The sequence below is a fragment of the Desulfosudis oleivorans Hxd3 genome, assembly GCF_000018405.1.
In the GTDB taxonomy this organism is placed as follows: domain Bacteria; phylum Desulfobacterota; class Desulfobacteria; order Desulfobacterales; family Desulfosudaceae; genus Desulfosudis; species Desulfosudis oleivorans.
This window is the reverse complement of sequence record NC_009943.1, coordinates 2009442-2067112: the sequence shown is the minus strand read 5'-3', so window position 1 is coordinate 2067112 and position 57671 is coordinate 2009442. Positions and strand designations below refer to the sequence as shown.

Below are 57671 nucleotides of genomic sequence, written 5' to 3'. Positions count from 1 at the left end.
ATGTCGTAATGATCCGTGTACACCATGCCGGCTGAAGGGATGGCCTGAAAAACCTTTACCGTCTCTTCAAGAGCGGTAGGGGCCAGCAGGTCGTCACTGTCCAGCAGGCCGATGAAAGTTCCCCGGGCCTTTTTGATCAGTTCGTTGGTGCCGGCGGCCATGCCGGTGTTGGAACCGGAAAATATTTTGATGCGGGCGTCTTTTTTTGCGTAGTCCTTGAGTATTTCCAGGGTGCTGTCGGTTGACCCGTCATCTCTCAGAGCAAACTCAAAGTCGGTCATGGTCTGAGCCAGAACGCTCTCAATAGCCGCACCGATATATTTTTCCGTGTTATAGGCAGTGGTAAGAACAGATACCAGTGGTTTTTCGGTGTTCATGTCATCCTGATGTACACGGCTTTTTTATCAATTGCAAATTTAAATAAAGCGGCAGGGCAGTTCTTTCCGGATGATATATATTTCCATTTATAAAAAGTTTACATAATATATCTTATCAGACGTTTTAAAAGGGGCAAAGCCCCAGCGGTTCAGGGTTTACAGGGTTCTCAGGGCGCCCTCTCTCTGTTCCATCATCCAGCGTGAATGGACAATTTATAATCGAAATCGGTATCGCTATCGGGATCGCAATCGCCCCCTCCAGCAACCGTTGCTTTCTCTAACCGTCACTTTCAATAAAAGTACGCGCATAGGCAGAAAGAAAAATAATCTTTGAGAACAAGGCCGTAGATCCAATTCGATTTCGATACCGATAGCGATAGCGATTTGGATAAACAACCGGGGATCTGTCATTAAAATTTTTTCTTTATAATAATTATTAACTGTTATTTTAAACATATAAATACTAAAACCTTCCATTTTAATTGAATGTTTATTTTTTTGACGACGCCCCTACTTTGGCGACCGGCTCTTCCACTACATATTGTGTCACTCAGAATATTTTTCCACCTGTTATTGTGTTTTTTCTTTACAAGCCGGGTTTTCCCTGTTAAAAAAAGATCACCATTGCAAGCCGGTTATCAATCCCACAAAACTGCATTTTGCCGCATGCGGCAGGAGGGGTTTTGCCATGCGTCTCAAAAGACTCGAAATCAACGGTTTTAAGTCGTTCCCGGAAAAGGCCACCATCAGCTTTCCACCGGGCATCTTCTCCATTGTCGGCCCCAACGGCTGCGGCAAAAGCAATATCATCGACGCCCTCAAATGGGTCATGGGTGAACAGAGCGCCATGCAGCTTCGGGGCAAATCCATGGATGACGTGATCTTTGCCGGTTCCAATGAAAAGGCCCCGGTCAATATGGCCGAGGTCTCGCTGGTGCTGGCCAATGACAATGGCTCGGCCCCGGAGGAGCTCCGCCACCTCACCGAAATCATGATCACCCGCCGGCTCTACCGGTCCGGTGAGCGAGAATATTTATTAAACAAGCAGCCCTGCCGGCTCAAGGATATCTACAATATTTTCCTTGGCAGCGGCATGGGTGCCCGCTCCTACTCCATCATTCAGCAGGGCAATATCGGGGCCATTACCGATGCCAGCCCGGAAGAGCGGCGCATGTTTATCGAAGAGGCCGCCGGCGTCACCCGATACAAAACACGAAAAGAAGAGGCCCTTCGCAAACTTCGGGCCACGGACAACGACCTGCTGCGCATCAAGGACATCATGGTCGAGGTGCAGCGCAATATGAACAGCCTGGACCGCCAGGCCAAAAAGGCGTTGCGCCACAAGGAGTACCAGGCCCGCAAAAAAGAACTGGATATGCTGGTCTCCCTGATCCACCACAACGCCCTGACCGATAAAATCACGGAGACCGACGCCCTGCTCGCCTCCCTCAAGGACCTGGACAACGAACACGCATCCCGCATCGGCAGCCTGGACGCCGCCATTGAAACCGTTAAACTGGAACGGGACGCCAAGTCCCGCGAGATATCGGGCCAGAAAGAGCGCAAATTCGAGCTTCAGCGCAAGATCGACAAGACGGAAAATGAACTGACTCACCTGCGCACCGAGCGGCAGCGGCTGGAGGAAGAGGCCGCCGGTTTTGAGGCGGAAAAGGTCAGCCTGAATGAAAAACAGGCCGTTGTTGAGACCGAGATCGCTGAGGCTGACGTCTCCTACCGGCGCATCACCGAAGAGAACCAGACGGTACGTGAGCAGCTGGCCCGGCAGCAGGAAGAGCTGCAGGAGATTAAAACCACCCGTGAAGAGACCGGCCGGCAGCTGGAAAGCGCCAAGGCCAGCCTGATGCGGTTTACCGCCGAGGAGGCCAGGTACCACAGTTCCTGTCAGAACGTGGCGGAAAACAAGGAGGCATTAAAAAAACGCCGGGCTGAAATCGGTAACGAGAAAACCACGGCCGCACGCAACGCCACCCGCCTTCGGAACCAGGCCGAGCAGATCAGAAACGAAATGGCCGGGTCAACCGACACCATCGAACAGATGGAGGAACGGATTCGGGTGGTCTCCGGAAAACTGGATGACCGGCAGAAGGCCCTTACCGAAACCATTCGGCGGGTCCACACCCTGGACATGGAACGGAACAGGATCAAATCCCGCCATTCGGCCATCAAGAAGATGGACGATAATTTTGAATGGTACAAGGACGGGGTCCAGGCACTGATGCGCAACGCGGCGGGCCGGGCTGCCGAGGACGGCATTCTGGGCATTGCGGCGGATATGGTCCGGCCCCAGCCGGGATATGAAACCGCCACCGAAGCGGTGCTGGGTGAAGCCCTTCAATATATATGTGTAGAGACCCACGACCAGGGGGCCCGGCTGGTCGAATCCCTGCGAACAGACCAGGCCGGCAGAAGCGGGTTTATTCCCCTTTCCGTTTTAAACCAGGAGATCGATATCAGCGCCATTACTGGTAACGGGCATGCCGACCGGCTGGTGGACCACCTGGCCGTGGAAACCGGGTATGAAAAAATGGTCCACGCCCTGATCGGTAATGTGCTGCTGGCTCCGGACCTGGAGACCGCAACAGCCCTGTGGCACAGCAGCAACGGGTCCGGCAGGCGGCCGGTGGTTACCCTGGACGGCGACCTGATCACCGACCGGGGCATTCTGGTGGGCGGCAGTAAGGACCAACTGTCCGGTATCCTGGCCAAGAAGCAGGAGATAAAAGACCTGGAATCCGCCATGGCGGACATGGACCGGCAAATAGACCAGGCAAAAAAAGAGCAGGCCGCTCTTGAGGCGGTGGTCCGGGAGATTGAAGAGGACCTGCAGAAAATCAAGAACGACCGGAACCAGGCCCGGGCCGGCCACCTGGAACTTGAAAAGTCGCTTTACCGCGTTTCAGAAGAGCTGAAGCATGCCGACCATCGCCTGGAAATTCTTGAGGTGGAGCAGCAGCAACTGGAAGGCGAAGAGAGCGAGATGGACGACGAGATCGTTGCTTACAGCCGTTCCCTTCAGGACGCAAGACAGGCGATTACCGATACCGAGGAGAGAATCGCCGGTCTTAACCACGAACTGGCCACTGTTTCCGAAACCTACGAATCTTTGAGCCAGGCATCCATGGAGCTGCGGCTTAAATACACCGCCTCCCACGCGGAGCTTGAAAACACGGCCAAGACCCTTGACCGGCTGAAACGTTTTCAGACAGAGGGCGCGGCCCGGCTGGAGCAGATCACCATTGACATACGGGTCAAACGGGAAAAAGCAACCGCCATCTGCAACGACATTGAAAAGCAGGAGGCCCTGCTCAGGGAACACTATGTCGTGTTAAAGGGGCTTGAGGAGGCGCTGGCGGAAAACGAGGCCGCCTATGAAAATATCGCCGCGAAAATCGTTGAAAGCGACCGGCGGTTTGCCGAGATTCGCAGCCAGCGGGACGAGAACGCCGAAAAGATCCGCTACCTGGAGATGGAACAGACCGACCGAAGGCTTCAGCGGGAGCACCTGGAGCGCCGCATTGAGGAGCGTTACGGCACCGCCTTTGAGGCGGCGGCCGGCCAGTATATTCCCCTGCTGGCAGAACTGGATAAGAGCGCCGAAGAGATGGAGGCCGAGCTGACCACCCTGCGCGAAAAGATCGCACGCCTTGGAGATGTAAACATGAGCGCCATCGAGGAGTTCGACCAGCAGAAGGAGCGGCTCGACTTTCTCACCCAGCAGCACGATGACCTGGTGACAGCCATTGAAGACCTGCACAAGGTGATCAACAAGATCAACCGGGTCTCCCAGGAACGGTTTCTGGAGACCTTCAACAGTATCAACCAGAAGATGGCCGAGGTCTTTCCCCGCCTGTTTGAAGGCGGCACCGGAGAACTGGTGCTGACCGATCCTTCAAAGCCACTGGAGACCGGCGTGGAGATGATGGTCCACCCGCCGGGCAAAAAGCTGACCCGTCTTTCGCTGCTTTCCGGCGGAGAAAAGGCCCTGTCCGCCATCGCGTTTATTTTCTCCATCTTTCTGCTCAAGCCCACCTCCTTCTGCCTGATGGATGAAATCGACGCGCCCCTTGACGAAGCCAATATCTACCGATTTAATGAACTGCTGAAGATCATCGGTGAAAAATCACAGATCATCATGATTACCCATAACAAGAAAACCATGGAGTTTGCCGACAGCCTCCTGGGGGTGACCATGGAAAAGAAGGGCATCTCAAAGATTGTGTCCGTGGACCTCACCAGGGAAACCACGCCACAGCAGGCGCCTGAATCGGCCCATTTGAACTGAGCAGGAACAAGAAAGCAGAAGCAGCAAAGGATTTTTCGGCATGGCGTTTTCTTTTTTTAAAAAACGAAAAAAAACAGAAGCAGAAATTCCCGAGGACGACCAGGAACCGGAGCAGGCGCCTGAACCGGAAGAACGGTCTCCTGAAGAGATACCCGAAGCCGTCCCGCCGCCCCCCGCCGCAGTTGAAGACACGGAACCGGAGGAACCCGCAGACGCGATAGCGGAAAATAAAACAGCCCCCTCCCCTGCCCCTGCCGCCGATTTTTCTGAGCCCAAGAGCGGCTTTTACGGCCGGCTTCGGCGTGGCCTTGAAAAAACCCGCCGGTTTCTCACCACGGATGTGGACAAGCTGTTTGTGCCCGGCAAAAAGCTGGATGATCAGACCCTGGAAGATCTGGAGGAGCTGCTGATCACCGCGGACATCGGTGTCAAGGCAACCACCGAACTGATTGCCGGGCTTTCAAAACAGGCCGCCGGAATCACGGACCCCGATCACCTCAAAGAAGCCATAAAAGAGATGATCCTGCCCTACCTGGAAGACGACCGGCCCACGGACGAAGCAACCCGGCCGCTTGCCACACCTCACGTGATCATGGTGATAGGTGTCAACGGCGTGGGAAAAACCACCACCATCGGCAAGCTGGCGGCCCGCCACCGCGCGAACGGCAAAAAGGTGATGCTGGTGGCGGCCGACACCTTCCGGGCCGCGGCCATTGAACAGCTTTCCATCTGGGCCGACCGGACCGGCGCGGATATTCTCAAGCACCGGGAAAACTCGGATCCCGCGGCAGTGGCCTATGACGGGGTGGAGGCGGCACGGGCCAGGGGCGTTGACGTGGTGATCGTTGATACCGCGGGCCGGCTTCACACCAAAGTCAACCTGATGGAGGAGTTGAAAAAGATCAAGCGGTCCATGTCCAAAACAATGCCCGATGCACCCCACGAGGTCCTGCTGGTGCTGGATGCCACCACCGGCCAGAACGCCATCTCCCAGACCGAGCTGTTCACAAAGGCCGCCGATGTTACCGGCATCGTGCTGACCAAGCTGGACGGCACGGCCAAGGGAGGCATCGCCATCAACCTGCGCCACTCCTTCGGCATTCCCATTCAGTATATCGGCGTGGGCGAACAGGTGGAGGACCTGCAGCCTTTCGACCCCCGTGCCTTTCTGGACGCCATGTTCTAGCCCCTGTTCTTCCTGTCCCTTTGATTTCAAGCAACCACGGCCTTCCTTCGCAAACCCTTGCCGGTTAAGGGTTTGCGAAGAGGCCCGCCGGATATTGCCGGTCTCTTAACCGGCGGGCATCCGCACCTCTTCATCGGTTTCCGCTCACTGTTTTTACTTGTTCCGATGAATCACTCATGGGAAACGCAACCATACAAAGGATTCGCAAAAAAAAAATTTTGAAAAAATGCGCGAATCTTTGAAAAATCTATTGACATTGGGGTTTGATCGGTGCAAACTTGCTATTCAAGAGGAACCGGTAACACCAAAACGTCAACCAAAACAGTGGGGGAAAGATTATGACAAAGTCAGAATTAATCGACAAAATGGCGAAGGAAGCCGGTATTTCAAAGGTTGCCGCCGGTGCGGCATTAAATTCCTTCATGGACGGCGTATCAAAAGCGCTGAAGAAAAAAGAAGGCAAAGTGACCCTGGTTGGTTTCGGAACATTCTCCAAGGTGCGCCGCAAGGCCCGCAAAGGCCGTAATCCTCAGACAGGTGAGCCCATCAAAATCAAGGCTGGCAACGTAGTCAAGTTCAAGGCCGGCAAAAAACTGAAAGACGCTATCTAGGTTTCTTTCCCGACGTTCCTCGCTTGATGGCGGGCTGTTCCACGCGGAGCAGCCCGCTATCTTTTTGTGCCCCGCGTCAGCCGGTGCTTTCTGAAGGATGACGTTTTTAATAAGTAACCAGGAAGGCGCCAAACTCCCCGGTATACGGCTGCTCCACGGCTTCCACCCGGACCACGTCAGCGGCCGGCGGGCCCTGTTCACACCACCGGACCACCGCCTCCACATCTTTCCGCCTGCCTTCAAAAACCGCTTCCACGCTGCCGTCGGCCCGGTTTTTCACCCATCCGGTCAGGTGCCGGGCAGTGGCCTGGTGCTGGGTCTCCTTTCTGAAAAACACCCCCTGCACCCGGCCTTGAATGATCGCGTGAACGCGCACTTTTTCTTCCATTGACAGCACCCTCCTTTACCGCTCACCCGGCTCAAGCAGACTGAGCAGACCAGCCTCATCCAGTATGGCCACGCCCAGGGCCTCGGCCTTGTCCCGCTTGGAACCGGGGGCCTCGCCGGCCACTACGTAATCGGTCCGGCTGCTCACCGAACCGGTCACCTTGCCCCCGGCCGCCTCAATGCGCTGCCGGGCCTGGTCCCGGGTCATTTTTTCCAGCGTGCCGGTCAGCACAAAGGTTTTTCCCGCCAGCGGCATCTCGTGGCCCGTGGCTGCCTCTTTTTCGGGAAATTGCAGGGCAACGCCGTGATTTATCAAACTGTCCACTGTCTGCCGGTTTTCAGGATTTGAAAAAAAGTTTTTGACGCTTTCGGCAATCACGCCACCGATACCGTCTATCGAGTTCAGTTGTCCTGCCAGCGCCGCCTCGGCCAACTGGTCGATGCCGGGAAAGGCCCGGGCCAGCAGCGTTGCCACGTGGGCGCCGACATGGCGCATGCCCAGGCCGTAAAGAAACGCGTCAAAGGTTATATGCCGGCTCTTTTCAATGGCGGCCACAAGGTTTTGCGCGGATTTGAAGCCCATGCGGTCCAGGGATTCCAGATCTTCGACCCGCAGCGTGAAAAGGTCGGCATAGGAAGCAATCATGCCCCGGTCTACCAATTGGTCCACCAGCTTGTCGCCGAGACCATCAATATCAAAGGCTCCCTTGGCGGCAAAATGCTTGATCCGTTCCTTGACCTGGGCCGGACAGGCGGCATTGACGCAACGGGTCACCGCCTCGGACGGTTCGCGCACCACCGGTGTCCCACAAACCGGGCAGGTAGCCGGCATTTGAAATGGTGTTTCATTCCCGGTCCGCCGGCCGGTGATCACCTGGACCACTTCCGGAATCACATCTCCGGCCCGCTGCACCAGCACGGCATCACCCACGCGAATGTCCTTGCGCGCGATTTCGTCTTCGTTATGCAGGGTGGCCCGGGAGACGGTGACGCCGCCGATGGTGACCGGTTCCAGCAGGGCCACCGGGGTCAGCGCGCCGGTCCTTCCCACCTGAACATCAATGGCAACCAGCCGTGTGGTCTCCTGGGACGCGGCAAACTTGTAGGCAATCACCCACCGGGGGCTGCGGGACGTAGCACCCAGGGTGCGCTGAAAGTCAAGGCGGTCTACCTTAACCACCATGCCGTCAATGTCGTACGGCAGCGAGGGCCGTATGCCTTCAAGAAAACGATAAAAATCGATAACACCTTTTATGTCAAGGTCCCACCGTACATGGGAGTTGGTCTTAAAACCGAAATCGGCCAGCCGGGTCACGATTTCGTGCTGCGTGGAAATCGCGTCAATTTCCGAAAACCGCCCGATGCCGTAAGCGATCAGCGTAAGGGGACGGGACGCGGTAACGCGGGAATCCAGCTGCCGCAACGATCCGGCCGCGGCATTGCGGGCATTGGCAAACAGGGGTTCGTCCCGCTCCAGGCGAAGGGCATTGAGTTTTTCAAACCCCTCTTTTGTCATCACCACCTCGCCCCTCACCTCCAGCAGGTTGGGCATGGGAACGGCATCGCCGGTCAGGTGCAGGGGCACGGAGCCGATGGTTCTGGCGTTGGGCGTGATCACCTCGCCGGTGACCCCGTCCCCCCGGGTGGCGGCCATCACCAGGCGGCCCTTTTCATACACCAGCTCCACGGCCGTGCCGTCCAGCTTGGGCTCAGCAAGGTAGGTTACGGGATCGCCGGTCTGAAGTGAACGCCGCACCCGCTCGTCAAATTTAAACAGCTCCTCATCGGCAAAGGCGTTGCTGATGCTCAGCATGGGAATGGTCCGGGTCACGGTGGCCAGATCCCCGGTGGGCGGCGCGCCAACGCGCGCGGTGGGGGACGCGGGATCGGCCAGGTCCGGGTGCAGGGCTTCCAGCTCGGCCAGCTCCCTGAACAGGCGGTCATATTCCGCGTCTGAAATTTCAGGCGCGTCCTTGATGTAATAAAGATGGTTGTGGCGGTGGAGCTCGTTTCGAAGAAAGGTGACGCGCTCTTTGGCCTCGGATTTATCTAAGGTGTTGTGCATAGTCGGGCCATTGCGTTACATAACTGTTTTCGTGTCTCAAGAAACCGGGGCTCAAAAAAACCCGGCTTCCATGTGCCGGAAAACAGCTCATCCGACACCGCCAGCAGGGCCGCGGCATTCACGTTCCGAAACCGGGCCACGGCAAACAGGGCCGATGTCTCCATTTCCACGGCCTGTGCTCCCATTTCTCTGAATCGCTTTACCCTGGCCGGGGTTTCCCGGAAAATGGCGCCGGTGGTCCATACAGGGGCACTTGAAAAGGGAATCCCTTCCTGTTCAAGGGCCGTTGTAACAACCGTTGTGGCTTCAGACGCGGGTGAGACAGTGGGGACGTCGCTGATACCGGCAGCGGAATCTTCTAGATAGGCGGCCGTGACCCCGTCATCGGCAAGGGCGGCAGAGGGCACCAGCACGTCGCCGGTGAAAAGGCTGTCGGCAATGGCGCCGGCCCAGCCCCAGAAAATAAGGGTTGCGGCGCCGGAAGCGATAAGGGTTTCGGCCAGCAACGCGGCATAGGCGGCCCCCAGCACCGGTCCGGTCAGGCAAAAAGGTCGCCGGCCAGGGCCGGCCGGGTCAGCGTAAAGCCGGCTCATGAAAAAGGAGGCCCCGTTTCTGTCCGCCAGGCCCAGGTGGTCGCACAGGGCGTGCAGGTCCCCCTGGTTGGCCACCAGAACAGCCAGGGGCTCTACCCGGTCGGTATGCATGGGAAACGGGGAAAGAATACCGTTGTCAGGGGGTGTCACCACCGCTCTCCTGTTGCCACTGCGGCAAGATGTGAAAAATCTCCCGTGGTGAAAAACTATTCCGGGCGCACCCGGGCCGCCAGTTCGTCCCTGATCTCATCAATAATGTCGTAGAGCCACGACATATCCTCCATTGACAGGCGGCCCGCTTTTGCCGGGGCCCGGTCCGTGCCGTCCTGTTTTTTCAGGATGCGCGGGCCGATCTGCACCTTGGGCTGGCCATTGGCATACTGGTTGATGGAGACAATCAGGCCGGTTTCTTCACACTTCCACTCTTTTAACAGTTTGTCTTTTTCCGGTTCAAAGGGCATGGTTCCCCTCCTTTTTTACGTGTTGATCAATTCATATTATCGGCCTGTATTATCGGCCGGTCGCCTGCTCCGTGGAGAGCGCGGAAAAATCGGCAAATCCCTTGAAAAGGGAGTTGACGCGAGACAGCAGGGCCAGCCGGTTGCGCCGCCGGCCCGAATCTTTTGCCATTACCAGCACTTCGTCAAAAAAGGTGTCCACGACGCTTCTCAGGTCCGCAATTTCGGTCAAGGCCCGGGAATAGTCCTGCCGGGCCAGAGCATCGTCCATTTTTATCTTTACCGCCTGGCAGGCGTCAAGCAGCGTGGATTCGGCAGGCGCTTCGAAAAGGTCACTGTTCACCTCTCCGGCGATCTCTTTGGGATCGGCTTTTTTGATAATGTTGGCCACCCGTTTAAATGCGGCAGCAATGGGTTCAAAATCAGGCAACGGCTTTACCGCGGCCAGTGCTCTGGACCGTTTCCAGGCATCCGGTACATGGTCCGCCGAGGCGTTGAGCACCGCCGTGGCAACGTCCCTGGGAACACCGTCGTCCACCAGCATCTGAGCCATACGGCCCCGAAGAAACAAGGACACGCCGTCGGCCGCCGCCTGAACCGGTTCGGTGGACACGGACGCAAAAGGCGCCATGGCCGCCTGAATGATTCGGGAAAGGGAGGCCCCGATGTTGTGGGACAGAAGAATCTGGATCAAGCCAATTCCCTGGCGGCGCAGGGCGTAAGGATCTGAGGCGCCGCTGGGCACCAGGCCCACGGCAAAACATCCGCAGATGGAGTCAATTTTGTCGGCAACGGCCAGTAAGGCCCCGGCCAGACTTTCGGGCAGGTCGGCGCCGGCGTACAGGGGTTGGTAATGCTCTTCAATGGCCCGGGCCACCGCTTCCGGTTCTCCTGAAGCCCGGGCAAAAACCCGTCCCATCACCCCCTGGAGCTTGGGAAACTCGATCACCGTGTGGGTGACCAGGTCTGCCTTGCACAGGGTGGCGGCCCGCACCACAGTCTGTCCGGTTGCGGTATTGCCGGGATCGGCCTGACCGGCCAGCATCAGGCCCAGCTGCTCAATGCGCTGCGTTTTTTCAAGCAGGGTTCCCAGCCGGGCCTGGAATACCACCCGGGCCAGGTCCGGCACCCGCTGGTCAAGCGGTGCCTGAAGGTCTTTCTGGTAAAAGAACATGGCGTCTTCCAGCCGGGCCCGCAGCACCCGCTGATGGCCGGTGGTCACCACGTCGATGTCCGATACCTTTGTATTGTTCACCGCCACAAAACAGGGCATCAGGTTTTTCTTTTTGTCGGTCACGGCAAAATATTTCTGATGGGACCGCATGGAAGTGATCAGTACCTCTTTTGGGAGAGCAAGAAATTTTTCGTCAAACCGCCCCGCTGATGCCACGGGGTATTCCACCAGATTGGTGACCACGTCCACCAGTTCTTCATCCGGCAGCAGTTCCCCGCCCAGCGCAATGGCGGCCTGTCCGATTTCACGGCGGACCGCGGCCTTTCGCTCAGCCGTGTCCACCAGCACAAAGTGGCGCCGCATCTGCTCCACATAGGCGTCCGGATGGGAAATCGATACCGGCGCTGGATGCATAAAAGAGTGCCCCATGCAGTTCCGGTTGCTGGAAATGCCGGCCCATGACAATCGTACCACCGATTTGCCCAGAAGAACGGTCAGGGAGTGCACCGGCCGGGCAAAGGTTTCGTTGCGGTCCGCCCATTTCATGGTCTTGGGAAACGGCAGGGACGTGATAACCTGGGGCAGAACGGTTTTTAAGATACGGCTGGTGAGCACGCCCTTTTCCACCTTTCTGGCCGCCAGGTACTCCCCTTTTTCCGTGCGGACAACTTTAACCGCCTTTAATGCCACACCGGCTTTTTCGGCAAACTTTTTAGCCGCCAGGGTAAACCGGCCGTTTTCGTCCATGCCCACGCTTCTGGGCGGCCCTGTCAGCTCCGTGGTAACGGTCTCCTGTTTTCCAGCCACATCCTCTATGATCACGGCCAGCCGCCGGGGCGTGCCGAATGTTCTGGCCGTGCCGCAGGCCACCCGTGCCTCGGTAAGCTTGCGGACCAGAGTGTTGGCAAGGGCTGCCAGGGCCGGCTCAATATAGCCGGCGGGAAGCTCTTCTGTTCCGATCTCAAACAGCAGTGTATCGTTTTTCATTCCGTTGTACCTCTATGCCCGGCATTCAGCAGCGGGAATCCCATCTCCTCCCGCTGTTGAAGATAGGTGGTGGCGCAGGCCCTGGCGATATCGCGAATGCGCTTGATGTAACCGGTGCGTTCGGTCACGCTGATGGCGCCCCTGGCATCCAGCAGATTGAACGTATGGGAACATTTCAGGCAGTACTCATAGGCCGGAAGCACCAGGCTTTCCGCGATCATACGGCCGGCCTCGTGTTCGTACTTTCCGAAACAGTCAAACAGCATCTCCACGTCGGCGTGTTCGAAGTTGTAGGCGGACTGTTCCACCTCCTGCCGGTGATGCAGGTGACCGTAGGTGATATGATCGCGCCACACCAGGTCGTAGACGTTGTTGATGCCCTGCATGTACATGGCGATCCGTTCCAGGCCGTAAGTAATCTCCACCGACACCGGTGAAAGATCAATGCTGCCGGCAGCCTGAAAATAGGTGAACTGGGTAATCTCCATGCCGTCCAGCCACACCTCCCAACCCAGGCCCGAGGCGCCCAGCGTCGGGGATTCCCAGTCATCTTCCACAAACCGGATGTCGTGGTCCGACGCGAAAATGCCCAGAGTGGCCAGGCTTTTAAGGTAGAGCTGTTGCACATTGCCGGGAGAAGGTTTGAGCATTACCTGAAACTGGTAGTAGTGCTGAAGCCGGTTGGGGTTTTCGCCGTACCGGCCGTCCGTGGGCCGGCGTGAGGGCTGAACATAGGCGACCTGCCAGGGTTCCGGACCAAGGGCCCGCAGCAATGTCTCCGGATGAAACGTTCCTGCCCCCACCTCCATGTCGTAGGGCTGGACCAGTACGCACCCCTTTTTTGCCCAGAACCGCTGAAGGTTTAAAATAATTTCTTGAAAATTCATTGTTCCGTTCATTCCGGCGGCCCGCAAACGAGCCGCTTTTTAAAAAACCGTTCCTGTTTCATGATGGCACAGGATATACCATACAAGCGGCCGGGAATACACCCCGACCCGCATATTTGAAAAAAATTTTTTCGGGCTGCCCCCCCGGCGATCTGCCGGCTACCATAAAACGCCCTGCCGGTCGATACGGGTATCCAGCAGGCGGGCGTCGCCGGTTGTTTTTAAAACCCTACCCCACTCTTCCCGAAGCGCTGATATGCTTTCCGGAACACCGACGGCCCAGACACATCCACCACCGCCGGCACCGGTAAAACGGGCGCCGCAGCCTGACTCGAGGGCGTGGACCACCAGCTGTTCGCCCACGTCATCCAGCACATCCGGGGTCATTCGCCGCCGGGCCACGACCTCGGTGTTCATCCAGTGAATCGCCTGTTCCAGGTCGTTCACAGCCAGCGCGTCGATAAAGTTGATGGCGCACTCGACGATATGATGCCAGAGAGACCGGTCTTCGGCCCTTAGAAAATGGTCCACCCACCGGGTATTGATGTTTTTTGATTCATGGGGCATACCGCAATAGGCCACCAGAAAACAGGCGTCAAAGGCTGCCAGCCGGTCGCCGGGAATCACCGGTTGCCGGCGAAAACAGGGGCTGCCGACGGCCGGGTTCTCCCAGTGCCAGGCATTGACACCACCGTAAGCAGCGGCCAGCTGGTCCTGAAGGCCGCAGGGAATCCGGGCCACCCCCTCTTCAATACCGTGGGCAGTCATCACCACCCGGTCCGGCGGAAACTGGTTTGCCATGCCGCAGGCCTTTGCCAGGACCGCTACAAGGGCCACGGCCGCGGCGGAAGACCCTCCCAGGGCGCTTCTGGGCGGAGAGGCGGAATCAATATCAATATGCACTCCGTGGGCGTCAAAATGGGCCGCAATGGCGGCCATCAAACCCAAAGGATGATCAAACGGAGCCTCGTGTCGCGCAAACTCGACACTCTCAAACCCTCTGGAAGATATTTTGACATGGTTTTTCCGGTAGGCGGAGAGCGTCACGGTGGTACGAAGATCAATGGCCATGTTGAAGGTGCAGGGGGAAAGACAGGCCAGTGGCAGGTACAGGGTCTTTATGTCCAGGGTGCCGCCCATGTCGACCCGGCAGGGCGCCGATGCCGTGCAGGGGCCGGCAGAAAGGGCTTTTTCAAATATAGAAGTGTGCATTTATTTTCCTTTTTTCCCTGTTTCAAAATACTTTCAGGTGGTGATACGCGGTTGCAACCATACAACGCAGGCACCGGTTTACCAGTGACGAATTCGTTGCAAGACCTTCAGGCTTTTTATCTCCATGGCCAGGTGATAGGTCACAAACGCCTCCAGGGCCGCCAGGCCCTGTTCCCGGGCCGCGGCCGTGAACCGCATCCGTTCCGCCTGGGGCAGATCAGTTTCCCGGACCCAGAGAAACTGCTTGACCAGGCCCCTGGACAGCGGCTTTCTGTACTGTGAGCCGGCTCCCTCGCCACCGCACCTGTGACATACAATGCCGCCTCTTGCAATGTCCAGGTAAAGCGTGGGGCTGCCCGAAAGCCGGTCAATCTCCGTTTTGCAGACCCGGCATGCCGCCATGCCAGGAAACAGGCCCGCCAGGGTCATGAAACGGACCTGGAACAGGATGCTCAGATCGGCGTGGGAGGCCTTGCCGCTGTCCAGCATGAATAAGACATAATGAAGCAGATGAAACAGGGCGGACTGGGTGTCGTCCTCTTTTACCCACCGGTTGACCATCTCCGACCAGTAGCTGGCATAGGCGACTTTTTCCATGTTCAGACGAATGGCGCCAAAGGGAGCGGTCATGGCCGCTTCCTTGAGAATGGTCATTCCGGACCGGGCCGACGGATCGGTAAACACCGCGTCCAGGCAACAGAAAGGTTCAAGAATGCCGGCAAAGCGTTTTTTGCTTTTCCGGGCGTTTTTGGCCATGGCCGTGATTCTGCCCCGTTCCAGGGTCAGAAGATCCAAAATCGTGTCATACTCGGCATAGGCGGTCCGACGAAGAATGATTGCTGGAGAGCTGAAACCGGGCATGACTTAACCTTCAACCGCGAGGTGCATAATAATCCGTGCAAAGACTCAAAAACCGGCGCTTTACGTTTATGGGAGTTCCACGGCCACCACCTGCCCTTTTTCCCCGTTTACCGCCACCGGCTGCCGGTTGAAAAAAAGAGAAAGTCCGGTGGCATTACCGATGAGGATATTAAAGCGGTCGGCCGCCTCAAGGGCCAGCCGGTCACCGGGTTGCAGGCTGTACTCTTTTGGTTTCTGGTTATCAATAATGATTTTCACCCATGTCTCTTCAACCGCCGCCATCTCCAGGAGCTGTTTGCCCGATACGGGGGCACCCACCGGTGCAACGGTTGTGTCCGGCTGTGCTCCGGTCCTGTCGCTGCCTTCACTCTGAGCCTGGACTTGCCCCCGGTTCTCTTTTTTCATTGGCAGCGGTTGCCGGCCAGGTGTTTCCCCCTCGTTTGCGGGAATCAGAAAAAGGGTCAGCCCAATGAGCAGGATCAAGGCACCGAAAGAGAGCATCAGCTTTCGCCAGAACATGCGGTTTTCGGTCTCAATCGTGGCCTCCGCAGCCGCGGAATGCCGAAACAGCCGCATCTCGTGGGTATAACTTTGCATCACCTGGTCGATATCGGCCCCCACACTTTTTGCAAACGCCTTTAAAAAGCCCTTGATAAAAACCGTGTCGGGAAACCGGGCATACGCTTCGTCCTCGATAGCCGTCAGCGTCTCTTTGGTAATCTTCAGTTCCCGTGACAGGTCTTCAATGCGAAGCCCCCTCTGAAGTCGACACTGGCGCAGATAGCGGCCGTATGAGAGTGTGTGATGATCAGGAGATGGGGTCACGGCAGTTCCTTGCGCGACTTCCTTGAAAAAACGATGGCGACAGCGGTTCTCATAACACCACCTTGATGTGGGATTTTTCCCGCAGTTCCGTCACCCACTTTTCAAAGCGTTCTTCCAGCAGGTCCTCGTAAAGTTTTTCCCGAATTTCATCGGTTGCCTTTTCCAGGGACACGGCGGGCTTCTCCTGAATCTCTTCCAAATAGAGAATCTGGTAGCCAAGCGGTGTATCCAGAACAGGGGTGAATTCACCGGCCTGGAGTTCTTCTATCGCCTCCCGCAGCTGGGGGGCCAGATCCTCAAGCGCGAAAAAACCCAGGTCCCCTCCTTTTTCCGCAAAGGAGGACTGGGAGTACTGGCTGGCCAGGGTTTCAAACGACTCGCCCGCCTGAAGTCTGTCATGAATTTTCTGCATCATTTCGCTGATCGTTTTTTTGCTTTCATCGGGCATGTCCTTGTCCACCCGCATGATGATGTTGCGCAGATGGTACTGCCGGCCGGCGCTGTATTCTTCGGGATGGGTTTCATAATAGGCCTGAATATCGACCGGAGTGACCACCACCTTGGATTTGACCTCCAGGGTCAAAACGCGTTGCCTCAATATCTGTTCCCGCAGTTCGTTTCTGTACCCCTCCAGGGTGTACCCCTTTTCCGCCAGGCTCTGGCGCAGATCTTCATCGGTGAAAAGCATGGAGCGTTTCATGCGTTCCATTGCATCATCCACCTCCCGGTCATCAACGGTGACGCCCAGCTCATCGGCCCGCTGCTGAATCAGGCGCCTGTCGATCAGGTGGTCAATCATCTCCTGCCGGGCCCGGTAGAGCATCTCTTTTTCCGTGTCCGCGGGAAGCTGCCGTTCACGAATGGCTGTTTCATAAAGCGCCATGGCCTTTTCCAGTTCAGAGAGCAGGATGATCTCCTGGTTGACAAAGGCCACGATCCGGTCAACCACCTCGGCTTCGGTATCCGCCCGGCAGGAAGTCAGGGTTCCGGCGTACACCATCGCCACTGTCCCCACCCAAAGCATTAACATCTTTCCGTACCGCGAGAACGCATACATAAAGTTCATTTTAATATCTCTTTCCATAAATCCTGGTTCAGTTCGATATGGTACTGCTGCTGCAGTGCTTTCATCCAGTCCACATAGGCCTTCTGGGCCTTTTCCCTTCTCAGCCGTTTTAACAGGGCCACGTCTCCTTCGGCTTCCTGCTCTTCCTGGTGGTGTTCCCGATAATAGGCACTGGCTTCTTCCGGCGTGATCACCATTTTTTCCATCAGTTCCCGTTCAATCACCTTTTCCATCAGCATGCCGGCCTTCAGCCGCGCCTTCCAGACATCGAACGGAATCGCGTTCTCAAGCAGCGTCTGCTCAAACACCCCTTCCGGGTAATCCTCGGTGATGTGGGCAACCGCTTTTTCAAGCTCGGCATCGGACACGGCAATGCCCAGGTCTTGTGCCCGCCGCGCCAGAATCAACTCCTCGGTAAGCTGTTTGAGAAGCCGGGCCTTGACTTTTGCCATGACCTCCGGGTTCTGGAGTGCCTCAAAGGGATAGGCGGTTTTTGCGATCTCCAGTGCATTATAAAAATCCGTCCGTGTCACCACCATCTCATCGATGCGGAGCAGAAATGACTGGCGTTGTGTTTTGCCGGTTGAATCACATCCGCCGAAGCACAACGCCAGAAACGCTCCAAAAAGCAGAAGCGGCAGGGAGGTCGTCCGCCTGCCGGTCCGGGTGCCGTTGATGAGAGCTGTCAGTTTCAAATTCGTTTATCCCCTTGTAATTTTTATGCTAACAGTTAACACGCCCGGCCAGGGCTTTCAAGATGTTTTTGGCCGCGCCAATGGCGCCCCGGCCCTTTTTCCCGGTAAACGTGATGAAAACGCCGTCCGGAGGGACGATTTTTACCGTAACCGGATTTTCCCGTGCCAGGACGTCAACGGCGGCTGCATCGGGAAGGCGGTCGTCTGAAAAGCGCAGGTGCATCTGGGTGTCGGCAAGGTCAAGCCGCTTGACCCCCATACCGGCGGCCATGGTTTTTAACATGATTTTTAACAGCAGGTTTTCCGCTTCCGCCGGCAGAGGGCCGAACCGGTCCTCCAGTTCTGTTTTAACGGCGGTGATCTCACGAGTTTCCGTGACCCTGGACAGCCGGCGATAGATGGCCATGCGCTGGTCGATATCCGAAATATAAGCTTCCGAGAGAAAGGAGGAAACCGGAATGTTGATTTCCGGGTTGAGGGTTTCGGTCACAGGCTCCCCTTTTAACTCGGCAACCGCCTGCTCCATCAGCTGCAGGAACATGTCATATCCCACCGCCGTGATATGGCCGGACTGGGACACTCCCAGGGCCGCCCCGCCGCCGCGTATCTTCAGGTCGTTCATGGCGATCTGAAAACCCGACCCCAGGTCGCTGTGTTCCATCAGCACCTTGAGCCGCTTGCGGGCGTCTTTTCCCAGGGCGCTTTCCCTGGGAATAAACAGGTAGGCATAGGCCTGTTCATCGGACCGGCCCACCCTGCCCCGAAGCTGGTAAATCTGGGCCAGCCCGAACATATCGGCCCGGTTGATGAAGATGGTGTTGGCCGAAGGAATGTCGATGCCGGACTCTATGATGCGCGTGCAGACCAGCATGTCGATCTCCCGGTTGACAAACTGCATCATGCAGGTCTCCAGGGTGTTCTGGTCCAGCCGGCCGTGGACGATGCCCAGCCTTACCTCGGGCACCAGCTTTTTAAGATGGTCGGCGATAAACGCGATCTTGTGAATATTGTTGTGAACAAAATAGATCTGCCCGCCCCGCTCCAGCTCCTTGCGAATGGCGGTTCGAATGATGGCATCGTCAAACTCCGAAATATAGGTCTTGATGGCCTTGCGGTGCTCCGGCGGCGTGGTGATCACGCTGATGTCCCGCATGCCCGACAGGGACATGTGAAGGGTCCGGGGAATCGGCGTGGCGGTGAGGGAGAGCACATCCACCGTGGTTCGCATTTTTTTCAGGGTCTCCTTGTGCTTCACCCCGAAGCGCTGCTCCTCATCCAGAATCACCAGCCCCAGCTGTTTGAAGGCCACATCTTTGGACAGCAGCCGGTGGGTGCCGATGACAATATCGACCCGGCCCTCCTTGAGGTCGGCAACAATCTGTTTCTGCCGGGCCGGGGTCTTGAAACGGCTCAGGCAGGCAATGTTGAAGGGATAGCCGGCAAAACGCCGGGAAAAGGTGGCAAAATGCTGTTCCGCCAGTACCGTGGTGGGTACCAGCACCGCGACCTGAAACCCGTCGCAGACACACATAAACGAGGAGCGCATGGCCACTTCCGTCTTGCCGTATCCCACGTCCCCGCAGACCAGGCGGTCCATGGGTGTGGATGAGGCCATGTCTGAAAGGACTTCGTTGATCACCTTGAGCTGATCATCGGTCTCCTCAAAGTCAAACCCGGCCTCAAAATCGGAAAACCACTGGCCCGGCGGATGGAAACCATGGCCCTGCTGCACCCGGCGCCGGGCGTAAAGGTCCAGCAGCTCTTTGGCGATCTTTTCCGCTTCCTTGCGGGCCTTTGCCTTGACCCGGCCCCAGGTTTTTGCCCCCATCTTGTCCAGCAGGGGGGCTTCGGCATCATCGGCCCCCACGTATTTCCGGGCCATGTCCATCCGGTCCACGGACAGATAGAGCCGGTCTCCGTCCCTGTAACTGAGCAGCAGAAAATCGTTGGCAATCCCTTCCACCGTCACTTTTCGAATACCTTCGTAGCGGCCGATGCCGTGGTCCACGTGGACCACCAGGTCCCCCTGCTTCAGGGTTTCCAGGTCCAGGTAAACATCCCGGGCCCCCTTCTTGCCGGCCGAAGACCGGTGCCGGACCCGGCCGAAGATTTCAGTGTCGGTGATCACGGCCAGCCCTTCAGCGGCAAACCGGAACCCCGCGGAGAGCTGCCCGGATACCAGGCAGACCGTGTCGCTGCCCCGGCCCATGCTTGAAAAGGCGTCTAAACTTTCATGGGGCACCCGGTGGGATGTAAGAAAATAGGCCATTCGGTCCACCTGGGCCCGGCCCCCGCAGGCGATGACCGAAACGCAGCCCAGGCCGCGGTTTTCTTCGATCCATGACAGCAGGGGCGTTAGTACGGTATCGGTGTCCCGGGGCTGGGTGCGCAGCATCAGGGTGACCGCGCTGTTGTCCGTCACCCCCGCCGTTTCCACCACAGGCGTGTTGTCACCATCCTCCGGCGTGGCAGAGACCGGCAGCACGGGAAAAGAGAGCAGCGGCTTTTTGAATGCCTCTTTTTGCACTGCCTGCCAGTCGAGGTACAGGGCATCCGGCGGCACACACCACCTTCCCTCTTCCCTGGCGGTCTCGTAAAGTTCGGTTGCCAGTCGCCCGTGGTTTTCAGCTTTTTCGGCAATCATGCCGGGGTCCACCATGACCAGAAGCGTTTTTCCCGGCAGATAGTCAAAAAGCGTGGCCGGGGTCTCGTACACCAGGGGCATCAGGCTTTCCATGCCTTCCGTGTCAGTCCCCTGCTCCATCCGGTCGATGATGTCCCTGCTTACGGAGACCGGAAGGTTTAACTCCGCGGACCGTTTTTTGACCGCGGCGATCAGCCGGCCGATACGGTCTTTTGCCAGAACAGTCTCTCTGGCCGGCAGCAGGGTGATGCCGCTGGTGGGACGGCCCCGCCGCTGGGTGACCGGGGAAAAAAAATGGATCGACTCCACGGTATCGCCGAACAGATCGATACGGGCCGGGGCCTCGTGAAACGGGGAAAAAAGATCGACAATACCGCCGCGGATCGAAAAGTCACCGGGCTCCTCCACGATGGCGGTCCGTGTATAGCCGCCGGCAACCAGCTTTTCCGCCAGCGCGGTGGGGTCAAGGCTTTCCCCTTCGCTTACGGTCTGGGCGAACTCACACAGGTCCCCGGGAGGAATGGTTTTCTGCAACAGCGCGTCAACGGCCAGGACAAGGACGGCCGGGGCAAGTCCTTCCGACATGCCGTAGAGCAGTTGAATGCGCTCAGCCGCGGTCCGGTTGTGATAGGCCACCGGGCGATAGGGCATCACCGTGTAGGAGGGAAACAGCGCCACCTCCGCCCGGGCATCGGCGGGCTGAAAGAACCGGGCGTCTTCGGTAAACCGCTGGGCTTCCCTTGCGGAAGCGGTGACCACCAGCACGGGGACATTCAGTGTCTGGCCGATACGGGAGACCATAAAGGCGTCGGCCCCCTTGCCCACGCCGGCACACACCACCTCGCCCGCACCGGTTTCCAACCGGTCGACCAGAACGGGGAGAATTTTTTTTTCTTGATTTTGGACCATGCCCGCGATAGGTTCCCTGAATATTTATCTCAACCGGCCACCGTAGCTCAGTTGGCAGAGCGACGCACTCGTAATGCGTAGGTCAGGAGTTCGACTCTCCTCGGTGGCTCCATTGCTTTTCACCACCCCGCCTTTACCGCCGCACCGGCATGGTGCAGCCTTTCCACCCTGATGTCAACCATTGAAAAAGGCAGCCCCTTTCCTTTGTCCCCGCGCAAGGCCGGCCATATCAAAGTCGTCATCAAATCGGTTCCCCGCCAAAGCCTGATTTGCCCGGCCACAATTTGTGAATCCCAGGCAAAAATCCCCCAAGTCAAAAACCGTCTTTCCCGAAGCATAAATAGCTTGATTTTTTTCGGCAAAAACACCCCATGCAGTAAAATTTAATGCTCAGCCTGAATTTTTTTCTTGACTTAACTAAATGAAGGTGGTTTGCATAATCTTTGTTTAAGGCAGGGGAAGTTCTCGCTTCAGATACACGGCAGTAAAATCAGTTCTATTGGGCCTGCGATAAATGGCTTTATAAGCCATATATTCCATGGTCTTATAATATTACTATACAATGTATAACTCTCTAATTATGGAGGGGAGACAAAAATTGAGATCAAAAACCAACCGATGTCTTTTCACACCGATACTTTTTATTCTTACAATATTCGGCATTTTCCTGTCCGTTACAGCCTTTGCCGCCACAATTAATGTTCAGCCAGGTGGCTCCATTCAGGCGGCTATTGACCAGGCCGTGTCCGGCGACACGGTGTTGGTGGCAGACGGCACCTACACCGGCACCGGAAACCTAAACATCGACTTTAACGGCAAGGCCATCACCGTTATTTCAGAAAACGGACCCACCGCCTGCATCATCGACTGCCAGAGCAGCGGCAGAGGGTTTCTATTTGATTCCAATGAGACATCAGATTCCTTACTCAGTGGATTTACAATAACAAACGGCTCGGCAGACGACGGTGGTGGTATCTCCTGCGATTATGGTGCGTCTCCCACTATTGAAAACTGTATTATTCAGGACAACAGCGCGTCAGATGATGGCGGAGGTATCTGTTGCGAAAATGGGGCTGCCCCGGTTATAAAAAATTGCGTCATTCAAGACAACACATCCGGCGATGATGGGGCGGGTGTTTACGGCCAAGACAGTGGCACAAACCCTTCACTCATAAATTGCATTATTACCAACAACCATGCCGACTCATCGGGAGGCGGAACCGGTTGTAAAGATGGCAAAATAACGGTCCTTAACTGTACCATTGTCCGTAACACCGCAAATAGCGCTGGGGCTCAAGTATTTTTATATAACGCTCAGTCTGGAGTTGTATTTAAAAACGCCATCATCGGGACCGGCTTCTATAAGGCCAACTGCACCCCGGCTGTGACATACTGTAATATTGATGGGGGCTACACTGGAGAAGGCAATATCGATGCTGACCCCATGCTGACCGCTGACTTCCACCTTCAGGAAGGCTCCCCCTGTATTGATGCCGGCACTTCAACCGGTGCCCCGGCAACCGATATTGACGGCGATACCAGGCCAGCGGGCAGTGGGATCGATATAGGGGCGGATGAACACCTTCTCATTGATATCGACGAAGACGGCCTGTCAGATGCATGGGAGATGACATGGTTCGGCTCCCTTGAATATGGGCCAAATGACGACCCGGATAATGACGGCCTGACAAACCTTGAAGAATATAACCTGGGAACCAACCCGAACGCGACACCTATTATTGTATCGCCCGGCGGTTCGATTCAGGCGGCCATTGATCAGGCGTCAAACGGAGACACCATCATTGTTTCCGACGGGACTTACACCGGTACCGGCAACGTAAACATAGACTTTAACGGCAAAGCCATTATCGTTCGATCAGAGAATGGCCCGGCCGCCTGTATTATCGATTGCCAAAGCAGTGGCCGGGGGTTCTATTTCCATTCAGGTGAAACAGCAACTTCGGTTCTTTCGGGATTTACCATTCAAAACGGCTCAGCAGGCGATGGCGGCGGTATATCTTGTGACCAGGGGGCTTCACCGACAATTAAACATTGTATAGTCAGAAACAACTCAGCCTCCGATGATGGCGGTGGTATTGCCTGTGAAAACGGTTCTGCTCCGATAATATCTGGTTGTATTGTCAAAGAGAATACTTGTTCTGACGATGGCGCCGGTATTTTTTGCGACGATTCAGGCACACATCCAATAGTTACAAATTGTATTATCACAGATAACCAGTCCCAGGGCAGCGGCGGTGGTATCGGTTGTCAGGACGGCAGTAAAGCGACTGTCGTAAACTGCACCATCGTTGATAACACTGCATCAGCTTATGGTGATCAAGTATTTCTGATCCAATCCTCCTCTGTGTTCAAGAATTCAATTATCGGTAGTGACTTTTTCAAGTACAACTGCACACCGACTGTCACCTATTGCAACATTGCCGGTGGTTACAGTGGAGAAGGAAACATCAACGCCGACCCCATGCTGACCGCTGACTTTCACCTCCAGGAGGGTTCCCCCTGCATTGATGCCGGCACCCTGACGGACGCACCGACAACCGATATTGACGGGGATATCAGACCGGAGGGCAGTGGGATCGATATAGGGGCGGATGAATACCTTTTCATTGATACCGACGAAGATGGCCTGTCAGATGACTGGGAAATCAGATGGTTTGGTTCTCTTGAGTATGGTCCGATTGATGATCCGGATAATGACGGCCTGACAAACCTTGAAGAGTATAATCAGGGAACCCGACCGGTTTACATTACCGTATCTCCTGGTGATTCTATACAGGCAGCCATTGATCAGGCATTAGACGGCGATACAATCATTGTTGCAGATGGCATATATTATGAGGGGGATATAGACTTTAATGGCAAGGCTATTAACGTTCGATCCGATCATGGGCCCACAGCCTGTATTATCAATTGTCAAGGTTACGATAGAGGATTTTATTTCCATTCTGGTGAGACTTCGACCTCTATTTTGGATGGTTTCACAATAATGAATGGCTCGACAACATACGGTGGCGGTATCTCATGCGATCCGTCTTCCCCAACCATTAAAAACTGTATTATTCAAAACAACACCGCATCAAAACACGGGGGAGGAGTCTTTTCCGGGGAGAATGCCAACCCTACAATAATAAACTGTATTATTACTAACAACGTATCGGTTTCCGGTGGTGGTATTGGATGCAAAAAGGGTACTATAACAGTTGTGAATTGCACTGTTGTCAACAATACAACAGGTGACTATGGCTCACAAGTTTTCCTGCATCAATCAGATGTTCAACCTGTGTTTACAAATACGATCATTCGAGGCGAATTTTACATAGATAGATGCACTCCAATTGTTACATATTGCAATATCACCGGCGGCTACACCGGAGACGGCAACATCGACGCAGACCCTATGCTTAAGGCGGATTTTCACCTGCAAGAGGGATCCCCCTGTATTGATGCCGGCACATTGCTCGATGCCCCGGCAATCGATATTGACAGAGATACCAGGCCGGACGGGAACGGTGTGGATATCGGAGCAGATGAATACTGTTCTGGTGAATCCTGCTTTGTCGATAATGATGGAGATGGCCTGTCCGATACTTGGGAGATGACATGGTTTGGTTCTCTTGATTATGGAGCAAGCGATGACCCGGACAATGACGGCCTAACCAACCTCGAAGAGTATGAACAGGGGACCCACCCGGCACCCATCACCGTATCTCCCGGCGAATCTATTCAGGCCGCCATTGATCTGGCAATAAACGGCGATGTGATTGTTGTTGAGGATGGCACATATTATGAATGGGGCATAGACTTTAAAAATAAAGCGATCACTGTTCGATCCGCGAACGGTCCCACCGCCTGTTTTATCGACTGCCGGAGCAATGGGAGAGGGTTTTATTTCCATTCAGGCGAGACCTCGGACTCGGTTCTCTCCGGAGTTACCATCAAAAGAGGGTCTGCCACTAATGGCGGCGGCATATCCTGCGTCGGCGCCTCTTCTCCCACAATTAAAAACTGTATTATCCAAAACAACACCGCATCCGACACCGGTGGCGGGATATATTGTGCAGATAGAGATACCCGCCCTGCAATCATAAATTGTATTATTACCAGCAATCAGGCCGCATACCACGGCGGTGGTCTCGGAAGTCAATTCGGCGAGTTGACGGTAACCAACTGTACGATCGTCAACAACACAGCAGGAAGCAAAGGCCCTCAAGTTTACCTGAAACATGCAGACGTTCCGCCCGTATTTACAAACACCATTATTCGAGACGGATTTTCCGTAGGGTTCTGCACCCCCATCGTCACATATTGCAACATAACCGGGGGCTATGCGGGGGATGGTAACATTGATGCAGACCCTATGCTCAAGGCGAACTTCCACCTGAAAGCAACATCCCCATGCATTAATGCCGGCACCATGACCGGCGCCCCGGCCACGGATATTGATGACGACACCAGGCCAGTCGGCAGTGGTTGCGATATTGGGGCGGATGAATACTATTTTATTGATACGGATGAAGACGGACTGTCAGATCCTTGGGAAATGACATGGTTTGGTTCTCTTGAAAGCCTGCCTGCAGATGATCCGGACAATGACGGCCGAACCAACCTTGAAGAATATTTGCAGGGTACCAACCCCAGGCCCCTCATTGTGTCTCCTGGAGGTTCTATACAGACCGCCATCGATCAATCGTTTGACGATGATACGGTTATTCTCACCGATGGTACCTACACCGGAGTTGGGAATAAAAACCTGGACCTCAGTGGCAAACCAATCCTCGTAACGTCAGAAAATGGGCCCACAACCTGCATTATTGATTGCCAGAATGACGGTCGGGGGTTTTATTTCCATTCAGGTGAAACGCCGGAGACGATTCTGTCCGGCATTACAATCCAGAACGGTTCGGTCCAGGATTCCGGTGGCGGGATATATTGCACCAATGGTTCTTCCCCGTCCATTTCAAAGTGCATTCTTACGAATAACGCGGCAACGGATGATGGCGGCGGTATAAGCTGCGATGCTGCCTCTGGTCCTGCAGTTATCAACACGATTATTGCAAACAATTATTCCGAAGGAGACGGCGGCGGCCTTAGTTGCTCATACGCTGGCCCTGTCATCATCAACTGTACTATTTTAGACAACAGCTCAGCAGGGGTAAATTCCCAGGTGTATTGTTCACAAACAGAAGGCCAAAACCCTGAATTCATCAACTCTGTAATCTGGGGAGGAAATTTTCTCCCATTCCATTCCACCCCCATTATCTCCCACTGTATCATCAGTAACAGCAGTTATAATGGCGTAAACGGGAACATCACCAAAGACCCGAAGATATCGGCTGATACAGGATATTATCCCCTCTACGGCTCACCGTGTATCAATGCAGGAATCTCCACAGGCGCACCGACGGACGATATTGAAGACACACCCCGACCGAAATACGCCATTGTCGACATCGGCGCATACGAGTTTTTTGTTCCCAACGACAACGATGAAGACTATATGCCCGACGACTGGGAAACGACACACCTGGGGACCACCACCTACGGGACATATGACGACCCGGACGGTGATACTATCTTCAATCTCTGGGAATATCTGATCGGTTATAACCCCGGCGTTGACGACAGTAACCTTGCCAACACCAACGACTATGACGGAGACGGGATATCGGACTGTGTTGAGAGTAGGTTCGGCAGCAGCCCAATTGACTCCGACGACACCCTTGTACCGGTCGGCTGCCCCGGAACCATGGGTACATATTACGAGTATGACGAGCTTGGAAGGATAAGGTCCATAATTCGGCTGAAGTAATGAAGTAATATTATTGAAGGTATATTTAACGTATTGGAAACAAAAATTAAACACATATAGAGGAACGGGACCAATGGTGATGCACATCGAAACCTCAGTCAAATGGTTACTGGTCGGACTTTTTTTCTTTGCATTGTGCCTGGTATCCGGCACGGCAACAGCCGATGTCTCAGACACCACCCAGGAGATGACCTACCTGTACACCGGCGCCAAGGCCATGCCCCAGACCATGGCATCCACCGGCGCGGCATCCACCAGTATTCCGATTGCGGTCCCGCCGGGCCGGGCCGGGCTTGCCCCTCAACTGTCCATCAACTATAACAGCTATGCAAAAGACGGGGTCGCCGGCCTTGGCTGGTCACTGGCCGTCCCCTTTATCCAGCGCTCCACGAAAGACGGGCTGGACTGTTCGGCAGATGATTTCATGGTCAACGGCTCCGACGAACTGGTCCCTCGTCCGGGCACCAACACGTTTGGCGCAAAAATCGAAGGCGGTTTTTCAAAGTACCGGCTCTGGGCCGTCAACGATTACTGGGAGGTCACGGCCACCAACGGCACCCGGTATTTCTACGGCTACCGGGACGCCTCCGAGTCCGCAAACTCCCGGCTGTCATCCGCCTATTGCAACAAAACCGTTGTCTGGTACCTCGATTACGTGATCGACACCAACGGCAACTACATGACCTTTGACTACATCATTGATGAGAACACGGTCTACATTTATCAGATCAAGTATACCGGCAACGCCAATACCTTTGACGCCCCCAAAAACTCCGTGATCTTTGGTTACGAAATCCGGCCGGATAAACCGCATGTTTATCCATTCAATGATGATGCCCGAATGCAAAAACGGATGACCGCCATCAAAGTGAAGGGTAATAACAGAGCCGTAAGAAAGTATGTGCTGGGTTACGACAATCCGGAAACCGGCATGTACACCGGCCGGTCCCTGCTTACGTCGGTCACCCAGTATGGATATGATAACGACGGCATTGAACATGCCCTTCCGGCCCAGACCTTTGAATATTACGAAGAGCAGGCCGACTACAGGGCGGCGAATGAATGGGTGTCCGGCGGACCATGGGCACAGGTGCCATACAGCCAGCCATACGGTTTTGCCGACTTTAACGGAGATAACAGAGCCGACTTCTGGTATGTTCCTATTAGTGGCCCGTTAGAAATCTGGGTAAGGCTTGCCAATGCGGCAGGCGACGGTTTTAAAACCGCCTCCAAATGGGCCACCATGGACAATATCATCGGGGGGGGGGATTCCTTCTGGTCACCGACATTTCTCATGGCACTGGAATGCAAGGGATTTGCCGACCTGGACCGGGACGGTAAACTGGACCTCTGGTACCTGAGATACGCAACCGACCAGGAATTCCAATGCACGGATGGTTTTTGTTTGCCTGTGTATCCTCTTAACGTGGAACTGGTGGTCTGCCTCTCCACCGGCAGTGATTTTGGCGCCCCTCAGCAGTGGGCCTCTTTTACCCCCATGCCGACTCCGTTGACTGGTTCTTTCGGCTTCGACCCGGAATCCGGCCGTCGTTTTTCCAACTGCCGGGGCATGGATGATATCAACGGTGACGGCATGCAGGACTTCTGGTTTGTGACCAATGAGCGTAAGGTGCTTGTGGGCTTTTCAGACGGTTCCAGTTTTGGTTCTGTCACCCAGCGTACCACGCTTCCGGCCGGTTCGCAGAACAACTATACCGGGGGATATTTACATGGCTTTGCCGACCTGAACGGCGACGGTAAAGCAGACCTGTGGGACATCTATGTGTCGCCTGATACCAACGCCTACGGATTGTATGCCAGGCTCTCCCAGGGCGAGACCTTTGGCCCGCGAAAACGCTGGCACGATCTGGGATACGTGACGTGGGCCTGGACTTCCCTCCTGCAATGGTGGCGGGGGTTTGCCGATTTTAACGGGGACGGTAAGCAGGACTTCTGGTATTTCCCTTCAAATGATGGCCAGCCCGTTCCCTATGGCTCCATCCGCATTGCCCTGTCTTCCGGTGACCCGGACGTCGGGTTTGTTCAGGAAAGCACATGGGCATCCTATACACCGACAGCAAACAACCGTGCCGGTTTCGGGTTTGCCGATATCGACGGCGACGGCAAGGCCGATTTTTTCCGGTCGGATAATGCTGAAAACATTATCAAGGTAAGGCAGTCCACCGGCTATGACTTCAAACCGCTTGCCGCATGGGCGACCCTTCCCACCTATATTCCGGACTGTAACCGCCATTTTGCTGATTTTAACGGCGACGGCAAGCTGGACTACTGGTATCTGTATGCCGGTGTGCATGTGGGGCTTTCCCGCACCAACCCGGTGGGCCTGCTCAAAGAGATCGACAACGGCATGGGCGGCACCTTTACCCTGGACTATACCCCCTCTTCCGCCTATGACAACCTGTGTCTGCCCATGGTTCTTCAGACCGTGTCCTCTATCACCGCGGACGACGGCCGTGGCAACACCTACACCACTTCCTATGATTATGAAGACGGCTATTATGACTATCCGGACAAGGAGTTCCGGGGGTTTCGATACTCCATGCAGACCGGGCCGGACGGCACCTTTCAGAAAACAAAATTCATCATTGACGACACATGGTTGAAAAACCGGATCAACTGGGCAAAAACATGGTCTCCCCTGGCAAACCCGGATGTTAACGACCCGATCAGTGACGTGGACTACTCATGGGAAAAAACGTTTCTTAACACCGAAGAGACCTGCGCGTTTGTCTACCTGTGGAAAACCCGGGTAGACACCACTGTGGGCGGGGTCAGCTCCTTTACCCGGGACCTGACAACCTATCAGGACACCCTGTCAAGCGGGTTTTTCGATCTTTCCACCACGGTTTCCACCTGCGGGTCGGACGGCGTGAACTTTGAAACCATCACCACGACAAAAACACTGGAAAACCAGGGTGGCTGGACATGGCGCGTGGCAGAAGAGACCCTCTCCGGCAATCAAAGCGGTTTAAAACGCCAGACCACATACACCTACGACAGCAACGGCAACCTTGAAACCAAAACCCTGTATAATGACACGGGCACAAGCCCGATGTTTTCGTATACCTACGACGCCTATGGCAATCTTGAAACCGAAACCGACGCGGAAAACAACCCCCCAACCGTGTTTGAATACGATGCCACCACCCACACCTTTCCCACCCGGATCATTGCGCCGTCCACCAACGGCGTGTCTCATGTTATTGAAAAGACCTATGACCTGCGCCGGGGCAAGGTAAAAACAGAAACCGATGAAAACGGCCACACCACCACCTACCATTACGACCCCTTTGGCAGAACAGAACGCATTGACGCGCCGCCCAACACCGCCGGCCAGTTCGGCCAGATCGCCTATATTTACGATGACGATGCCGCCACCCGCAAGGTGATCTCCCTGGTCAAGGAAGACGCCAATGATGTGTGGGTAAAAGACGGCAACGGCGGGGTCGGGTACGAAGGCTATATCAGCGACAGCATCTATGCTTATGCGTGGATGGACGGACTTGGCAGAAGAATAAAGACCAAGACCAAGGGCATCAAGCTGGTGGAGGGCCAGCCCACGGCAACAGCCGTGCTTACGGACTTCTATTACGACGCCTATGGCCGTCAGAACCTTGTAAAAGGCCCCTATTTTAACGGCGACGAGCCCTATCCCCAGGTGCAGACCTACTATGACCCGGACATGCCGCAAAAGCCGGTCAAAATAGAGACCTGGGACAGCGCCCTGGGCGCCATTGCCACAAACTTCTCATACAGCGGTCTTGCCACCACCATCACCGACCCGGACGGCGGCAAAAAAACAGATATCAAGGACTGCCGGGGCAACCTGATCGGTGTTGTCGAATACAACGACAGCGGCGCCCAGTATTACACCACCTATGAATACAACGCCGTGGGCGAACTGACCCGGGTGGAAGACCACCTGGGCAATGTCACCTCAATCGAATACAACACCCTGGGTCAGAAAACCTCGATGAATGACCCGGACATGGGAGAGTGGTTCTACACCTACACCCCCAACGGCAGCCTGGACACCCAGACCGACCCCATGGGCCAGGCGGTGAGCTTTGAATATGACGAACTGGGCCGGGTGACGGACAAGATATATTCAGCCAACGGCAACAACGTGACCTATGCGTACGACACCGGCACCAACGGCATCGGCCGGCTCTACCAGGTCTCCAACTTTGTCTCCACCCTGGCGCCCTATGTAATCACCACGTACGACGCTTACGACCAGATGGGCAACCCGGTCCAGGTGACCCAGGAGATGGCCAAGGCCGGCAGTACGCCCCGCACCTACACCTCGGGCGCGTCTTACGACATCACGGGCCGTCCACAGGAGGTCTACTATCCGGACGGCTTCTGGGTGGGCTACGACTATTACGCAAACACAGGCCTGTTAAAAGAGGTCAAAGGCGCCTACGACCTTAATCCTCACACCTATGCCGCCTATGCCGATTATGACCCCTCCGGCCGCATCAAGCAGATGGGTTTTGGCAACGAGGTCTATCACACCTACACCTACGACCAATCCTCCAGGCGGCTGGTGGGGTTTGTCACGGAAGACAAAAACGACCCGCAGCAGCCCATTATTCTTCAGCACCGCACCTATACCTACTCAAAGGCCGGGGACGTGACATCCATTGCCGACGGCCTGCTGGGCATGACATACCACTACACCTACGACAAGCTGCACCGGCTCACATCAGAAACCGTTACCGGCAATGTGCCGTCCATCATCACGCAAGCCTCTGTGATGAACTTTGACGACTATGCCTCCGGCCCGGCAGCCCACGGGGTGGACACCCTCACCCTGGACAGCATGACCCAGACCGGCCAGGAATACGGCTATAATTACGACGCCACCGGCAACATGATATCGGCCCCGGACTTTACAGACCCGAACCAGCCCGCCACCCGGTCCATTGAATACAATGCCGACGGCATGCCGGTTTACGTGGGCCACTCCGCCCACGGCGCCACGGAAATCGCCTATGACGGCGACGGGGCACGGGCCATCAAGGCTTCAGGCATTCACGATATCTACTATGTCACCGGCTCCTTTCAGGTGGAGGAATCGAGCGGCGCAGCGGTGCGGACCACCAAGTACATCTTTGCGGGCAACGCCCGCATTGCCATGATCGCCACTGTGGGGGCCGCGGACACCACGCGCTATTTTCATACCGATCACCTGGGCAGCACCACCGTGCTGACCGACGAAACCGGCCAGGTCGCCTATGGTTTTGGCTACCTTCCCTATGGCCTGGACAGAGAGCCCGGCACAAACGACCCGACCCCCTATAAATTCACCGGCCAGGAACAGGATTCTGAAACCGGGCTTTACAACTACAACGCAAGGCTCTATGATCCGGCCATTGGTCTGTTTACGCGGGCGGATACCATTGTCCCCAATTTTGCCGATCCACAGACCCTGAACCGGTACACCTACTGCCGGAACAACCCGCTGGTGTATGTGGATCCCAGTGGGCATGTTTTTGGAATTGATGATGCAATTATTATCGCTGCTGTAGTAAAAGGAGCGGCTTATGGAGCGGCCATCAACGCGACAGTAGCAGCGGCCACTGGAGGAGATATAGGCCAGGCCGCACTAACCGGTGCGATACAAGGTGCGATTTTTGGTGGAATACATTGTATACCGGGAATGGGTGAAGGGGTTAATGCCTTCTCTGCCGCCAAACAGGCAACTGTTCATTTTATGGGTGGCATGGTAGGCGGTGGAATCAGTGCTGCCGTAACCGGCGGTGATGTGGGCCAGGGAGCAGTCATCGGCGGGCTGTCCGCCGGTGTCGGTAAATTCGCCGGCATGAAATACCTTGACGGGGAAAACTGGGGAGTCCAACTGGGCGGACGGTCCCTGCTGGGCGGCACGTTTGGCGGTGTTGCCGCTGAAATGAGCGGAGGAGACTTTGGAGACGGGTTTGTTCAAGGCGCAAGAATGGCGGCAATTGCAATGATTTGCAATGATATGAACCAGACTATGTTTGATAGCTTATCCAAATTGTGGTGGAATGATGGTAAGAACAATAATGACCCACGAATGAATCCATATGCGAGAAAAAAGCCATATGAAGGCACATATGAAGGCGGAATAGATGCCATTGGCGCCATTGGTGAGGCGATCAAGCCTGATATGGAAGGAATGGCGGCTCGAATACAGTGGCAGTTAAAAGTTTCAGGTTTAGAAGAAGCGATCAATGCTGGCCCTTTGCATCCGCTTCATTGGGAACAGACTGCGCTTTGGGGATTTTCGGGTATATGGCTTAGGCAAGATTACTATTTAAATGAGCCATGGGGGCATACCGTTTCAGGGTCGCACTAAAGAACAAGTTAAAGCCATGGAATTACAATAAGGTTTATAATAATGAAAATACCCTATTTTTTTTATATCAAATATTGGATTGCTCATTCTGCTGCAGCAATGGCAGTAGGCCTCTTACTTATGTTGTTGATACCTCCTTTGCCCGTCTATTGTCCATGGTTTCCATTGATATGCCTATTAATTGATCAGGTTATTATATACAGACTTTTCTGGGGTGATAGACAAGGCGATTTTGAATATAAATATAGAGAAGTCATACTAGAAAAAAGAATTAGCCGTGTTATTATACAAAAATATGGGGTATTTAAATATTTTCAATATTATATCGATCAATTTAATCAGATAGGATATTCTCAAAAAACAATATGCCTAAATCTATTAAAAGATGAAAAAATATCTCAGGATTATGCAAAAAAATTTATCATCTTACTGAAAACAAGTGATCTTTTTGTGAAAGACGGGGACAATACTAGCGCTATCCAGTATTTAAAACATGCAATTAATATCAAGCCAACGGATCTTGTAGCAAACTATCGTTTAGCAGTATTGTATGAATCGATAGGAGATAGAGAAAAAGCTATCGAGCACTATCTCAAGGGGATGAGGGATTCTTTAATTAACTCAGATCGATTAAGGCGGTACATAAAATCACAAATTAAGCGTGTGGAGACAAAAGGACCTATGAAAAAACCACCTATGCTAGGCCTTAGGTATATGAGTTGGTAAGGTGTAAAAGTTAAGGAATTCCCAATTCCGCCTAATTCCGGGGACACCTTACTTAATTGATGGCGCCGCCGGTTTCTAAGGATATATTCGGCTCATGGCAAGATTGGCAAGAGTTGTGGCTCCCGGCATGCCTCACCATATTACCCAGAGAGGCAACCGGCGTCAGAAGACCTTTTTCTCTGATGATGATTATACTGCCTATATCGACCTGATGGCGGAGTGGTGCGACAGGCATGGGGTGGAGGTCTGGTCGTATTGCCTGATGCCGAACCATATTCATCTGATTGCCGTTCCTCCTGCGCACGAAAATCTAATGCTTGCGATTGGTGAAGCCCATCGCCGGTATACCCGCCGAATCAATTTTCAGAAAGGCTGGAAAGGCCATCTGTGGCAGGGGCGATTTGCTTCGTACATACTGGATGAGGCCTATCTGCTGGCATGCGCCCGTTACATAGAGATGAATCCGGTGCGGGCGAAACTGGTAGAAACACCGGCAAAGTGGAAGTGGAGCAGCGCGGCGGCTCACATCAAAAAGCAGGACGATAAACTGGTAAAAACTGAACCACTGACTGCACTTATTCAAAAGCCACAGAATTTCGAGGACACCTTACTTATCTAAAAGCAAGTTTTTTTTGAAAATTTGCCGTTGGGCCAATCAACTCATGGAATATTCGGGTTAAAGGATTTCAAGCCCGTTCTGGATAATCTCATTGGCCAATGGATGAGAGGCGTCCAGGTCGTTGTATCGTGCACGCATGTTGAATGTAGATGCGGTTTTCCAGCCTTAAAACGTCCTTTTGGACCTTAAAAATATTATACCGGGACGCCCTGGCTTTTGCCGCACTGGGGTGCGGCGCTCCCGGGAAGCGCCTTGAATTCCAACCGCCGCGCTGGGGTCGCCCACGCTAACATTCTGAACAGATGAACTAAAGGTTAAATAACACCGTTAAAACAGGCTTAAAAGCACCTTTTGAGGCATCAAAAGGTGCTTTTAAGCTTTTTGCCACCACCGGGTTTCGATTTTGATTTCGATAAAGTGCTTTTAATAGTGATAGCGGCAGGCCAGTATTCTTATGGTGTCTTTTGTCACTTCATAGACAAGCCGGTGTTCCTGGTCAATCCGTCGGGACCAGCAACCGGAAAGCTCATGTTTTAAAGGTTCCGGTTTGCCGGCACCATGAAAGGGGTCGCGCTGAACTTCTTTGATCAGTTTGATGATGCGAAGGGCTTTTTTGCGGTCTTTTTCAATCCACCAGGACAGGTCTTCAAACCCGGCAGGATCAAACACCAAGTTTTTTACAGGCGTCATCAAAGGAGATATTCTCCTGGCGGTTTTTGGCGGCCAGCAGTCGCTTTTTCATGGCCTTGCTTTTAAGGAGATAGGCGGTCTCTTTTTCCGATTGAATCTCCTGCCAGAGATCAATCGGTACAATCACGCCGGTGACCTTGTTCTGTTCATCAGAAATGTATTGAATCTGTCCCATAAAAAAACCTCTTTTCGGTAACCTCGGTCGAGGTTATCTTGCTCTGCATTCATATCGGCCCATGGTCAGGGCCGCTGGTGCAAAAGCCATTCTATTTTTTTCATTATTGGACATCAAACAATGATAGTCAAGCCCGAAAGCGGGGAAATCGTCCGGCCACCGGCAGGGCCTTCTTGGCTTTTGCCGCACTGGGGTGCGGCGCTCCCGGGGAGAAGCATTGTCGGCTCTGGTGTGCGGCGCTCCCGGGAAGCGCCCGTGAAGTCCGGGACATGGGCGACCCGAAGGCCAAGGCGAAAAGGTCTGCTCTTGGTTTTTATTGTATGGATAGCGCGCGTCTGTTGATTGACAGGGCTTTACAGGCCCTTTACTTTTTTACCAGTTCGAATAAATCGAATTTGGATGCCGCCCGGTTAAAGGTCAGCACATGGTCACAGCCTGACAGGTGGGCTGAAGCGGCAATCAGGAGATCGGAAAGCTCGGTTTTTGACGCCCGGGCCGACACGATAAAATACCGGATCACAGGCTGCGCTTCAAAAGTCAAAATGGGCATCATCATCAGGGCCTCCAGGACATCGAGAATCTCTTCGCGTGTTGTTCCATAGACCGACTCCAGCACCCATATGGTTTCAAGCACCACCAGCAGGGGAATAAACAGGGATTCCCGGTTTGTTTCGGCTGCCTTGAACAGGTTATAAACCGCTTCGGCCTGTTGCTGGTCGTCTTTGACAAGAAAGCGGATCAACAGGTTGGTGTCCAGTGCCTTCATTTGGCCCGCTCCTGTAGTTTCCGCCGGATCGCGGCATCCATTGCCTCGACTGAAACCGTCTTTCGCCCGGGCTTGTGCAGCCGGCCGAAGACATCATCCACCCTTTTGACAACAGGCTTGCAGATAACCTCGCCGTTTTCGTTAAGGACAAATTCCAGCTTGTCCCCCGCGTGCAGGCCCAGGGCTTGCCGGACCGACACGGGGATGGTGATTTGGCCCTTACCGGTTAAAGTGGCTAGCGGCATGGCACACTCCTTACTTTCTTGTTTTTCCTTACCTGACTGTAAGGGGGAAACCATAAAAAGTCAATGGTGAAATATTCGGGGCAGCCGCACTTGGGTGCGGCGCTCCCGGGGAGAAGCATTGTCGGCACTGGGGTGCGGCGCTCCCGGGGGAATGCCGGGGGGACCATAGTTTTCTTAACAGGGCTCTTTTCTCCGGAGAGAAGGTTTCTGTAGAAATTAAGGGAACAACAGTAAAAAAACTATATGGGAGCCGTGAAGGAAAAGGTGGTCCCGTTTTCGGGGGATGTGAGAAAATCGACCGTTCCGCCCAGGCACTCCTCGCCGAACCGTTTCATGGTATAGGCGCCAAGGCCCCGGCCCTCTTCCGCATGGGTGGTAAAATCCCGCTCAAAAATCCGCCGGGCAATTTCAGGCGAAATAAAACCTTTGTTCCAAACAGAAAAGGTCAGCCGGTCCAGGGTCCGTGAAACCGACACGCGAACGGTGTCGCCGGGACTGGATGCTTCCAGTGCGTTTAACACCATATTGGACAACACCCGTACCGACAGAAAACGGTCAGTGGTAAGCACCAGCTGGAGGTCGCTGCTGGGCTGGGGAAACAGCAGATCCTTGTCCCGGGCCTCGGGATGACCGGCAAAGGCATCGCCGATGTCCTTTAAAATCTCCAGTACCGTCACCGGTTCCCACTGAGGCGTGTAAACCCCCTGCTCCCGCCTGAAGAGAAGCCGATGAATTTCAACCTCCCGGGCCAGCCGGGTGGAAAGGTGGGAAACACGCTGGAGCAGGTTTGATGCGCGGGAGGCTTCGCTGTTCTTTTCGTTTTCATAATGTTGAAGCAGGCCCATCAGCCCTGAAATGGTGTTGCTGATGTCGTGCAGAAAGGAACGGGTCAGAAAGGCCATTTTCTGGCGCCTGGTGATGTCCTGCAGAAAAACCAGCAGAAACAGCTCCCCCTTCAGGGAGAGCGGGGTACATCGTACCGAAAGGTAAAGGTGGGCCTCATGGTTTTCCTGGTGGAAGGTAAGGGTACAATACTTTTCAACCGTTGTGTTTTCACACAGGGCCGTGACAATGGCGATGGCGGCGCCGCAGGAGGCGCAGCACTGGGAGGTGCCGCAGCCGCCGGGCATCTCACCGGCATGCACGCAATGGACCGCTTCCCCCGGCCGAAGGCCCAGCACATCATGCGCGCTGCCCACGTTCAGCATGACCAGCATGGCCTCGTTGATCACAAGGATCTGGCGGTGCCGGTTCAATACCATGAAGAGTCCCGGCACCAGGCGCATCAGGCCGTCCACAAGCACGTTGTCACTGATCAGTGTGATCTCTTTTGCCAGTTGATCCCTGTCGGCCCGTTCCGGAGAAGCAAAATGGGTGTCCATCGCTCCCTCCCCGCCCCGTGGGGCGTCGTAAGAACCGCGTTGACCGCGCTTTTTTTACTGCCTGCCGCTGATGAAACGAGCTTTCGGAGCGTCTTCTGGCTACACAAACCGGCTGAAATCCACCCCCCTGGCCTGCCCCCTCAGCATGAACCAGTGATCTTCATTTTCCGGGGGATCAATCTGCTCATCCTTCGGCTTTTCAACCAGGACAATGGCCTCGGAAGGACAGGTGGAGACACACAGGCCGCAGCCGATGCATTTTTCACGGATAACGCGATAGGTATCATCGGCCGCTTCAATGGCGTGGACCTGGCACCGCTCATCGGCGCACACCCCGCACGCTATACACGCGTCGGCGTCAATGGCCGCGTAATAATTGGAGACAACGGCGCTGTGGGCGCCCATTTCGTTGATGGCCCGCAGCACGCCGCAGCAGCACCCGCAGCAGTTGCATATATAGTACTGGCCGTTTTTCATATTGGCCGCCATGTGGACCAGGCCCGCCTCTTCGGCTGTTTTCAGAATATCGTAGGCCTCCTGTTTGGAAATCACCCGCATGCCCAAAGGTGAGTTGTCAAACACGTTCGGCACCGGCGCCACGGCCAGGCACACCTCCCGGGGCTTGTCGCACCCGTTGTCGAGCATGTGCTGCTCTTTTTTGCAGATACATTCGTTGACGCCGAAGGACTGGCCGTTTTCGATGATGGCCGACACCCGGTCGTAGGCAAGGGCCTGCTGGCCGGCGGAAATCTCTTTTTCAACAGGCACCACCCGCATCAGGCTGGGGCCGTTCTCGAAAAACTGTTTTCCGAAATGGGGCGCGTAGGCCTCGCACAGCTCCACGAACTCTTTGTCCATGCGCTGAATGTGAAACTCATACAGGCCGAAGACCCAGGGCATCATCTTGTAGAGCTTTACCCCGCCCAGGTCCACACCGAACAGCAGGCCCCGGCGCCACATGCTGTCCAGCTGTGACGCCAGTTCGGACTTGGGCCGTTTGGTCCGGGTCGCGATCTGGTCCACGGTTTCAAACTTGAGCTTCATTTCGCCGAACAGATCGGCCTCTTCCGGTTCAAACATTTTCTGAAGCAGCCGGATTTCAACGCCGCTGTCGGTTTTTGGAAAGCCGTTGGGCAGGGTGTCCAGTACCTCGGCCAGACGTTGATATACCGGGTCGTTCATTATGTTCTCCTTGGGGCAAGCGGTCGTTGTTATTCGTTTGCCTGCTTGAATTCGTCGGCAAACGCGTTGAGCGTCAGTGTCAGGGGCCGGTCCTCCTCGGTGGTGGCTTCCAGTGAAATGGGGGCGGGCTTGCGGAAATGATCATCTTCAGACCGGGCGCAGAGCCATGCCGCCCGAAGCGCCTTTACCGCCTGAAAGGCCGGGGCCCGGACATCCACCAGGCTTTTTTCCAGGACCAGTTCCAGCCGGCCCTTTCGTTCTTCAAGGTGCATGAGCGGTGCAATGGGAATGCCCAGGGGCACCCACTTGGCAAACCCTTTTTCCAGGTTCTTGATGGCCGCCATCTGGCCGGTAGCACCGTTGGCAATCAGGGAGAAGACGGTCATGCCCAGGTTGTAGGTGTAGGTACAGTCAAAGGTGGTGGGATCGTTGCCCCGGCCGTCATAACCGTAAAAATGGTACTGGGTCTTGAACTTGGGAATCGACTTTTTAAACAGCTTTTCAATGGGGCCGGGCACTTTTTCATTATCGAGAATGGCGCCCTGCCGGGTCAGTTCACTGGTCAGGGTTTTTAAGGAGATCATGCTGACGTGAAACAGCAGGTAGTCCTGGCCCCAGTTTCTGAAAAGAAAAGGTCCGTAGTAATCAGGATCCATGCCGGCCTTCTGCATGGTTTGAACATAGTAGACGTTTTTGATGCCGATTTTGTACTCCCCCTGCTCTATCAGCCGCTCCAGGTAATCGGTCACCAGCTCCATGATCACCCTTTCGGTCTCCACCTGGGAAAAGGGAAAGTTGCCGTGACTGTCCCGCTCCATGAGCAGGCCTTCCTGAAAGAAGGGCGGAATATCATTGAACAGGTCGTCATCCCGGGTGTTCCACACGGAAAAGTCCGCCTCTTCCCTGGAGCGACGGGCCAGACGCCGCAGGTAGTCGAGCTTGTCTTCCAAAAGGAGGAAATCCGTGTGAAAGTCGGTGTCGTGGGTATAATTGTACTCACCGATAATCGTGTTGAGTTTGATGATGAATACCTGGATTTCATTGATAAATTCCAGTACACCCTCGGGTATTACAATAACCCCGTAATTTTTTCCCACTGCGGCGCGCCGCACAATGGCATCGCAGATGACACGGGAGAGATGACGCAGGGTCATGCCGTAGGCGGTATAGTCGATGGTGCCCGCTTTTTCAGCGGCATCCAGACGCCGCTGGTCCACGTAATCGGCCAGGTCTTCACCGATGAGGGTAATGTTGGCATGGGTCTGCAGCGCCACCTCAAGGGCCAGATGGCTGGCCACGCGGCCCATGACCTTGCACACGTGCCAGTACTTGACATCCGAGCTGCAGTCGGTGCACAGGTTGCTGATCTGCCGGGCAAACCCGCGGGCCGCGGAGTGGAACCCGAAAGACATGGCGCACAACACCCGGCCTTCGTCGTCCCGCACCTGTATATCACCGTCAATGGTCTTGGGCACGCCGATGACCTGCACCCCGTCTTCCAGCATGGCCTGGGCCAGAAAGGCGGCATTGGTGTTGGAGTCGTCCCCGCCCACGATCACCAGCGCATTCAGGCCGTACTTGGCGCAGGTCGTTTTGGACAGGGCCATTTTTTCCTGCGTATCAATTTTGGTGCGGCCGGTCTTGATCATGGAAAAACCGCCCGTGTTCCGGTAGTTGTTCACCATCTCCGGCGTGATTTCAACAGCCTCCCCCTCAATCACACCGTCGGGCCCCAGTATGAAGCCGTAAATAACGGTTTCCGGGTTGGCGGCCCTGGCCGCGTCAAAAAGCCCGGCAATGACATTATGCCCCCCCGGCGCCGGCCCGCCGGAAAAAACAATGCCGATGGTCTGTTTCCGGCAGTATTTTTCCTTGAAATCCTCTGCCGGTGCATCTTCCCTGTAAATCTGCTGCACCGGATTATCGATGATATCGGGCAGCTGTTTTTCCGCTTCCCTGTTTTTCTTGAACTTGAACCCTGAAACGGTTCGCACCGCTGTGTATGCGCCGGCAAAGGCCTCACACCGTTCCGGCTGAAAGCTTTTGCGCAACGTCTCTTCCCTGCTGACATTATCAACGACCTGACGAACCTCCTTTTTTTGAAGGAAAGCCGCCATGCGTCCGTCTTCCGTTGTCATTCAGACCCCTCCGTTCAGAATCATGTCTCGATTGTCACCGTAAAAATAAAAATCGATGCCGCCGGGCACCGCGAAAATTTTTTTGAGTATATCATAATCATGACAGTAAAAATAATACTTGCCGTGCCCTTGATGTGTCAAGCAGTTTGTCTGCGCCGTCCTTGGCCGTGCGTGATGAGAACCGGCCGCTGCCGCTTTGCGAAAACGACGGTTTATGATAAGAAAAAAAACATCTTTGAATTGGTTTAATCGAAACTGGCGTCCAGGCAGATAACGGATAAGAAGCAGACCCAGGGAGGTAAGATGAGCGGAACAACATTTAAAAAAGTTGAGGCATCGACCCGCAGTCTATATGGTCCGCGGGCAATGCTGGTTTGCGGTTTTTCGCCGGCGGATCAGGATAAGCTCATGCGAATGACAGGCGACATGGGGCTTTCCCCTCTTCCCATGATTTTCACGACAGAAACCGATGGAACGGTTTGCCTCGGCGATCTTGTAAACCGGCCGGATCAGTCCGGCAGGGGCGGCGATTCTCCCGGCCTGGCCCGGGCCATTGTGCTGTCCGGCATCACCGAGGCGGAGCTGCACCGGATACTGACCGCCTACCGGGAAAGCGGCCTGCCCCGTCCGCTCTGGGCCACCCTGACCCCCACCTCGGAAAACTGGCCCCTTTCGGAGTTGCTGGCCGAACTCGACGCCGAACGCCGGGCCATGGAAAACCGAAAGCAGCCGTGACCGAAATTATTAAACGCGTCCAGAGATAGGATGGCCGGGGCAGAAGATCGGCTCCGCATACAGACGCGGGGCCGGCAGGGTCCCGCCCAGGTCGAGGCCAAGCAGCCCCACGGTCAGTTCATGAAAAATTTGTTCCACAAATCCCGGTCCGGCCGATTGGACCGCCTCTTTAAAGACCGCCATTGTTACTGAAAAAAGCCAGAAGTGTGCGGATGAGAGTTCGGGATAATTGTAGGTAAAAGAGTGCATGCCCATGCTTTTGGGCGGGTGGGAACCATCAAAGACAAAAGACTCATTGCCGGACAGGTACCGCGTAAACAGGCCGACCGCATCACTCGTGATATGACCCAGCGCAAAAACCTCTATCTCCCTTAATGCAACAACCATCTCCTGTATCGTACCTGTTTTTTCTTTTTCAACCGTTGCGCAAGGAGAAAACAGAACGGATCACTCCGATTCGTCATCCCGGCCCCACGCACTGAGCATCAGCAGGAGCCCTCCTACCGAAATCGAGGCCCCCGCAGGCAGCAGGAACACGCCCAGGCCCGCGGTCTGGGCGTTCTGACCGTTTCGCTGCATACCGATTCCACCGGCAGTATGCTGGCTGGTAATCGAAACCGTTTTCGAATTTGAAGGCTGAACGGTTGTGTTGTAACCCAGCACGGAAAGCGTCAACCCCACAATCACCAGCCAGATACCCGCAAGAATAAGCCCTCCCCTTTTCATTGCCCCCCCTTGTTGCGCCTGTTAACCGAATAGCCGACGCGTCGACAGTAATACTTGATTTTTAAGTTTCCGATGATATCATTGCAAGCCAAATAGCATTGATGAAACAAAACAGTGTTTCACAGTGAAACGTCATGAAATTGCAGGCGGAGATGAAATGCATTCCATGAAAAAAGGCAATAATTGCGAAAACAGTACCAAAAACGCAAAAAATGCCCTGCTCGGTATGCTTCCGTCGGTTGACGCTTATGCTGATTTCAAGGCGGACATGCGCAAGGGCTTTTCCGACGTGATGCCGGCCCTGCTTTCTTACGCGGTGGATTCCGGTCTGGTAAGGGAAAAAACCGAAGCCGCCTTTCTTGCATTTCTCGAAACCAATCCAGCTTCTTCCGCTTCTATTGAAGGCCGGACATTTTCCGACCTGCTGGCCCAGGTCCTTGGCACGAGATCGGTAAACAGCCTGCTGGAATTCCTTAATACATATGCCAACCGGTTTTGCATGATGCCGGTTCAGGCATCCATGTTCAGCCGTTTGAAAAAAAACTTTCATCCCAACACGCCCAAAAAAAGAAATGCCCTGCGGCTGCTGGCGTTCTGGCTGGGGGCAAAGCGGCCGGAGCTGGGGTGGAACTATGAAATGCTGTTAAAGCTGGCTGATACCCGGTCTGCTGAGCCGGTAACGGTTGAGGAAAAAGAGGGGGTCAGAATCACTTTTGCCCTGCAGGCCGCCGGCGACATCCTGGACATCAAGGCCGTGGAGTGGCTGAAAACGGAACTGCGCCAGTGCCTCTCTGATCTTAACCTGCACCATATTGAACCGCATAGAATATCGTTTACCCTCTCCACAGCCCATGTTGATATTCCAAAGACGCCGGGACCATCCGGTGAGCCCAGGCTCTATGCCAGGGCCATTCGCAGCAGCCTGGCCCTGGCCTACCAGATGCCGATCCGCTGGGCCCTTTCCACTCACAGCAGCCGGCAGTGTTCCATTATCGTGGCCATCAGCGCAGGGCCCTTTGACCAGGCGGATCCGTTTATTCAGGCGTTATTGTCTCTGAAAAGAACGGGCATCACCCCTGTACGGATGACCGATTTTGCCAGGCTGTGTGTCAAGCTGGCGGACGTCAAGATTGTGTTTCGCAAAACGCCGGAAGAGTTAAACGTGGGTTTTTTGGATGAAACACATCTAAACGTCTGGCATGTGGATTATTTCTGGTCCTACCTCTATTACGACTTTGTACCGCCCCTGCTGGGAGAAAATGTTTTACCCACTACACGCGACGCATATGAAGAATTCAGGGCCGCAGTTTTTTCCCCGGACCATGCGACAGGAGACAACCAGGCTCTGTCGGCGATGCGCAAATCCCCACAAAATGCACTGCTGATCATCGAAATCGCAAGAATACTCATCGCCAAACGGATGCTGTATGAGGCAGATGAGGTCTTGGCTGTCATTCTGGCCTCTTACCCTTATCACATGGTTGCAAGGGCCTGCAGAATGACTATTTATCAATATCTGTCCATACAACAACCAGATCCGGAAATAAGTGCGCATCTTTTTGCCAGGGCGATCCAAGAGGCCGCGTTCATTGAGATGTGGCATCCTGATGATGCCGAAGTCTACACGGAAACCGGACTGGTCTATTACGCAAGGGCCGTACAATTGATAAGGATCTACCGAAAAAAACAAAGCAATCCGGATTTAAAAAAAGGAGACACCGTTCAACAGGCTTTGGGCCTATTGGAGACTGCATTGCATTTTTTTAACAAAGGGGCGGTTCTTTCTCCGATAACCGACATGAGGGCCGAATTCTGGAAACGAATTGCCATGAGCCTGCGCGGTATCTTACAGAAGGATGAAAACGCTCTGATGAGCGGAGAGCCGATTACCGACCGGTCCGACATTATTTACCACACATCTCAGATCTCCTGGAGAACGCTCGGCTGGATCAGGGATGACTCCCCCGAAGAGCATCAATTCTTCTCAGACAGGCTATACAACCTGATGCAGCAGTATTCAGAAGACGTCTCTGTAACCAATTGGACACCGGGTTTAAAATGCATTTTTGCGGGACAGTTGTGGAGCACACTCCCTTTTGTAACAGTGGCTTTCGCCAAATTGATGATAGCCATGTATGCGGATGCCATTCAGGATGCTGAGCGGCTGGCGCATTTTAACATCGGCGTCTATTCGGCTTCCGGGTGCTATACCGTAATTCAGTCCCCTGCCCATTTTATTGAGAACGCCCGTAAGTACATCAGCATCCTGGAATCCTTGTTAAAAGATGATTTGGAAAAACCGGATGACCACCTGATTGACAGAAAAAAAATTCAACGCGTGGCCCTTCCCTTTGCCCTTCTGGATGACGAGGTGGAATCCGATATCATTCTCGAGTCCGGCATTCAAACAGAACCATAAAACAGAAAGCGTCGGGGGAAGCATGCGCCACTTAAAGCAAAAGACCAGCAATGGAGAGAACGGGAACGCAAAATATGCCCTGCTCGGTATGCTTCCGTCGGTTGCCGCTTATGCTGATTTCAAGGCGGACATGCGCAAGGGCTTTTCCGACGTGATGCCGGCCCTGCTTTCTTACGCGGTGGATTCCGGTCTGGTAAGGGAAAAAACCGAGGCCGCCTTTCTTGCATTTCTCGAAACCAATCCAGCTTCTTCCGCTTCTATTGAAGGCCGGACATTTTCCGACCTGCTGGCCCAGGTCCTTGGCACAAGATCGGTAAACAGCCTGCTGGAATCCCTTAACACATATGCCAACCGGTTTTGCATGATGCCGGTTCAGGCATCCATGTTCAGCCGTTTGAAAAAAGACTTTCATCCCAACACGCCAAAAAAAAGAAATGTTCTGCGGCTGCTGGCGTTCTGGCTGGGGGCAAAGCGGCCGGAGCTGGGGTGGAACTATGAAATGCTCATGGCGCTGGCCGATACCCGGTCTGCTGAGCCGTTACCGGCTGAGGAAAAAGAAGGGGTCCGCATCGCCTTTGCCCTTCAGGCCGCCGGCGGCATCCTGGATATCAAGGCCGTGGAGTGGCTGCAGTCGGAACTGCGCCAGTGCATTGCCGACCTGAACCTGCCCCGTATTGAGCCGCATAGAATATCGTTCACCCTTTCCACGGCCCATCTGGACCTTCCCAGGGCGCCGGGCCCATCCGGTGAGCCCAGGCTCTATGCCAGAGCCATTCGCAGCAGCCTGGCCCTGGCCTACCAGATGCCGATCCGCTGGGCCCTTTCCGACCACAGCAGCCGGCAATGCTCCATTATCGTGGCCATCAGCGCGGGACCTTTTGACCAGGCGAGTCAGTTTATTCAGGCGTTATTGTCTCTGAAAAGAACGGGCATCACCCCTGTACGGATGACCGATTTTGCCAGGCTGTGCGTTAATATCGCCGACATCAAAGTGACGTTTAATAAAGAATTTGATGAACTGGTCACCGGCTTTCCAGGCACAACATACACAAGGGCGTGGCATGTAGACCATTTCTGGTCCTACCTCTATTTCGACTTTGTCCCCCAGCTCCTTGAGGAGGGGGTCATGCCCACCACAGAGGAGGCGTATCACGCCTTTCGGAACGAACTCTTTTTCCCGGACCATTCAGCCGGCGGCAACAAGGCCCTGTCCGCCATTCGAAAATTTCCTCAGGATTCGCTCCTGGCCATTGAGGTGGCCAGAAGCCTTATCGCCAAACGGATGCTGCATGAGGCCAATGAAGTGCTTTCCACCATCCTGGCTTCTTACCCGCGCCATATGGTGGCACGCACCTGCCGGGGCGTCATCTATCATTATCTGTCCATGCACCAGTCAGACCCGGAACTGGCTGAAGCGTTTTTTGACCGGTCTGTCCGGGAGACCGATATTCTGACGCGTCACTATCCGGATGAGCCTGAAGCACACACAGAAACCGGCCTGCTGTATTATACCCGCGCGATTCAATTGATTGCCACTTTCAGAAAGAAAAAGAGTCCATTGTCCCGGGAAGAGACGATCCGGGAAAGCATGGCGCATCTGAACAATGCGTTGCGCCTGTTTAATAAAAGTTCAGCCATCGCGTCGATTACGGACATGAGGGCCGAATTCTGGATCAGACAGGCCGGAATTCTGATTATGATGCTGAAAAAAGACGAGGACACCCTTCTGAGCAGCCGGACGTTGACCGACCAGCAGGATATTGTTTTTGACACATCAAGGCAGTCTTTTAAAATCCTCGGCTGGATTCGGGATGAGTCCGAAGACGCGTACCGGTTTTTCCAGGACAGGCTGAACAACCAGATGAAAGAATATGCTGAAGATGTTTCCGTGACCAACTACTCCCCCAGTTTAAAATGCATCCTTGCGGGATACATGTGGAACACCCTTCCCGAGGTGACCGTGGGGACCGCCAAAGTGATTCTTTTTCTTTATCATGAAGCGATTCAGAACGTGGAGCGGCTGGCGCGCTTCAATATCGGCGTTTATTCAGCTTCCGGCTGCTACACCCTGATTCAGTCCCCGGCCCATTTTATTCGAAACGCCCGCAAATATATCAATCTTCTGGAAACTGTGTTAAAAAAGGACCTGGAAAAACCGGATGACCATCTGATCGACAGAAAAAAAATTCGAAGCGTTGCCCTTCCTTTTGCCCTTCTGGATGATGAGGTGGAGTCCGGTATTATTCTGAAAAGCGAGATTGATACGGCCATGCCCCGGCAGCCATAACACCGGTTGCTGTGTACTGTAAATTTTTAAGATAAGGACAGAATCATGCCTCTTTTCACCATTGACGCGGACAAATGCAACCGGGACAACATCTGCGCGGCCGAGTGCCCGGTCAAGATTATCAAAATCAACTCTGACAGCGTGCCGACACCGGTGACCGGCGCGGAAACGGTATGTATCCGTTGCGGCCACTGCGTGGCGGTCTGCCCTACCGGCGCGCTTTCCCATGTCGACCTGAAACCTGAAGACTGCCTGCCGGTAAAACCCGAATGGCTGCTCTCCCCGGAACAGGCCGAACATTTTCTGCGCTATCGCCGGTCCATTCGTACCTACAAGGACAAACCCGTGGACCGCCAGACCCTTGAAAAACTGATTCACATCGCCCGATACGCGCCGTCAGGACACAACATGCAGCCGGTACAGTGGCAGGTGATTTACGATAAAGATGAAGTGCGGCGCTTAAGCGGCCATGTGATCGACTGGATGCGCCACATGCTGTCCGCGGCACCGGCCATGGCCAAAGCCATGCATTTTGACCTGGTGGTGGGGGCCTGGGACTTTGGCGTGGACGTGGTAAGCCGGGGCGCACCCCATCTGATCCTGGCCAACGGCCCTGCGGCCAACCCCTCTTCCCAGAGCGCCTGCACCATCGCCCTGACCTACCTGGAACTGGCCGTGCCCGCCTTTGGCCTGGGGGCCTGCTGGAACGGATTTTTCAATGCCGCGGCCATGACCTGGAAGCCGCTTCAGGCGGATCTGGGCCTGGCCGAAGGTGAAAAGAACTTCGGCGCCATGATGGTGGGCCACCCGAAATTCAAGTACCACCGCATGCCGGAACGAAACGCGCCGGTCATTCGCTGGGCCTGAGAGTTTGCAGCGGGGGATGCTTATACCGGAACATGATTATGTGCGCGGTTGGCAGATGGCTCCTGTCGGATTAAGGGCGGACTTTTCAGAACGGCCTACTGAAACGCCCTCAGATCAATACCAAAGGTAATGGCCCCGATTACAGCGCCCTCATCTTTCACCGGCACGGAGATCTGAAGCAAATAGGTTTGGGCACCGGGATCGAACTCAACGTCAGACACCTGAATCGTACCTGTGGCAACCGTATGTGTGAATTGGGCTTCATCTCCCTGCCAGTAGTCTGAAATCTTATTCGTGGCAGCAACCAGCGCCCCCTGGTTGTCCACCAGAAAAATTTTAGCATAATAGGCCTGCTGCTTCTGAATGTCCTTCAGGTAATCGGCAATCTCGTTTTCCAGCACGGTTTTCACAAACTCGTTTTCTGCCTGGGTTACCGCCCACTGCTGATCCAAAACCTTTATCTCGTCCAGGGTTCTGGCCCTGGCATTCTCTTTCTTTACCGCATCCACCAGCACCGGATCAGTGCCGAAAGCGGCAATGGCCGAGTTGCCCAGATCGATCATCTGCTCCGCCACAGCGAGCCCCGTGCCATACAGCAGGATGATGGTGCCAAGAACCATTGCATATATGCTCTGTTTCATGATACATGCCCCTTGTTATAAAAAGTTGTGGTGTGACGCAAGTTTCCTTGTTTATACTCATAATTTGCAATAGGCATGCCAGTAAATCGTTTTTTCTACATAATGGAATTTAAAGGTCTGAAACAATTTGATTTTAATATAATATGAAAATATTGAAGTTATAATCAGAAAGTCATTCAACAAGCGCCTTTTTCAATTATTGTTTTTTATAAAACAGATAGTTAATGAGATATCACCGGTTTCCTGAAAAACTGGAACAGTCTTGTTCAGCAGGATAAAATCGGGAGGAAGGATCAGGCAAAACGTCAAAAAGTGTCGCTTTTTTTGCCAAAAAACGGCTGAAGCGGCCTTGACTGTAGACATGCTGCTTGACGCTTGACATGCGGCGACATACAGGTTAATTAGTTTCCATCCATAAATGGCCTTTTTCCGCAATCTCTGCGTCAAACTTCGGGCTTCCTTGTGCGGCGTACCGCAGTACGCCTCCGTGTCAGCCCTTGTTTTCCTTGATCTTGCGAAAAAATTCTCATTTCTGGCTTGGAAACACCACATGGTGTCATCCATGTTAAATGGATGGGCACTAATTTACCTGATTGAACAGTTGATAAATATTTTCTCTAAAAAGAGGCACAGCAAGAACCTTATGGAAACCATCGCCTATTTTGACGCATCCCATGACATGCCAGAAGAGGTTATCGCGGCTGCCGGGTTTGTGCCGTACAAGATCCTCGGGAACGTACACGTATCCAATGATCCGGCGGATCGCTACCTGCCGGCCTTTTTCTGCCCGGCCGCCCGCAGCATGCTGACCGAGGCCCTGGCAAAAACCGGTCAGTGGGCCGGGATCGTTATCGCTCAGGGCTGCAATGCCACCAACCGGCATCACGATGTGTGGAAGCGCCATGTGCGTACGCCGTTTCTGCATTGGTTCAACACCCCTTTGAAAGACGATGTCCCGGCCGTCCGATTCATGAAAACCGAGCTGTGGCGGCTGGTCGACGCCCTTTATCGTCAGTTCGGCATCCTTGTTAACGAGGCAATGCTGGCCGACGCCTGCCGTGAATCCAACACCATCAAAAAGAAGCTTCAGGTTTTTTCCGGGCTTCGGATGGAAAAAGACATAACCAACCGGGAATACCTGGAGGTCCTGGTAAAAAGCATGACCCTGCCCAAGCCGGAAGCCATAAAGGAAATCGATGCCGCCATTGCGACAATGAAAAACCGGGGGCCTTTTCCCGCAGATAAAATAAAAGTGCTGCTGACCGGCTCGGACGTCACCTATCCGGAGTTGATGGAACAGATCGACGAAGCCGGATTTCGTGTGGTCCGGGATGATCTTTCCATCGGGGAGCGCTATTTTGCAACCCTGATTCCTGAAGAGGAAAACCCCTTTGAGGCTCTGGCCCGGTATTATCTGTCCATACCAAAACCCGCCACCAAGCTGGGCCTGAGTAAGCGCGCCCAGTATCTGGAAACAGCTCTCGAACAGTCGGGTATCAGGGCTGTGATTTCTCAGTGTCTCAAGTTCTGCGAGCCCTATGCCTATGACGCGGTCCTGGTGAACAACGCCCTTAAAGAAAAAGGATGCCGGGTGCTGCACGTGGAGCGGGAATACACACCCACACCGGACAATCAGATGGCAACCCGGCTGGCCGCATTCGCGGAGATGGAATAATTTGGATCTTTCATGTTTTTTTTAAAGTAAAACAAATAAATTAAAAGACAACGACAATTATGAACGCAGAAAAACCGAACCCTCCTGCAACAGATGAGAGTGCCCCGCTCCGGGTCGACACCCTGCCCCACGCAAAGGCCCTCCGGTGGCCCATGACCTGGTATTTTCTCACGGGCAAATTATACAGCCTGCTGCCGTGGAAAAAAACGGCCTGGACCTGCGCCGGGTTTCCCATCGAGCTTTTGCTGGGGCTCGATATCTTTCCCCTGCATCCGGAAAACATGGCCACCGTGGCCGCGGCCCAGAAGCAGTCCCGCCGGCTGATCGAACATGCCGAAAGCATGGGCTACTCCCGGGACTTGTGCTCCTACTGTAAAACCAACATCGGCGCGGTGGATACACAGGCGCCCTTAAAACACGGCGGCATCGCCCGGCCGGATATCATCACCTGCACCAACACCATCTGCGACACTCACTGGAAATGGTTCCAGGTCCAGGCGGAAAAGCTGGACGTTCCCCTGTTCGTGTTCGACTGTCCCAAGATCGTCAGCGGCACGGACGAGCGCACCATCGAGGGGTACGTGACCTACCTGGTGGAACAGTTCTATGAATTTTTCGATTTTGTCAAAAAGCACACGGGGAAAGAACCGAACATCGACCGGATGGTCCGGGCGGCGGAAAAGTCCGAACAGTTGAGCGTCCTGTGGCGGGATATATACGAGTACCGCAAACGCGTGCCCACACCCTACAGCATGGCCGAGACGTCCGCCTCGTTTTTTCCCCTGGTGGTCATGCCCGGGGCACGTTCCGGCATCAAATTCTTTGAGAAGATCCTGACCGATATCCGGCAGCGGGCCGAGCAGGGCAAAGGCACCTTGACAGGGAAGGAGCGCTACCGGCTGATGTTTGAAGGGATTCCCTTCTGGTACCGAATGCGGTTCATGTACGATCTGGCCCGGTACGGCGCCGTTGTGGTTTATGAGCCCTACACCTTTTCCTTTGCCCCACCCAAACCTGTGAGCATGGGATACGCCGAGACGCTGCGACATGTGGCACGGGCCATGATGGACGTGCCTTACACCTACAATCTTGAAAAGCGGATTAGCTACTTCAAACAGGCCATCCAGGAATACCGCATCGACGGTGTGATCCTGCACGAAAATCTGTCGTGCCGGCCGTCGAGCACCGGCATGATCGACCTGAAAAACGCCATTCAGCAGGAATGCGACATACCGGTGCTGATCATTCAGTGCGACATGAACGACCCCAGGGCCTTTTCCGAAGAGCAGATCAAGACCCGTGTCGAAGGCTTTATCGAGCTGATGGATAAATAAAAAAAATAACGGGCAAAAATCCGACGGGCCACACCGGCGAGGCTGCCTTTGCCCGGTCCCTGCCCCTCATCCAAATCACCGTATCCTCAGTTCAGACACAAGGTCCAGAACACCTTCCGCCGTGAAAAAATAAATTTCATGGGCCGTTACCTCTCGGGGTGCAGTGACGTCCACTGCGTTTTCCCTGAGCAGGGGAACGATCTCAATGGCCGTGACATCATGCCACTTCTCCTCCACCTGAATCCGGACCACCACTCCCTGTTCATTGATCTGGTGCGGAATCTGATAGGAATCCAGTACACGGGCCACAAAGCTGTTTTTCTGCCGCACCACGGTGTCGGCCCGCTGTTGCAGGGCGCGAATCTTTCCAAACTCCTGAGCGTGGGCATGGGGGCACGACAGGCACAGCAGGACAGCCGCGAATAAGAGACCGGGGATTGTTTTCATACTGTTTCTCCTTTGCTGGTCTGAAAAGCAGGGCCAGTATATCCGGGGAACCGGTCGATTCGCAAGCATTAACCCGGATATTTCACGATTGGCACAAAATGCCTCAAATCGTTCATGACCGTTTGTATTTTCAAAAAAAGTCTGAGATCTATTAAAACATTCTGTATATTATAAAAAACTTACCACTGTCGAAAAATTTCATGAATATTCGGGTTAAAGGGTTCCGGAAAAGTTCAGTCCTGGCCGCCTTTGACATAAAAGGCTTGATAAAAAAAGAAAAATCTCATACAAAAACAGTTCAGGAAAACCAAGACTTTGGAGAGCCGCTTGCGCTCTCCGCGCCTTTGTGGTGCAAAAAACAAAAAAAGCTCCAGTTATGGGAGAAAATCACATGGAACCGGTCAGGGCGGATCAGATCAAAAAAGTGCTTATTCTGGGGGCCGGTACCATGGGCCAGCAGATCGGTTTTCTATGTGCCGCCAAGGGGTTTGAAACCGCTATCTACGATCTCTCCCCTCCCCTGCTGGACACGGCAAAAAAGCGGCTTGAAAAGCTTGCCGGCCGGTTCGTCTCCCGTCACCGCCTCACCGGAGAAGAGGCCGCGGCCGCCATGGCAAGGGTCACCCTGACCCCGGACAGCGAGCAGGCCGCGGCGAATGCGGACTTTATCAGCGAATCTGTGACCGAGTCCGTGGAGATCAAGTGCCGGGTGTTTGAGACATTTCACCCATTGTGCCCTGCCCGGGCGATCTTCACCACCAACACATCGTCTTTGATTCCCTCCATGCTGACACATGCCGTGGGCCGGCCGGACCGGTTTGCCGCTTTCCATTTTCATAACACCCTGACCTCCGATATCGTGGACATCATGCCTCACCCCGGCACAACACCGGAAACCGCTGAAACCATCCGGGCCTTTGCCCTTCGCCTGGGCCAGGTACCCATCGTATTTAAAAAAGAAAACCACGGCTATGCCTTTAATGCCCTTCTGATGAACCTCTGCGACACGGCCCTTTTTCTGGCCGCCGGCGGCGTGGCCGCCATTGAGGACATCGACCGGTCCTGGATGGGCATCATGCACATGAAGGTCGGGCCTTTCGGTATCATGGACTCCATCGGCCTTGACACCGTGCTCAAGGTCAATGAAGTGTGGGCCAACCAGCTCAATGACCCCAGGGCCATCACCAATGTTGAATTTCTAAAAAAATATGTTAATGAAGGAAAGCTGGGAGAAAAAACCGGAGAAGGCTTTTACCGGTACCCGGATCCGGCCTTCAGGCACAAAAACTTCATAAACCAGGCCTGACGCCCGGCATTATTGTTCCACTTCTTTATTCCGGTGTACAGGTCCCCGGACATGGCCGCAACCCTTAACATACGGATAGTGCAATGACCTCCATCAAACAACACCGTCACGTGCCCGCACTCCTTCTGTGTACGCTGCTTGTTTTCTGCGGCCTTCTGGCTACCGCCGTTGCGGCCCCTTCCGGCGTGCCCCTTGATGATTCCACCGGCACGCTCTACATCGGGCAGCAGGTGGAATACATGGAAGACAGGGCCGGTGCCCTGTTTATCACCGATGTGACCGACATGGAAGATCGATGGAAAGCGTCGGACAGCACTGCCTTAAGCTTCGGGTTTACATCCTCGACCTACTGGTTCCGGTTTACCCTGGACAACACCACCGACCGTCCTAGGGATTTTTACCTTGAGTTCGCGTACCCCCTTCTTGACTTTATCGAGCTTTACACACCCCAAACCGAAGGCCTGTTCAATACCATCAAAGCCGGGGACCATTACCCCTTTTCCACACGGGAAATCATTGACAAAGACTTTGTTTTTCTGCTGACCCAGGCTCCCGGCCCCGCCACTTATTATGTGAAAGTTAAAACCAGTTCTTCCCTTAATTTTGAACCGGTGGTCCGTTCTCACAATTCCTACCTGAGCAAGATCAACAGGACCTACCCCATCTTCTGGCTCTATTACGGCGCCATGCTGATCATGGTGATCTATAACCTGGTCCTCGTTTTCGTGATCCGGGAAAGAAGTTATCTCTTCCTGGTCCTTCTCATTCTCTCTTATTCCCTGTTTCAATTCACGCTCAACGGATTTTCCTTTCAGTACCTGTGGCCGAACTCCATCTGGTGGGCCAACAACTGCCTGCCCATGTTCATGGGTCTTGCCATGGCCATTGCCATGCTGTTTATGCGGTCTTTTATCGGCATTCGGGAGCGCCATGCCAAAAGCCTGGTGGACCGGGTCTCCATCTACCTGGTGATTATTCCCAACACCGCATGGGCCGTTGGTTCTCTTCTGCTTCCCTATGCCGTGAGCATCAGAGTGGCTACGGCGCTTATCATCTTCTCTCTGGTTGTGGTCATTCCCAGCGGGTTTATCTCCCTTTCATTTACACGATCAATTCGATTTATTGTGATCAGCTGCGCCTGCCTGTTTATCGGGATCCTGCTGTTCGCGTTAAAAACATTCGGGCTCCTGCCTTCCAACTTTATCACCCAGTGGGGTGTTCAGATCGGTTCCGCGGTTTTCATCGCGCTTCTTTCCATCGGTCTTGCCGACAAGATCACGGCCATGAAAGACGAACTGATCACCACCAACTCCAACATCTCCCTGATGCTCCAGAGCATTTCCCAGGAGGTGGAGGTCCAGGAAAATGACCTTGAAAAATACAAAGAAGAAGAGATCGGCGACATTCTCAACGAAAGGTTTCACACCTTCATGGACCGGTTTAAGGACCTGGTGGATGATGTCAACAGTAACACCAATCTGCTGAAGAGTTCGTCGGCCAACCTGCTGGCCCTGTCCGATAAAATGACATCGGAAACCGCTGAAATTTCAGCCAACTCCAACTCCGTTGCCTCAGCCTCGGAAGAGATGAGTTCCAAGATGGTGGCCATTGCCAGCACCATGGAGCAGACCTCCCAGAACGTCAACCTGATCGTCTCCTCGGTGGAGGAGATGACCACCACCTCCGACGAGATCAGCATGAGCACCGAATCGGCCCGGCAGACAACGGAAAACGCCGTTGCCCAGGCCAAAAACGTGTCCCAGAAGGTGGACAACCTGGGCATCGCCGCCGAAAGAATCGGCACCGTCACCGAGGTGATTGCCGAGATATCCAAAAAGACCAACCTGCTGGCCTTAAATGCCACTATCGAGGCGGCCCGGGCCGGAGAAGCGGGCAAGGGGTTCGCCGTTGTGGCCAATGAAATAAAGGATCTGGCACGGCAGACTGCCGACGCCACCCAGCAGATTAACCGGCAGATCGAAGAGAACAAGCAGGTAACCGTGGCGGCGGTAAAAGAGATCGGCCAGATTGTGGAGACCATCAAAAACGTCAACGAGATCGTCTCCACCATTGCGTCGGCCATCGAAGAACAGTCGATTTCCATCCGGGAAATTGCCAGCAACGTGGCCCAGATATCCCAGGGCATCTCCGGGGTCAACAAGGGCGTGTCTCAGTGCTCTATCGTCGCCAACAACGTGTCAAAGGAGGTGGTCTCCCTGAGTGCCTCCTCGAAGCAGATGAACAGCAACAGCCTGACTGTTCGGGAGAGTGCCGATGACCTGCTGAAGATGGCCCAGCATCTCACGGAGCTGATGCAGAAATTTAAAGTTTAACCGAATGCGGAAAGACAACCAATGACACACGAGGACGCGGGAAAATACAGGGCCAAACACCCCCCGGGTACGGCCCTGCGGCCGGGCCTGGCCCAGGCCCTGGAAACCGTTGCCCGGGACGGCCGGGTCACCTGCGCGGCGGCCCATAAAATCGCTGCTGCCGCAGGGGTTCTGCCGACGGAGGTGGGGAAAGCCATTGACCTGATGGAATACCGGATCACCACCTGCCAGATGGGGCTTTTCGGATATCCGGAAAAAAAACGGGTCAAGCCCGTTGACCCGGTGCCCGGCCCGTTAAAAGACGCCCTTCTGGCCGCGTCTTCGGACAACCGGATATCGTGCGCGGCCTGCTGGAAAATTGCCGATGCCCTGAAAATAGCCCGCATGGAAGTGGCCGGGGCCTGTGAAACACTTGGCGTCCGTATCAAGCCCTGCCAGCTGGGCGCCTTTTAAGGGTAACCATTCCGCTCACGACAGTTCCGGATAGTTTCTTGTCTCCGCCACAAATCCTTCAAAATCATACCGGTCAAGAAAGCGGGAAACCATTCGGCCCACCAGGTCGGCGGTGTCGACGCGGAAACCGCCTTTTTCATCCCTTCCCGCAATGGCCTTTGCATTGGCTACGATGGTGGACAGTGCCTTTGCGGTAACCTCTATATTAACGTGTATATCCAGTCGATCATCAGGGCTGCTCATGGTTTCAGTTTCCTTGTCTTATGGACATCTCTAAAATCGGGTTAAACTGCCTTACCTTCTGCCGCAGCAGCTCCCCGGCCCCGCGCAACCCGCTTCCGACGGGGCCTTGCCGCAACAGGCCGTGTCACCCAGCCCGGGCATCCTGTTTTTCGCCACACCGGACATGGACGACGGGGCGGACAGCAGTTTTCTGACGTTTCCGCTGCCGCAGCTGCCGCAGACCGGTTTTCCCCTGTCCGCAATCCCCGTCAGTATCTCGCTCGTTTTTCCGCAATCCATACATTCATACTCGTATAAAGGCATTGTCTCCTCCTTTTTTTTCCTGCGCCTGCACCGCCGATATCCATCCGGTCAGCCGGATTGGTTGACGTTATATAATATATAAGGGTTACATGGGGGTCAAACAAAATTCAATGCCGCAGTCAAAGCGGCTTTACAGAAAAAATGGTTGTCAAACCACGGTAAGTCGATTACAATTTCAAAATATCTGTTAAGAAATCCGAGGAATAATGGTTGATTCTGCCGCCACATCCGAGACCGGTTCAAAAGAGAACCTCCGTCGCATGCGGGTCCATCCGGTTACGCTCTCTTTTATCAACGAGTGCGCCGAATATGAAAAACCCTTCAACGACACCTATATTCAGAAATCCCTGAAACCGCTTCGTATTGCCATTGTCCTGGCTGTCATTACATGGAGTTCCTTCGGTCTTCTTGACCTCTTCATTGAACACTCCCAGTACCTGAGCATGTGGAAAATCCGGTACGGTATTCTGATTCCCAGTTTTATTCTGGGATATTTTTTTTCCTACACAACATTTTTTGAAAAATATTTTCAGCCCATCGTCGCG

44 protein-coding genes and 1 tRNA gene (2 of these 45 cut by a window edge) are annotated in these 57671 nt (G+C 54.4%); 18 read left to right on the top strand and 27 right to left on the bottom strand.

Going from position 1 to position 57671, the window contains the following annotated elements; genetic code table 11:
* Window positions 1-377, bottom strand: partial view of a glycosyltransferase gene (locus tag DOLE_RS08840; RefSeq protein ID WP_012175140.1) — the 5' end (the start) only. The gene continues 391 nt to the left of window position 1, outside the view; 377 of the gene's 768 nt are visible here — the first part of the coding sequence; it begins with the start codon at window positions 375-377; the stop codon falls past the left edge of the window.
* Window positions 378-1065: 688 nt separating this feature from the next.
* Between DOLE_RS08840 and smc the strand changes: the two genes are divergently transcribed.
* The 3 genes from smc (at window position 1066) to DOLE_RS08825 (ending at window position 6477) form a co-directional block, all read left to right on the top strand.
* Window positions 1066-4680, top strand: a complete 3615-nt coding sequence (gene smc, locus DOLE_RS08835) for a chromosome segregation protein SMC (protein ID WP_012175139.1) — start codon at window positions 1066-1068, stop codon at window positions 4678-4680.
* A gap of 40 nt (window positions 4681-4720) precedes the next feature.
* Window positions 4721-5866, top strand: coding sequence for a signal recognition particle-docking protein FtsY (gene ftsY, locus DOLE_RS08830; RefSeq protein WP_012175138.1), 1146 nt, complete (start codon window positions 4721-4723; stop codon window positions 5864-5866).
* A 338-nt stretch (window positions 5867-6204) separates the two neighbouring features.
* Window positions 6205-6477, top strand: coding sequence for an HU family DNA-binding protein (locus DOLE_RS08825; protein ID WP_012175137.1), 273 nt, complete (start codon window positions 6205-6207; stop codon window positions 6475-6477).
* A 106-nt stretch (window positions 6478-6583) separates the two neighbouring features.
* Here the strand turns inward: DOLE_RS08825 and DOLE_RS08820 are convergent, their stop codons facing one another.
* The 12 genes from DOLE_RS08820 to mfd form a co-directional block, all read right to left on the bottom strand.
* Window positions 6584-6865: an acylphosphatase gene (locus tag DOLE_RS08820; RefSeq protein ID WP_012175136.1), complete on the bottom strand. Its 282-nt coding sequence runs from the start codon at window positions 6863-6865 to the stop codon at window positions 6584-6586.
* A 15-nt stretch (window positions 6866-6880) separates the two neighbouring features.
* Window positions 6881-8929 carry an NAD-dependent DNA ligase LigA gene (gene ligA / locus DOLE_RS08815; protein WP_012175135.1) on the bottom strand — a complete coding sequence of 683 codons (2049 nt, stop codon included), beginning with the start codon at window positions 8927-8929 and terminating at the stop codon, window positions 6881-6883.
* The gene (locus DOLE_RS08810) at window positions 8914-9672 is read right to left on the bottom strand and encodes a nucleoside phosphorylase (RefSeq protein WP_052294282.1); all 759 of its coding nucleotides are present in this window, start codon (window positions 9670-9672) and stop codon (window positions 8914-8916) included. Before DOLE_RS08810 ends, ligA begins: the two co-directional genes overlap by 16 nt.
* Before the next feature lie 56 nt (window positions 9673-9728).
* Complete coding sequence (locus DOLE_RS08805; RefSeq protein WP_012175133.1) at window positions 9729-9983, bottom strand: hypothetical protein; 255 nt, start codon at window positions 9981-9983, stop codon at window positions 9729-9731.
* 49 nt (window positions 9984-10032) lie between these two features.
* The gene (gene glyS / locus DOLE_RS08800; protein WP_012175132.1) at window positions 10033-12141 is read right to left on the bottom strand and encodes a glycine--tRNA ligase subunit beta; all 2109 of its coding nucleotides are present in this window, start codon (window positions 12139-12141) and stop codon (window positions 10033-10035) included.
* The gene (glyQ, locus tag DOLE_RS08795) at window positions 12138-13028 is read right to left on the bottom strand and encodes a glycine--tRNA ligase subunit alpha (RefSeq protein WP_041280453.1); all 891 of its coding nucleotides are present in this window, start codon (window positions 13026-13028) and stop codon (window positions 12138-12140) included. The genes glyS and glyQ overlap by 4 nt, the downstream gene beginning before the upstream one ends.
* Before the next feature lie 159 nt (window positions 13029-13187).
* Complete coding sequence (locus DOLE_RS08790) at window positions 13188-14240, bottom strand: GHMP family kinase ATP-binding protein (RefSeq protein ID WP_012175130.1); 1053 nt, start codon at window positions 14238-14240, stop codon at window positions 13188-13190.
* Window positions 14241-14318: 78 nt separating this feature from the next.
* Entirely contained in the window at window positions 14319-15101 is a 783-nt protein-coding gene (gene recO / locus DOLE_RS08785) for a DNA repair protein RecO (RefSeq protein WP_012175129.1), read from the bottom strand.
* A gap of 66 nt (window positions 15102-15167) precedes the next feature.
* The gene (locus tag DOLE_RS08780) at window positions 15168-15926 is read right to left on the bottom strand and encodes a helix-turn-helix domain-containing protein (RefSeq protein ID WP_012175128.1); all 759 of its coding nucleotides are present in this window, start codon (window positions 15924-15926) and stop codon (window positions 15168-15170) included.
* A gap of 49 nt (window positions 15927-15975) precedes the next feature.
* A complete protein-coding gene (locus DOLE_RS08775) occupies window positions 15976-16950 on the bottom strand; it encodes a peptidylprolyl isomerase (RefSeq protein WP_269719163.1) in 975 nt (324 codons plus the stop codon).
* 38 nt (window positions 16951-16988) lie between these two features.
* Complete coding sequence (locus tag DOLE_RS08770) at window positions 16989-17687, bottom strand: SurA N-terminal domain-containing protein (protein WP_012175126.1); 699 nt, start codon at window positions 17685-17687, stop codon at window positions 16989-16991.
* A 28-nt stretch (window positions 17688-17715) separates the two neighbouring features.
* Window positions 17716-21240, bottom strand: coding sequence for a transcription-repair coupling factor (gene mfd / locus DOLE_RS08765; RefSeq protein WP_012175125.1), 3525 nt, complete (start codon window positions 21238-21240; stop codon window positions 17716-17718).
* A 36-nt stretch (window positions 21241-21276) separates the two neighbouring features.
* On the opposite strand from mfd, the gene DOLE_RS08760 reads away from it, so the two are divergent.
* Window positions 21277-21352, top strand: a tRNA-Thr gene (locus tag DOLE_RS08760).
* A 7-nt stretch (window positions 21353-21359) separates the two neighbouring features.
* Here DOLE_RS08760 and DOLE_RS18210 read toward each other — a convergent pair.
* A complete protein-coding gene (locus DOLE_RS18210) occupies window positions 21360-21602 on the bottom strand; it encodes a hypothetical protein (RefSeq protein WP_153304398.1) in 243 nt (80 codons plus the stop codon).
* Window positions 21603-21838: 236 nt separating this feature from the next.
* Between DOLE_RS18210 and DOLE_RS08750 the strand changes: the two genes are divergently transcribed.
* The 4 genes from DOLE_RS08750 to DOLE_RS08735 all read left to right on the top strand — a co-directional run bounded on the left by DOLE_RS08750 (window position 21839) and on the right by DOLE_RS08735 (window position 34779).
* Entirely contained in the window at window positions 21839-27070 is a 5232-nt protein-coding gene (locus DOLE_RS08750) for a right-handed parallel beta-helix repeat-containing protein (RefSeq protein WP_167320865.1), read from the top strand.
* A gap of 73 nt (window positions 27071-27143) precedes the next feature.
* The gene (locus DOLE_RS08745) at window positions 27144-33434 is read left to right on the top strand and encodes a toxin TcdB middle/N-terminal domain-containing protein (protein ID WP_041280450.1); all 6291 of its coding nucleotides are present in this window, start codon (window positions 27144-27146) and stop codon (window positions 33432-33434) included.
* A 42-nt stretch (window positions 33435-33476) separates the two neighbouring features.
* Window positions 33477-34160 carry a tetratricopeptide repeat protein gene (locus tag DOLE_RS08740; RefSeq protein WP_041280449.1) on the top strand — a complete coding sequence of 228 codons (684 nt, stop codon included), beginning with the start codon at window positions 33477-33479 and terminating at the stop codon, window positions 34158-34160.
* A 94-nt stretch (window positions 34161-34254) separates the two neighbouring features.
* Complete coding sequence (locus DOLE_RS08735; RefSeq protein WP_012175121.1) at window positions 34255-34779, top strand: transposase; 525 nt, start codon at window positions 34255-34257, stop codon at window positions 34777-34779.
* Window positions 34780-35202: 423 nt separating this feature from the next.
* Here DOLE_RS08735 and DOLE_RS08730 read toward each other — a convergent pair whose 3' ends face one another.
* From DOLE_RS08730 to DOLE_RS08700, 7 genes are all read right to left on the bottom strand, one after another.
* Window positions 35203-35469: a Txe/YoeB family addiction module toxin gene (locus DOLE_RS08730; RefSeq protein WP_012175120.1), complete on the bottom strand. Its 267-nt coding sequence runs from the start codon at window positions 35467-35469 to the stop codon at window positions 35203-35205.
* A complete protein-coding gene (locus tag DOLE_RS08725) occupies window positions 35441-35644 on the bottom strand; it encodes a hypothetical protein (RefSeq protein ID WP_012175119.1) in 204 nt (67 codons plus the stop codon). The genes DOLE_RS08730 and DOLE_RS08725 overlap by 29 nt, the downstream gene beginning before the upstream one ends.
* 364 nt (window positions 35645-36008) lie before the next feature.
* Window positions 36009-36410 carry a PIN domain-containing protein gene (locus DOLE_RS08720; RefSeq protein WP_012175118.1) on the bottom strand — a complete coding sequence of 134 codons (402 nt, stop codon included), beginning with the start codon at window positions 36408-36410 and terminating at the stop codon, window positions 36009-36011.
* Window positions 36407-36655: an AbrB/MazE/SpoVT family DNA-binding domain-containing protein gene (locus DOLE_RS08715; protein WP_012175117.1), complete on the bottom strand. Its 249-nt coding sequence runs from the start codon at window positions 36653-36655 to the stop codon at window positions 36407-36409. Before DOLE_RS08715 ends, DOLE_RS08720 begins: the two co-directional genes overlap by 4 nt.
* 239 nt (window positions 36656-36894) lie before the next feature.
* Window positions 36895-38037 (bottom strand): sensor histidine kinase, encoded by a 1143-nt coding sequence (locus tag DOLE_RS17330; RefSeq protein ID WP_012175116.1) that lies wholly within the window; start codon window positions 38035-38037, stop codon window positions 36895-36897.
* A 99-nt stretch (window positions 38038-38136) separates the two neighbouring features.
* A complete protein-coding gene (locus DOLE_RS08705; RefSeq protein ID WP_012175115.1) occupies window positions 38137-39219 on the bottom strand; it encodes a 4Fe-4S dicluster-binding protein in 1083 nt (360 codons plus the stop codon).
* Window positions 39220-39248: 29 nt separating this feature from the next.
* The gene (locus DOLE_RS08700; protein ID WP_012175114.1) at window positions 39249-41357 is read right to left on the bottom strand and encodes a 6-phosphofructokinase; all 2109 of its coding nucleotides are present in this window, start codon (window positions 41355-41357) and stop codon (window positions 39249-39251) included.
* A 408-nt stretch (window positions 41358-41765) separates the two neighbouring features.
* Between DOLE_RS08700 and DOLE_RS17325 the strand changes: the two genes are divergently transcribed.
* Window positions 41766-42092, top strand: coding sequence for a DUF3783 domain-containing protein (locus DOLE_RS17325; protein ID WP_167320864.1), 327 nt, complete (start codon window positions 41766-41768; stop codon window positions 42090-42092).
* Between the two features lie 9 nt (window positions 42093-42101).
* Here the strand turns inward: DOLE_RS17325 and DOLE_RS08690 are convergent, their stop codons facing one another.
* Window positions 42102-42479 (bottom strand): hypothetical protein, encoded by a 378-nt coding sequence (locus DOLE_RS08690; RefSeq protein ID WP_012175112.1) that lies wholly within the window; start codon window positions 42477-42479, stop codon window positions 42102-42104.
* 60 nt (window positions 42480-42539) lie between these two features.
* Window positions 42540-42818, bottom strand: a complete 279-nt coding sequence (locus tag DOLE_RS08685; protein ID WP_012175111.1) for a hypothetical protein — start codon at window positions 42816-42818, stop codon at window positions 42540-42542.
* 157 nt (window positions 42819-42975) lie between these two features.
* On the opposite strand from DOLE_RS08685, the gene DOLE_RS08680 reads away from it, so the two are divergent.
* The 3 genes from DOLE_RS08680 to DOLE_RS08670 are packed head-to-tail and all read left to right on the top strand — an operon-like array spanning window position 42976 to window position 48391.
* Window positions 42976-45237: a tetratricopeptide repeat protein gene (locus DOLE_RS08680; protein ID WP_012175110.1), complete on the top strand. Its 2262-nt coding sequence runs from the start codon at window positions 42976-42978 to the stop codon at window positions 45235-45237.
* Window positions 45238-45259: 22 nt separating this feature from the next.
* Window positions 45260-47524: a hypothetical protein gene (locus DOLE_RS08675; protein ID WP_012175109.1), complete on the top strand. Its 2265-nt coding sequence runs from the start codon at window positions 45260-45262 to the stop codon at window positions 47522-47524.
* A 45-nt stretch (window positions 47525-47569) separates the two neighbouring features.
* Window positions 47570-48391 (top strand): nitroreductase family protein, encoded by an 822-nt coding sequence (locus tag DOLE_RS08670; protein WP_012175108.1) that lies wholly within the window; start codon window positions 47570-47572, stop codon window positions 48389-48391.
* A gap of 95 nt (window positions 48392-48486) precedes the next feature.
* Here DOLE_RS08670 and DOLE_RS08665 read toward each other — a convergent pair whose 3' ends face one another.
* Entirely contained in the window at window positions 48487-49032 is a 546-nt protein-coding gene (locus DOLE_RS08665; protein WP_012175107.1) for a PDC sensor domain-containing protein, read from the bottom strand.
* A 643-nt stretch (window positions 49033-49675) separates the two neighbouring features.
* Between DOLE_RS08665 and DOLE_RS08655 the strand changes: the two genes are divergently transcribed.
* On the top strand, window positions 49676-50707 hold the full coding sequence (locus DOLE_RS08655) for a 2-hydroxyacyl-CoA dehydratase subunit D (protein WP_167320863.1): 1032 nt from the start codon (window positions 49676-49678) through the stop codon (window positions 50705-50707).
* Between the two features lie 59 nt (window positions 50708-50766).
* Entirely contained in the window at window positions 50767-52041 is a 1275-nt protein-coding gene (locus DOLE_RS08650) for a 2-hydroxyacyl-CoA dehydratase subunit D (RefSeq protein ID WP_012175105.1), read from the top strand.
* A gap of 75 nt (window positions 52042-52116) precedes the next feature.
* Here DOLE_RS08650 and DOLE_RS08645 read toward each other — a convergent pair whose 3' ends face one another.
* On the bottom strand, window positions 52117-52488 hold the full coding sequence (locus tag DOLE_RS08645; RefSeq protein ID WP_012175104.1) for a hypothetical protein: 372 nt from the start codon (window positions 52486-52488) through the stop codon (window positions 52117-52119).
* Between the two features lie 391 nt (window positions 52489-52879).
* Here DOLE_RS08645 and DOLE_RS08640 point away from each other — a divergent pair, with 391 nt between their 5' ends.
* From DOLE_RS08640 to DOLE_RS08630, 3 genes are all read left to right on the top strand, one after another.
* Complete coding sequence (locus tag DOLE_RS08640; RefSeq protein ID WP_012175103.1) at window positions 52880-53794, top strand: 3-hydroxyacyl-CoA dehydrogenase; 915 nt, start codon at window positions 52880-52882, stop codon at window positions 53792-53794.
* Between the two features lie 83 nt (window positions 53795-53877).
* Window positions 53878-56127 carry a 7TM diverse intracellular signaling domain-containing protein gene (locus DOLE_RS17320; RefSeq protein ID WP_012175102.1) on the top strand — a complete coding sequence of 750 codons (2250 nt, stop codon included), beginning with the start codon at window positions 53878-53880 and terminating at the stop codon, window positions 56125-56127.
* 21 nt (window positions 56128-56148) lie between these two features.
* Window positions 56149-56580 (top strand): hypothetical protein, encoded by a 432-nt coding sequence (locus tag DOLE_RS08630; RefSeq protein ID WP_012175101.1) that lies wholly within the window; start codon window positions 56149-56151, stop codon window positions 56578-56580.
* A 15-nt stretch (window positions 56581-56595) separates the two neighbouring features.
* Here DOLE_RS08630 and DOLE_RS08625 read toward each other — a convergent pair whose 3' ends face one another.
* Window positions 56596-56823: a hypothetical protein gene (locus tag DOLE_RS08625; RefSeq protein WP_012175100.1), complete on the bottom strand. Its 228-nt coding sequence runs from the start codon at window positions 56821-56823 to the stop codon at window positions 56596-56598.
* A gap of 51 nt (window positions 56824-56874) precedes the next feature.
* Complete coding sequence (locus tag DOLE_RS08620) at window positions 56875-57126, bottom strand: FmdB family zinc ribbon protein (protein WP_041280447.1); 252 nt, start codon at window positions 57124-57126, stop codon at window positions 56875-56877.
* 206 nt (window positions 57127-57332) lie between these two features.
* Between DOLE_RS08620 and DOLE_RS17315 the strand changes: the two genes are divergently transcribed.
* Window positions 57333-57671: the 5' end (the start) of an HD domain-containing phosphohydrolase gene (locus DOLE_RS17315; RefSeq protein ID WP_012175098.1), read on the top strand. It continues 1539 nt past the right edge of the window; 339 of the gene's 1878 nt are visible here — the first part of the coding sequence; the start codon lies at window positions 57333-57335; its stop codon lies off the right edge, out of view.

What these genes read in the sequence shown, in the direction of transcription:
- smc (WP_012175139.1), top strand. Translation starts at nt 1,066, where the DNA reads ATGCGTCTCAAAAGACTCGAAATCAACGGTTTTAAGTCGTTCCCGGAA.
- ftsY (WP_012175138.1), top strand. Translation starts at nt 4,721, where the DNA reads ATGGCGTTTTCTTTTTTTAAAAAACGAAAAAAAACAGAAGCAGAAATT.
- DOLE_RS08825 (WP_012175137.1), top strand. Translation starts at nt 6,205, where the DNA reads ATGACAAAGTCAGAATTAATCGACAAAATGGCGAAGGAAGCCGGTATT.
- DOLE_RS08820 (WP_012175136.1), bottom strand. Translation starts at nt 6,865, where the DNA reads ATGGAAGAAAAAGTGCGCGTTCACGCGATCATTCAAGGCCGGGTGCAG.
- ligA (WP_012175135.1), bottom strand. Translation starts at nt 8,929, where the DNA reads ATGCACAACACCTTAGATAAATCCGAGGCCAAAGAGCGCGTCACCTTT.
- DOLE_RS08805 (WP_012175133.1), bottom strand. Translation starts at nt 9,983, where the DNA reads ATGCCCTTTGAACCGGAAAAAGACAAACTGTTAAAAGAGTGGAAGTGT.
- glyS (WP_012175132.1), bottom strand. Translation starts at nt 12,141, where the DNA reads ATGAAAAACGATACACTGCTGTTTGAGATCGGAACAGAAGAGCTTCCC.
- glyQ (WP_041280453.1), bottom strand. Translation starts at nt 13,028, where the DNA reads ATGAATTTTCAAGAAATTATTTTAAACCTTCAGCGGTTCTGGGCAAAA.
- DOLE_RS08790 (WP_012175130.1), bottom strand. Translation starts at nt 14,240, where the DNA reads ATGCACACTTCTATATTTGAAAAAGCCCTTTCTGCCGGCCCCTGCACG.
- recO (WP_012175129.1), bottom strand. Translation starts at nt 15,101, where the DNA reads ATGCCCGGTTTCAGCTCTCCAGCAATCATTCTTCGTCGGACCGCCTAT.
- DOLE_RS08775 (WP_269719163.1), bottom strand. Translation starts at nt 16,950, where the DNA reads ATGCTTTGGGTGGGGACAGTGGCGATGGTGTACGCCGGAACCCTGACT.
- mfd (WP_012175125.1), bottom strand. Translation starts at nt 21,240, where the DNA reads ATGGTCCAAAATCAAGAAAAAAAAATTCTCCCCGTTCTGGTCGACCGG.
- DOLE_RS08745 (WP_041280450.1), top strand. Translation starts at nt 27,144, where the DNA reads ATGGTGATGCACATCGAAACCTCAGTCAAATGGTTACTGGTCGGACTT.
- DOLE_RS08740 (WP_041280449.1), top strand. Translation starts at nt 33,477, where the DNA reads ATGAAAATACCCTATTTTTTTTATATCAAATATTGGATTGCTCATTCT.
- DOLE_RS08735 (WP_012175121.1), top strand. Translation starts at nt 34,255, where the DNA reads ATGGCAAGATTGGCAAGAGTTGTGGCTCCCGGCATGCCTCACCATATT.
- DOLE_RS08730 (WP_012175120.1), bottom strand. Translation starts at nt 35,469, where the DNA reads ATGACGCCTGTAAAAAACTTGGTGTTTGATCCTGCCGGGTTTGAAGAC.
- DOLE_RS08725 (WP_012175119.1), bottom strand. Translation starts at nt 35,644, where the DNA reads ATGGGACAGATTCAATACATTTCTGATGAACAGAACAAGGTCACCGGC.
- DOLE_RS08720 (WP_012175118.1), bottom strand. Translation starts at nt 36,410, where the DNA reads ATGAAGGCACTGGACACCAACCTGTTGATCCGCTTTCTTGTCAAAGAC.
- DOLE_RS08715 (WP_012175117.1), bottom strand. Translation starts at nt 36,655, where the DNA reads ATGCCGCTAGCCACTTTAACCGGTAAGGGCCAAATCACCATCCCCGTG.
- DOLE_RS17330 (WP_012175116.1), bottom strand. Translation starts at nt 38,037, where the DNA reads ATGGACACCCATTTTGCTTCTCCGGAACGGGCCGACAGGGATCAACTG.
- DOLE_RS08705 (WP_012175115.1), bottom strand. Translation starts at nt 39,219, where the DNA reads ATGAACGACCCGGTATATCAACGTCTGGCCGAGGTACTGGACACCCTG.
- DOLE_RS08700 (WP_012175114.1), bottom strand. Translation starts at nt 41,357, where the DNA reads ATGACAACGGAAGACGGACGCATGGCGGCTTTCCTTCAAAAAAAGGAG.
- DOLE_RS17325 (WP_167320864.1), top strand. Translation starts at nt 41,766, where the DNA reads ATGCGAATGACAGGCGACATGGGGCTTTCCCCTCTTCCCATGATTTTC.
- DOLE_RS08690 (WP_012175112.1), bottom strand. Translation starts at nt 42,479, where the DNA reads ATGGTTGTTGCATTAAGGGAGATAGAGGTTTTTGCGCTGGGTCATATC.
- DOLE_RS08685 (WP_012175111.1), bottom strand. Translation starts at nt 42,818, where the DNA reads ATGAAAAGGGGAGGGCTTATTCTTGCGGGTATCTGGCTGGTGATTGTG.
- DOLE_RS08680 (WP_012175110.1), top strand. Translation starts at nt 42,976, where the DNA reads ATGCATTCCATGAAAAAAGGCAATAATTGCGAAAACAGTACCAAAAAC.
- DOLE_RS08675 (WP_012175109.1), top strand. Translation starts at nt 45,260, where the DNA reads ATGCGCCACTTAAAGCAAAAGACCAGCAATGGAGAGAACGGGAACGCA.
- DOLE_RS08670 (WP_012175108.1), top strand. Translation starts at nt 47,570, where the DNA reads ATGCCTCTTTTCACCATTGACGCGGACAAATGCAACCGGGACAACATC.
- DOLE_RS08665 (WP_012175107.1), bottom strand. Translation starts at nt 49,032, where the DNA reads ATGAAACAGAGCATATATGCAATGGTTCTTGGCACCATCATCCTGCTG.
- DOLE_RS08655 (WP_167320863.1), top strand. Translation starts at nt 49,676, where the DNA reads ATGGAAACCATCGCCTATTTTGACGCATCCCATGACATGCCAGAAGAG.
- DOLE_RS08650 (WP_012175105.1), top strand. Translation starts at nt 50,767, where the DNA reads ATGAACGCAGAAAAACCGAACCCTCCTGCAACAGATGAGAGTGCCCCG.
- DOLE_RS08645 (WP_012175104.1), bottom strand. Translation starts at nt 52,488, where the DNA reads ATGAAAACAATCCCCGGTCTCTTATTCGCGGCTGTCCTGCTGTGCCTG.
- DOLE_RS08640 (WP_012175103.1), top strand. Translation starts at nt 52,880, where the DNA reads ATGGAACCGGTCAGGGCGGATCAGATCAAAAAAGTGCTTATTCTGGGG.
- DOLE_RS17320 (WP_012175102.1), top strand. Translation starts at nt 53,878, where the DNA reads ATGACCTCCATCAAACAACACCGTCACGTGCCCGCACTCCTTCTGTGT.
- DOLE_RS08630 (WP_012175101.1), top strand. Translation starts at nt 56,149, where the DNA reads ATGACACACGAGGACGCGGGAAAATACAGGGCCAAACACCCCCCGGGT.
- DOLE_RS08625 (WP_012175100.1), bottom strand. Translation starts at nt 56,823, where the DNA reads ATGAGCAGCCCTGATGATCGACTGGATATACACGTTAATATAGAGGTT.
- DOLE_RS08620 (WP_041280447.1), bottom strand. Translation starts at nt 57,126, where the DNA reads ATGCCTTTATACGAGTATGAATGTATGGATTGCGGAAAAACGAGCGAG.